General features: G+C 70.1%; 55 protein-coding genes. 19 read left to right on the top strand and 36 right to left on the bottom strand.

Annotation, left to right across the window (positions count from 1 at the left end):
* Positions 1-210: 210 nt before the first annotated feature.
* Complete coding sequence (locus tag IE307_RS46320; RefSeq protein WP_170176444.1) at positions 211-375, top strand: hypothetical protein; 165 nt, start codon at positions 211-213, stop codon at positions 373-375.
* Between the two features lie 2 nt (positions 376-377).
* Here IE307_RS46320 and IE307_RS46315 read toward each other — a convergent pair whose 3' ends face one another.
* Positions 378-968, bottom strand: a complete 591-nt coding sequence (locus IE307_RS46315; RefSeq protein WP_229905706.1) for an LURP-one-related family protein — start codon at positions 966-968, stop codon at positions 378-380.
* Positions 965-1,324, bottom strand: coding sequence for a nucleotide pyrophosphohydrolase (locus IE307_RS46310; protein WP_191305887.1), 360 nt, complete (start codon positions 1,322-1,324; stop codon positions 965-967). The genes IE307_RS46315 and IE307_RS46310 overlap by 4 nt, the downstream gene beginning before the upstream one ends.
* An 87-nt stretch (positions 1,325-1,411) precedes the next feature.
* Between IE307_RS46310 and IE307_RS46305 the strand changes: the two genes are divergently transcribed.
* Complete coding sequence (locus IE307_RS46305) at positions 1,412-2,212, top strand: NAD(P)H-binding protein (RefSeq protein WP_191305886.1); 801 nt, start codon at positions 1,412-1,414, stop codon at positions 2,210-2,212.
* Here the strand turns inward: IE307_RS46305 and IE307_RS46300 are convergent.
* From IE307_RS46300 to IE307_RS46290, 3 genes are all read right to left on the bottom strand, one after another.
* Positions 2,185-3,102: a hypothetical protein gene (locus IE307_RS46300; RefSeq protein WP_191305885.1), complete on the bottom strand. Its 918-nt coding sequence runs from the start codon at positions 3,100-3,102 to the stop codon at positions 2,185-2,187. The genes IE307_RS46305 and IE307_RS46300 overlap by 28 nt on opposite strands.
* Positions 3,103-3,227: 125 nt before the next feature.
* Positions 3,228-4,139, bottom strand: coding sequence for a helix-turn-helix domain-containing protein (locus IE307_RS46295; protein ID WP_191305884.1), 912 nt, complete (start codon positions 4,137-4,139; stop codon positions 3,228-3,230).
* A 145-nt stretch (positions 4,140-4,284) separates the two neighbouring features.
* Positions 4,285-4,917 carry a hypothetical protein gene (locus IE307_RS46290; RefSeq protein WP_191305883.1) on the bottom strand — a complete coding sequence of 211 codons (633 nt, stop codon included), beginning with the start codon at positions 4,915-4,917 and terminating at the stop codon, positions 4,285-4,287.
* Between the two features lie 48 nt (positions 4,918-4,965).
* Between IE307_RS46290 and IE307_RS46285 the strand changes: the two genes are divergently transcribed.
* Entirely contained in the window at positions 4,966-5,415 is a 450-nt protein-coding gene (locus IE307_RS46285; RefSeq protein WP_191305882.1) for a very short patch repair endonuclease, read from the top strand.
* 94 nt (positions 5,416-5,509) lie between these two features.
* On the opposite strand, the gene IE307_RS46280 is transcribed toward IE307_RS46285, so the two are convergent.
* From IE307_RS46280 to IE307_RS46255, 6 genes are all read right to left on the bottom strand, one after another.
* Positions 5,510-8,140: an AAA family ATPase gene (locus IE307_RS46280; protein WP_191305881.1), complete on the bottom strand. Its 2,631-nt coding sequence runs from the start codon at positions 8,138-8,140 to the stop codon at positions 5,510-5,512.
* The gene (locus tag IE307_RS46275) at positions 8,137-8,973 is read right to left on the bottom strand and encodes a metallophosphoesterase family protein (protein WP_191305880.1); all 837 of its coding nucleotides are present in this window, start codon (positions 8,971-8,973) and stop codon (positions 8,137-8,139) included. Before IE307_RS46275 ends, IE307_RS46280 begins: the two co-directional genes overlap by 4 nt.
* Positions 8,951-9,367 (bottom strand): hypothetical protein, encoded by a 417-nt coding sequence (locus tag IE307_RS46270; protein ID WP_229905705.1) that lies wholly within the window; start codon positions 9,365-9,367, stop codon positions 8,951-8,953. Before IE307_RS46270 ends, IE307_RS46275 begins: the two co-directional genes overlap by 23 nt.
* Positions 9,364-11,730, bottom strand: coding sequence for an AAA family ATPase (locus IE307_RS46265; RefSeq protein ID WP_191305878.1), 2,367 nt, complete (start codon positions 11,728-11,730; stop codon positions 9,364-9,366). Before IE307_RS46265 ends, IE307_RS46270 begins: the two co-directional genes overlap by 4 nt.
* A 155-nt stretch (positions 11,731-11,885) precedes the next feature.
* Positions 11,886-12,242, bottom strand: a complete 357-nt coding sequence (locus IE307_RS46260; RefSeq protein ID WP_191305877.1) for a peptidase inhibitor family I36 protein — start codon at positions 12,240-12,242, stop codon at positions 11,886-11,888.
* Between the two features lie 39 nt (positions 12,243-12,281).
* A complete protein-coding gene (locus tag IE307_RS46255; protein WP_191305876.1) occupies positions 12,282-13,091 on the bottom strand; it encodes a DUF72 domain-containing protein in 810 nt (269 codons plus the stop codon).
* A 17-nt stretch (positions 13,092-13,108) separates the two neighbouring features.
* On the opposite strand from IE307_RS46255, the gene IE307_RS46250 reads away from it, so the two are divergent.
* Positions 13,109-13,843, top strand: a complete 735-nt coding sequence (locus tag IE307_RS46250; RefSeq protein WP_191305875.1) for an arylamine N-acetyltransferase family protein — start codon at positions 13,109-13,111, stop codon at positions 13,841-13,843.
* Here IE307_RS46250 and IE307_RS46245 read toward each other — a convergent pair.
* Together IE307_RS46245 and IE307_RS46240 are read right to left on the bottom strand one after the other, a co-directional pair.
* The gene (locus tag IE307_RS46245) at positions 13,798-15,516 is read right to left on the bottom strand and encodes a glycoside hydrolase family 5 protein (protein ID WP_191305874.1); all 1,719 of its coding nucleotides are present in this window, start codon (positions 15,514-15,516) and stop codon (positions 13,798-13,800) included. The genes IE307_RS46250 and IE307_RS46245 overlap by 46 nt on opposite strands.
* Positions 15,513-16,232, bottom strand: a complete 720-nt coding sequence (locus IE307_RS46240; protein WP_191305873.1) for a DUF72 domain-containing protein — start codon at positions 16,230-16,232, stop codon at positions 15,513-15,515. The genes IE307_RS46245 and IE307_RS46240 overlap by 4 nt, the downstream gene beginning before the upstream one ends.
* A gap of 72 nt (positions 16,233-16,304) precedes the next feature.
* Here IE307_RS46240 and IE307_RS46235 point away from each other — a divergent pair, with 72 nt between their 5' ends.
* The 4 genes from IE307_RS46235 to IE307_RS46220 all read left to right on the top strand — a co-directional run bounded on the left by IE307_RS46235 (position 16,305) and on the right by IE307_RS46220 (position 17,936).
* Positions 16,305-16,592, top strand: a complete 288-nt coding sequence (locus IE307_RS46235; RefSeq protein WP_191305872.1) for a type II toxin-antitoxin system Phd/YefM family antitoxin — start codon at positions 16,305-16,307, stop codon at positions 16,590-16,592.
* Positions 16,580-16,987: a type II toxin-antitoxin system VapC family toxin gene (locus tag IE307_RS46230; RefSeq protein WP_229905704.1), complete on the top strand. Its 408-nt coding sequence runs from the start codon at positions 16,580-16,582 to the stop codon at positions 16,985-16,987. Before IE307_RS46235 ends, IE307_RS46230 begins: the two co-directional genes overlap by 13 nt.
* Before the next feature lie 22 nt (positions 16,988-17,009).
* Positions 17,010-17,513 (top strand): DUF2199 domain-containing protein, encoded by a 504-nt coding sequence (locus IE307_RS46225; protein ID WP_191305871.1) that lies wholly within the window; start codon positions 17,010-17,012, stop codon positions 17,511-17,513.
* A gap of 105 nt (positions 17,514-17,618) precedes the next feature.
* The gene (locus IE307_RS46220) at positions 17,619-17,936 is read left to right on the top strand and encodes a hypothetical protein (protein WP_191305870.1); all 318 of its coding nucleotides are present in this window, start codon (positions 17,619-17,621) and stop codon (positions 17,934-17,936) included.
* 45 nt (positions 17,937-17,981) lie between these two features.
* Here IE307_RS46220 and IE307_RS46215 read toward each other — a convergent pair whose 3' ends face one another.
* From IE307_RS46215 to IE307_RS46200, 4 genes are read right to left on the bottom strand one after another with little or no spacing between them, the layout of a single operon-like run.
* Positions 17,982-20,090, bottom strand: a complete 2,109-nt coding sequence (locus IE307_RS46215) for a 3-hydroxyacyl-CoA dehydrogenase NAD-binding domain-containing protein (RefSeq protein WP_191305869.1) — start codon at positions 20,088-20,090, stop codon at positions 17,982-17,984.
* A complete protein-coding gene (locus IE307_RS46210) occupies positions 20,087-21,358 on the bottom strand; it encodes a thiolase family protein (protein WP_373306095.1) in 1,272 nt (423 codons plus the stop codon). Before IE307_RS46210 ends, IE307_RS46215 begins: the two co-directional genes overlap by 4 nt.
* 34 nt (positions 21,359-21,392) lie before the next feature.
* Entirely contained in the window at positions 21,393-21,842 is a 450-nt protein-coding gene (locus tag IE307_RS46205; RefSeq protein WP_191305867.1) for an ABA4-like family protein, read from the bottom strand.
* Complete coding sequence (locus tag IE307_RS46200) at positions 21,839-22,720, bottom strand: hypothetical protein (protein WP_191305866.1); 882 nt, start codon at positions 22,718-22,720, stop codon at positions 21,839-21,841. Before IE307_RS46200 ends, IE307_RS46205 begins: the two co-directional genes overlap by 4 nt.
* Positions 22,721-22,779: 59 nt before the next feature.
* Here IE307_RS46200 and IE307_RS46195 point away from each other — a divergent pair, with 59 nt between their 5' ends.
* The 3 genes from IE307_RS46195 (at position 22,780) to IE307_RS46185 (ending at position 24,837) form a co-directional block, all read left to right on the top strand.
* Positions 22,780-23,427 (top strand): MerR family transcriptional regulator, encoded by a 648-nt coding sequence (locus tag IE307_RS46195; protein WP_268250500.1) that lies wholly within the window; start codon positions 22,780-22,782, stop codon positions 23,425-23,427.
* A gap of 166 nt (positions 23,428-23,593) precedes the next feature.
* Positions 23,594-24,100, top strand: a complete 507-nt coding sequence (locus IE307_RS46190) for an RNA polymerase sigma factor (RefSeq protein WP_229905703.1) — start codon at positions 23,594-23,596, stop codon at positions 24,098-24,100.
* On the top strand, positions 24,097-24,837 hold the full coding sequence (locus IE307_RS46185) for a hypothetical protein (RefSeq protein WP_191305864.1): 741 nt from the start codon (positions 24,097-24,099) through the stop codon (positions 24,835-24,837). The genes IE307_RS46190 and IE307_RS46185 overlap by 4 nt, the downstream gene beginning before the upstream one ends.
* A 40-nt stretch (positions 24,838-24,877) precedes the next feature.
* On the opposite strand, the gene IE307_RS46180 is transcribed toward IE307_RS46185, so the two are convergent.
* The 3 genes from IE307_RS46180 to IE307_RS46170 all read right to left on the bottom strand — a co-directional run bounded on the left by IE307_RS46180 (position 24,878) and on the right by IE307_RS46170 (position 29,326).
* Complete coding sequence (locus IE307_RS46180; RefSeq protein ID WP_191305863.1) at positions 24,878-28,054, bottom strand: S8 family peptidase; 3,177 nt, start codon at positions 28,052-28,054, stop codon at positions 24,878-24,880.
* A 190-nt stretch (positions 28,055-28,244) separates the two neighbouring features.
* On the bottom strand, positions 28,245-28,733 hold the full coding sequence (locus IE307_RS46175; RefSeq protein ID WP_191305862.1) for a GNAT family N-acetyltransferase: 489 nt from the start codon (positions 28,731-28,733) through the stop codon (positions 28,245-28,247).
* Positions 28,730-29,326: a TetR/AcrR family transcriptional regulator gene (locus tag IE307_RS46170; RefSeq protein ID WP_229905702.1), complete on the bottom strand. Its 597-nt coding sequence runs from the start codon at positions 29,324-29,326 to the stop codon at positions 28,730-28,732. The genes IE307_RS46175 and IE307_RS46170 overlap by 4 nt, the downstream gene beginning before the upstream one ends.
* Positions 29,327-29,383: 57 nt before the next feature.
* Here IE307_RS46170 and IE307_RS46165 point away from each other — a divergent pair, with 57 nt between their 5' ends.
* A complete protein-coding gene (locus tag IE307_RS46165) occupies positions 29,384-30,031 on the top strand; it encodes an O-methyltransferase (protein ID WP_191305861.1) in 648 nt (215 codons plus the stop codon).
* 28 nt (positions 30,032-30,059) lie between these two features.
* Here the strand turns inward: IE307_RS46165 and IE307_RS46160 are convergent, their stop codons facing one another.
* Positions 30,060-31,316 (bottom strand): ribonuclease D, encoded by a 1,257-nt coding sequence (locus IE307_RS46160; RefSeq protein ID WP_191305860.1) that lies wholly within the window; start codon positions 31,314-31,316, stop codon positions 30,060-30,062.
* 70 nt (positions 31,317-31,386) lie between these two features.
* Positions 31,387-32,103, bottom strand: coding sequence for a response regulator (locus IE307_RS46155; protein ID WP_015099292.1), 717 nt, complete (start codon positions 32,101-32,103; stop codon positions 31,387-31,389).
* 255 nt (positions 32,104-32,358) lie between these two features.
* Between IE307_RS46155 and IE307_RS46150 the strand changes: the two genes are divergently transcribed.
* Positions 32,359-33,501 carry a dipeptidase gene (locus tag IE307_RS46150; RefSeq protein WP_191305859.1) on the top strand — a complete coding sequence of 381 codons (1,143 nt, stop codon included), beginning with the start codon at positions 32,359-32,361 and terminating at the stop codon, positions 33,499-33,501.
* A gap of 7 nt (positions 33,502-33,508) precedes the next feature.
* Here the strand turns inward: IE307_RS46150 and IE307_RS46145 are convergent, their stop codons facing one another.
* Complete coding sequence (locus IE307_RS46145) at positions 33,509-34,057, bottom strand: DUF3000 domain-containing protein (RefSeq protein WP_229905701.1); 549 nt, start codon at positions 34,055-34,057, stop codon at positions 33,509-33,511.
* Positions 34,058-34,129: 72 nt separating this feature from the next.
* On the opposite strand from IE307_RS46145, the gene hemE reads away from it, so the two are divergent.
* Genes hemE through hemQ form a run of 3 tightly spaced genes read left to right on the top strand, consistent with a single transcriptional unit; the run spans position 34,130 to position 37,307 of the window.
* Complete coding sequence (gene hemE, locus IE307_RS46140) at positions 34,130-35,164, top strand: uroporphyrinogen decarboxylase (protein WP_191305858.1); 1,035 nt, start codon at positions 34,130-34,132, stop codon at positions 35,162-35,164.
* The gene (gene hemG, locus IE307_RS46135) at positions 35,164-36,591 is read left to right on the top strand and encodes a protoporphyrinogen oxidase (protein ID WP_191305857.1); all 1,428 of its coding nucleotides are present in this window, start codon (positions 35,164-35,166) and stop codon (positions 36,589-36,591) included. The genes hemE and hemG overlap by 1 nt, the downstream gene beginning before the upstream one ends.
* Before the next feature lie 23 nt (positions 36,592-36,614).
* The gene (hemQ, locus tag IE307_RS46130; protein ID WP_089923177.1) at positions 36,615-37,307 is read left to right on the top strand and encodes a hydrogen peroxide-dependent heme synthase; all 693 of its coding nucleotides are present in this window, start codon (positions 36,615-36,617) and stop codon (positions 37,305-37,307) included.
* Here the strand turns inward: hemQ and IE307_RS46125 are convergent.
* The 10 genes from IE307_RS46125 to IE307_RS46080 all read right to left on the bottom strand — a co-directional run bounded on the left by IE307_RS46125 (position 37,304) and on the right by IE307_RS46080 (position 47,532).
* On the bottom strand, positions 37,304-40,384 hold the full coding sequence (locus tag IE307_RS46125; protein ID WP_191305856.1) for a S8 family peptidase: 3,081 nt from the start codon (positions 40,382-40,384) through the stop codon (positions 37,304-37,306). The genes hemQ and IE307_RS46125 overlap by 4 nt on opposite strands.
* 178 nt (positions 40,385-40,562) lie before the next feature.
* Positions 40,563-40,934, bottom strand: a complete 372-nt coding sequence (locus IE307_RS46120; protein WP_229905700.1) for an SCO6045 C-terminal-like domain-containing protein — start codon at positions 40,932-40,934, stop codon at positions 40,563-40,565.
* Positions 40,927-41,745 carry an MbnB/TglH/ChrH family RiPP precursor modification enzyme gene (locus IE307_RS46115; protein WP_191305855.1) on the bottom strand — a complete coding sequence of 273 codons (819 nt, stop codon included), beginning with the start codon at positions 41,743-41,745 and terminating at the stop codon, positions 40,927-40,929. The genes IE307_RS46120 and IE307_RS46115 overlap by 8 nt, the downstream gene beginning before the upstream one ends.
* On the bottom strand, positions 41,745-42,518 hold the full coding sequence (locus IE307_RS46110) for a TIGR04222 domain-containing membrane protein (protein ID WP_191305854.1): 774 nt from the start codon (positions 42,516-42,518) through the stop codon (positions 41,745-41,747). Before IE307_RS46110 ends, IE307_RS46115 begins: the two co-directional genes overlap by 1 nt.
* Positions 42,518-43,267 carry a TIGR04222 domain-containing membrane protein gene (locus IE307_RS46105; protein ID WP_191305853.1) on the bottom strand — a complete coding sequence of 250 codons (750 nt, stop codon included), beginning with the start codon at positions 43,265-43,267 and terminating at the stop codon, positions 42,518-42,520. Before IE307_RS46105 ends, IE307_RS46110 begins: the two co-directional genes overlap by 1 nt.
* An 11-nt stretch (positions 43,268-43,278) precedes the next feature.
* Positions 43,279-44,079, bottom strand: a complete 801-nt coding sequence (locus IE307_RS46100) for a TIGR04222 domain-containing membrane protein (protein WP_191305852.1) — start codon at positions 44,077-44,079, stop codon at positions 43,279-43,281.
* Between the two features lie 89 nt (positions 44,080-44,168).
* Complete coding sequence (locus tag IE307_RS46095; RefSeq protein ID WP_191305851.1) at positions 44,169-45,077, bottom strand: TIGR04222 domain-containing membrane protein; 909 nt, start codon at positions 45,075-45,077, stop codon at positions 44,169-44,171.
* Between the two features lie 256 nt (positions 45,078-45,333).
* Complete coding sequence (gene msrB / locus IE307_RS46090; protein ID WP_191305850.1) at positions 45,334-45,756, bottom strand: peptide-methionine (R)-S-oxide reductase MsrB; 423 nt, start codon at positions 45,754-45,756, stop codon at positions 45,334-45,336.
* A 187-nt stretch (positions 45,757-45,943) separates the two neighbouring features.
* Positions 45,944-46,234 (bottom strand): hypothetical protein, encoded by a 291-nt coding sequence (locus tag IE307_RS46085; RefSeq protein ID WP_191305849.1) that lies wholly within the window; start codon positions 46,232-46,234, stop codon positions 45,944-45,946.
* A gap of 344 nt (positions 46,235-46,578) precedes the next feature.
* Positions 46,579-47,532 carry an asparaginase gene (locus IE307_RS46080; protein ID WP_191305848.1) on the bottom strand — a complete coding sequence of 318 codons (954 nt, stop codon included), beginning with the start codon at positions 47,530-47,532 and terminating at the stop codon, positions 46,579-46,581.
* A gap of 105 nt (positions 47,533-47,637) precedes the next feature.
* On the opposite strand from IE307_RS46080, the gene IE307_RS46075 reads away from it, so the two are divergent.
* On the top strand, positions 47,638-48,285 hold the full coding sequence (locus IE307_RS46075; RefSeq protein WP_191305847.1) for a GntR family transcriptional regulator: 648 nt from the start codon (positions 47,638-47,640) through the stop codon (positions 48,283-48,285).
* Positions 48,286-48,295: 10 nt separating this feature from the next.
* Complete coding sequence (locus tag IE307_RS46070; RefSeq protein WP_191305846.1) at positions 48,296-50,551, top strand: XRE family transcriptional regulator; 2,256 nt, start codon at positions 48,296-48,298, stop codon at positions 50,549-50,551.
* Positions 50,552-50,591: 40 nt separating this feature from the next.
* Here IE307_RS46070 and IE307_RS46065 read toward each other — a convergent pair whose 3' ends face one another.
* Complete coding sequence (locus IE307_RS46065) at positions 50,592-50,975, bottom strand: SsgA family sporulation/cell division regulator (RefSeq protein WP_191305845.1); 384 nt, start codon at positions 50,973-50,975, stop codon at positions 50,592-50,594.
* Positions 50,976-51,345: 370 nt separating this feature from the next.
* Between IE307_RS46065 and IE307_RS46060 the strand changes: the two genes are divergently transcribed.
* Positions 51,346-53,133, top strand: a complete 1,788-nt coding sequence (locus IE307_RS46060; protein ID WP_191305844.1) for a helix-turn-helix transcriptional regulator — start codon at positions 51,346-51,348, stop codon at positions 53,131-53,133.
* Here the strand turns inward: IE307_RS46060 and IE307_RS46055 are convergent.
* Both IE307_RS46055 and IE307_RS46050 read right to left on the bottom strand, forming a co-directional pair.
* Positions 53,130-53,693 carry a helix-turn-helix transcriptional regulator gene (locus tag IE307_RS46055; RefSeq protein WP_191305843.1) on the bottom strand — a complete coding sequence of 188 codons (564 nt, stop codon included), beginning with the start codon at positions 53,691-53,693 and terminating at the stop codon, positions 53,130-53,132. The genes IE307_RS46060 and IE307_RS46055 overlap by 4 nt on opposite strands.
* A 19-nt stretch (positions 53,694-53,712) precedes the next feature.
* Positions 53,713-54,435 carry a MaoC/PaaZ C-terminal domain-containing protein gene (locus IE307_RS46050; RefSeq protein WP_191305842.1) on the bottom strand — a complete coding sequence of 241 codons (723 nt, stop codon included), beginning with the start codon at positions 54,433-54,435 and terminating at the stop codon, positions 53,713-53,715.
* Positions 54,436-54,514: the final 79 nt, after the last annotated feature.

Genomic DNA, 54,514 nt, shown 5'->3' with positions numbered 1-54,514 from the left:
TGGTACTGCACTGGTTACGGTGTGGGAGAGTAGGTCGCCGCCGAACTTAATTTGCCCTGCGGGTTGAGCGCCACAAGCGCTCCCCGCAGGGCTTTTTCATGTCCACGTGCATGTGGCGCTGTGCTCATTGAGCGGCTGACCGGGTGATGAGACCCCGGCGAGCGGGTGACGTGCCTCAGGCGCTCTCCGATCCTCCCTACCGTGATCGTCATGAACGAGCAGTGGGCAGGGGAGGCACCTTTGCGGTGGCGAGCGCGCAGGAGGCGGGGCAGGCACGCCCGCGAGCCCGCGCCGTCCTCGCAGTCGATCCTGCCCGCAGTGCTCGGCGTCGTGCTGCTGGTGTGCCTGATCCTCCTCCTGCTGACGTACCTCTAGTCCTAGCGGGACTGCAGCGCGTCGAGCGCCACGGCCTGAGCGATCACGAGCCGGCGGTCGACGCCAGGATCCTGGATCGTGACCAGGTAGTGGTCGCGGATCCAGGTCTTCTTGTCGACGCTGAACACGGGAGCGCCGTTCTCCGTCGCGAAGTCGAAGTGATACCGCATGGGGAACGGCGCATCTCCGATGTACGGGATCCACCCCCACACCCGGCGGAAGCCCGCGAGCCACTTGTTGCGCTCGGCGCCGGTGGCCGTGCCCATGCCCGGCTGCTCCAGGTGCCAGGTGGAGCGCAGCAGCGACTTGCCGAAGTCCTTGCGGAACAAGCCGATCGACCTGCCCTGCTCGTCCGTCACGTCGTAGCCGCCGCCCAGGTCGAGCACCTTGCGGGCGTTGAACTCGAACAGCACCCGGCTCTTCGACGAGTTGGTGTAGATCGTGACCCGTTCCTTGATCTTGAGCCTCTTCTGCTCGGCGAAGCCGACCAGCTGGCCCGGCCGGCCGTTGTCGTCGAGGAAGACCTCGTAGCGGTTGACCATGAAGGTCACCTTCTGGTGCATGTGCAGGACCTGCGCGTTCTGGACGCTCACAGCTCACCCTTCTCGACGGGGACGGGAGTGAGGCTCCCGGTCGGGAACCGCCGCTCGTTGCGATCGATCTTGGCGAACGAGGCCTCGACGAGATCGACGCCGAGCTTGTCCGCCAGCCTGGTGAGGTAGTGCATCACGTCCGCGAGCTCGTCCCGTACGTTCCAGGCGAGATCCGGGTCCTTCATCGCGTCTTTCGCCTCTTCCGGCGTCAGCCACTGGAACAGGTCGGTGAGCTCGCCGACCTCCGCGGACAAGGCCATCACCAGGTTCTTGGGAGTGTGGTAGCTGTCCCAGTCACGGGCAGCGGCGAACGCGCGCAGGGCGTCCCTCAGGTCCACGAGATCACGCTGACTCATGCCCACTGACTACCACGTGGACGAACGAGCAAGGACGGCGGCCGATCAATCATGGATCGTCCGCGTCAACGTTGATTAGCTCTAGTCATGTCCACATTGAGCGGAATCACCACCTCGTCCATCCTCGTGCTCGGCGCCACAGGCAAGACCGGCCGCCGCGTCACCGGCCTCCTGGGCGCGGCCGCGCGTCCGGCTTCGCGGTCCGCGGCCACGAAGTTCGACTGGTCCGACCCAGGCACCTGGGAGCCCGCTGTCGCCGGCACCACGGCTGTCTACGTCGTGCCGCCGGAGAACCCCTCGCCGCTGCCCGGTTTCGTGGACGTCGCGGTGAAGGCGGGCGTCACCCGGCTCGTGCTGTTGTCGATGCGCGGCGCTCCCGACGACGACCCGTTCGAGTCGGCGATCAAGAACTCCGGTGCCGAGTGGACGATCCTGCGCCCCACCTGGTTCATGCAGAACTTCGACGAGGACATGTTCGCTGCGCCCGTGCAGCAGGGTGAGCTTGCCGTCCCCGCCGGTGAGGGCGTCCACCCGTTCATCGACGTGGTGGACATCGCCGAGGTCGCCGTCACGGCGCTGACCCAGCCCGGTCACGACGGGCAGACCTACGACCTGAGCGGGCCCGAGGCCTTGTCGTTCACCGAGATGCTGGCGCGGATCTCCGCGGTGACGGGCAGCCCGGTGCGGTATGTGGACGTCGCGCCGGAGGAGTTCGCCGCCGCGTTGCGCGGGGCCGGCTACCCGGACGAGATCGCGGACCTCGTCACGATGCTGCTCGTGCGCATCCGCACAGGAGAAGAGGCGCACCTGTCCGACGGTGTGAAGCGCGTCCTCGGCCGTGAGCCGCGGACGTTCGCCGACTACTTGGGCAGCAGCAAGTTCGCCTGAAGGCCGCGCGTGCCCTCGTTGGTGATGACGGCTTCGCAGAGCGCGCGCCCCGTGCCGGCGCGCCACTCCTGTGCCATGTCGCAGTAGCGAAGCCCCATCGCGTAGGTGAGTTGGCCGACGCACTCGCCTTCGAGGAGCACCTCAAGGGTGTGCTCACCAACGTGAGACCCCTTAACTATGCGGCAGTCGCGGAGTTCGGCGATGACGTGGACGGGCGTGCGGCCGTTGACGACGCGATGCAGCACGTGCTGGTGGGCTTCTTCCCCCACGACGGCGACCTGGTGCTCGGCCGGCATCGTCGGTGCGGTGCCGAGCGCCTCGTGGTCGAGCAGCAACAGCCTCGGGGCACCGAGGTGCAGGTGCACGCCGTAGCGCTGACCGGTGCTGACGATGCGGGCAGGGCACGAGCCGACCTCGCCGCGGTCGGCCAGTTCGAGCAGGAGGTCCTGGTAGTCGACGGCCTGCTCGCTGCGCAGGTAGCCGGCGGTGAGCGCGGAGCCGTCACCGCGCAGCAGGTCGACCCGCACCGCAGCGTGGTCGTGCCGGGTGGCGGGTTCCGGCACCAGAACCGCGGTGGCCGGGACGTCGGTGCTGTCCTGGAGGCCGGGAGTGGAGAGCCCGGCGATCTCGGCGATGGCGTCCTGGTGGTGAGGCTCTCCGACGATCGCGACCCGCCCCGCCGTGGAAAGACGGCGCAGCCGGGAACGTGTGCGCAGCGGAGTGATCTGTTCGGTCGTCCTGTTCTTGGTGCCGGCGAACATCAGGGCGAACAGCGCCAGACCGATGACGAAGCCCAGAGGGCCGAAAGCAACGGTCAGAACCAGCGCGAGCACGGCGACAGCGATCAGGACGGCGGCAGGCGAGGGTTCTGTGCGTTGCTGCATCGTCATGGGGCATCCTCACGACTCGGCTTCACGTCACTCTCAGTGTCGGACAAGCCGGACGATGCGTTTCAAAGATCGCTCGTTTGGCCCAGTGGGCCACAGTGAAAACTTCGTTCCGTGACTGAGCTGGATCAGTGGACCAGCGTGAGGCGTGCGCGCCCTCTCGGACCTGGTTCTCCTCCACCCGGCAGGGCGGTCAGCACCAGCCCGAACACGAGGCCGTTCAGCTCCTCCAGCCCGAGGTGCAGCTCTTTGGCCACGTGTAGCGGTGTCGTGCCGTTCTCACGGAGGACCTTGAACACCTTGGTGAGCAGCTTCGAACTCTCGCGGCGTGTCATGCCGCCCTGCACGAGGCTGTGGACGTTCGCCCACTTCGTGAACTGGTCCCTGCCCACGTGCCAGTGGCGGTGGTCGGTGCCGGCCAGTTGCCGTTGCGGCATCAGGAACTCGGCCGCGAACTCGTGCGGCTCGTCGTGCCCGAGCAGCACCGCGAGCTGGACGGCCGTGTCGAACCGCGCCTGCTCCGGCGTCGCCGACGGCGTGAGGAACACGAACGGCGTCCCGTCGTGCCAGCAGGAGAACGCCTCCCGCGCGCCGCAGTCGACCGGCAGCGAGAACACCCGCACACCGTGGGACTCCACCAGCTGGACCATGTTCGGAGCCGGCCCTCCGGCGAGCCGCCACGCGTCACGCGTGCCCTGCGGCGACGTCCGCGGAGGCGGCAGATCGGGCTGGGGGAGCACGAACAACCGCTCCAGCCACCCGTTGAACTCGATCGCGAGCTGCGCCGCCGCCGTCACCTGCTCGCCGAGCGGCACGGTGTGCAGCAGGTTCTGGGGCCGGGGAGGCTCCGGGGCCGTCAGGAACGAGGCCGGGAAACCCAGCGCTCCCGCCAGCGACTCGAGGGTGGCGGGCTTGGGACTGCTCAGCCCGCGCTCGTACTCACCGATGGCCCGCGCCTGCACACCCGACTTCCGCGCCAGCTCGGCCGCGGTGAGTCCGCGCCGGGTGCGGGCGAGCGTGAGTCGCGTGGGCGTGAGCATGATCCGGACATTGTCGCCCGTGGCGTGACGCGATGCCAGGCGGGTCCCGCTGTGCGGACGAAGCCCCGGCGCCGCAGCCCTTCGGCGCCACCGAGGGCTCGCGGAGCGCGACGGCCGTGCTCGGCACCGCCCGCCGAAGCCGTGCTCACCGCCTGAGCGCGATCGGGAAGTCCACCTCCTCCGGGCCGTCCACATTGGGCGTCCTGAGCTGTGGGAACTCCATCGGCGGCAACGGGATCCGGTGCGCCCACCGCTCGATGACCTGGTTCTGCGGCGTCGGCTCCGGCTGCGACACCTCGCGCAACACCACGAGCCTGTCCTCGAGCTGCAACGGGTACGTCACCAGGAACCACAACTTGAACCCCTCGGTGCGCACGTTCTCGAACAGCGCGAACTGGTCGTGGTCGTTGTCCCGCATCATCGCCGCGATGGCGGGACCCTTCGCGTAGTCGCTGCGCAGCGGCGCCTCCGGCGACCCCGTGCCCCGGTTGCCCTGCAACGTGCCCAGCAGGACAGGCCGCGACGGGTGCCGGATGAGCCCCGCGTTCCAGTGGTCGAGGCGCTGCCACCCCTCCGCCGCCAGCAACTGCCGCAACGTGCCCACCCGGTGGATCCAGTCGAGCAGCCCCGGCGCGTTGGTGGGACCGAACGGCGGCGAGGCGGCGCGGGCGTCGATGCCCGCGGCGATCGCCCGGTCCAGGACCGCGCGGCGAAGCCCCAGGTCGGCGAGCTGCTCGTCGGCACTGGGGGTGAGCTTGCGGAAGGCGGCGTTGGTCATGCTCCGACGGTAGCGACGGGGTCTGACATTTCCGGGAAACTGCTGCTCGTGTACCGCTACGTCGACGCGGGCCCCGCCCCGCCAGCCACGTCCGAGGCGACGTCGAAGGTCATGCGCCGCACCCGCCGTACCGGCACCGCGCCGGAGCTGGCGGTCAGGCGGGCGTTGCACCGCCGGGGGATGCGCTACCTCGTCGACGTCGCGCCACCGGGCACCAATCGGCGCCGACGTGTCGACGTCGTGCTGCGAGGGGCGCGGATCGCGTTGTTCGTCGACGGGTGCTTCTGGCACTCGTGCCCGGAGCACGGCCAGCTGCCGAAGGCGAACCGCGAGTGGTGGCGGGTGAAGCTGCACGGCGTGGTCGTCCGCGACCGGGACACCGACACGCAGCTCACGTCAGCCGGGTGGCGCGTCGTCCGCGTGTGGGAGCACGAAGACCCGGAAGAGGTGGCCGACCGCGTCGTCGCGCTCGTCGCGAGGAGGCCGGATGACGCGTGAGTGCGGCACGAGGCGAGAAGAGGTCGGCTGACGTGCGAGCGCGGTGCCCCGGGGGAGAGGCCCGAGGCACCGCGCTCCGCGGCCCGGCTCCCGGTCAGGCCGCCACCGGCGTGAGCTCGTGCAGCACGTCCCGCTCACCCAGCCGTTCCCGCGCCCACTCGGCCACCGCGGTGTCCTGCGCGAACAGCACGATCTGCCGGTCGGCGGAGAGCTGCAGCAACAGGTCCAGCAAGGCACGCGTGCGGGTGTCGTCGGCCTGCACGGTGACGTCGTCCAGCAGCAACGGGCACGGTTCCGCAGCCAGGTGCTGGGCGAGGGCGACGCGCAGCAGCAGGTAGATCTGCTCCGCGGTGCCGAGGGACAGGTGTGAGGCCTGGTGCCACGAGTCGGAGGCCGTGCACACGCGCACGCCCAGGGTGGCCGCGTCGACGGCGGCGTCCACGTAACGGCCGTCGGTCACCGAGGGCAGCCACGTGCGGAGGGTTTCCTCGAGAGCGGGGGCGATGGTGCTGTGCACCTTGTCGCGGGCCGCGGTCAGGTAGCGGGAGGCCAGGTCGATGGCTTCGACCTCGGCGGTGACCTCGGCCAGGGCTGCGGTGGCGGTCTGGAGGGTCTCCTCGGCGTCCGGGACGCTCGGCAAGGAACGGGCCGTCTCCGCCACGGTTGCCGCCAGGGAGTCCGCCGAGGTGGCCAGTGAGGGGTCCACCGGGTCGCAGGCCGCGTAGCGGAGGGCGGCTTCGACGAGCGTGGTGTGGTGGGTCTGGGCCGCGGAGAGGGTGGCTTCGAGGTCGTCCACGGTTCCGGAGGCCACCAGGGACTGGAGTTCCGCCCACGCGTTGCGCTCGTCCTCCGCCTCGCGGAGCAGCCGGTCCCAGTCGCGTTGCCATTCGGCGATCGCGCGCAGCAGGTCCTCCGGGCGGTCGCCGGTGCGGCCGATCGCCTTCACGGCCTCGCGCAACAGGTTCAGCGCTCGCGTGTGGGCGGCGGCGGCCTCGGCGACGGTGGCCTCCGCCAGGCGGCGGTCGGCGAGGGCCTGGGCGAGGAGTGGGCGTTGGGCGGCCATCAACGCCTGGCGGCCGCGCACCTTGCAGTCCGTCTCGTAGTCCACCAGCAGGTCCGGCACGGACATGGCGGCGTCGGCCTTGCCTCGGGCGGCCAGTTCCACGCGGATGGCCTTCTCGGTGCGGGCCACCTCGGAGACGAGGTCGGCGTGCTCGGCCTCCCAGGCGGCGCGGTTCGCCAGGCGCCACAACGTTTCTCGGTCCGCGGGGATGCCGAGGGCCGCGCAGCCGGAGACGGCCTCGTCGTGCACTCGGGCGGCTTCCGCCGCGACCGCGCGCTGGCCCTCGGCCTCGGCGAGGGTGCGGTCCGCGCTGAAGAGCCGGCCGCGCGCCTCGGTGGCGGTGGCGGCCTGGTCGGCTGCGAAGACCACGGCGGCCTCGCGTTCGGGGGCGTTGCCGCGGGACATCGCGCCGGCGACGCCCGCCACCAGTGCGGCGACGAGGACGCCGGCGGCCGCGAAGTGCTGGTCGGTCAGGATGAGCAGGCCGCCCACGAGGGTGGTCAGGCAGCTCAGTGCCAGCAAGGCGTTGCGCAGGAACGGGTTCGGCATCGCGATCTCCTGCACGCGCGCCGCGGCCACGTCGGCCTCGACCTGCGTGCGGGCCGCGTCGGCCGCTGCCTCGTCCTGGTGCACGCGGGCGGCGTCCACCTCGATCGACGCGGTGGTCAGGCGGGCGCCGGCGGCGGGGTCGAGCCGCGTGGCCAGGCCGCGCAGCACCGACGGTTCCGCGGTGGTCGGCGGTGAGGGCCTGCGTTCGCCGTGCGCGGCGGCGACGGCGGACGCGGTGGCGTAGGCCGAGGCCACGACGCGGAGTTCGTCGTCCAGCGCGGTCTCGCCGACCGGGGCTTCGGGCAGGGCGTCGAGTTCGTGCCGCAGCGTCTCCGCCGACGGGCCCGTCAGCACGCGCGGGTTCGGTGCGGCACGCCACGCGGCCGTCGCGCGGTTCACCAGACGGGCCAGTTCCTCTTGTGCGGCAATGCCCGACGGCGGTGAGTCGCCGAAGCGCTCCTGCAGGGCGGTGATCCGCGCCATGCGGGACGCGAGCGCCTCGACCGAGGCGGCGTGCTCGTGCACCTCCAGGCGCGCACGGGCGGCCGCCGCGGAACGGGCCTGGGCGCTCAGTTCCAGGTAGCGGGTGTGTTCGCGGCGGGCCACGGCGAGGTCCGTCTCGGCCTCGCGCACGCGGTTCCGCGCCTCCTTCAACGCCTCCACCGGCGCGGTCAGCCGTTGCAGCGCCTGCTCCACCGTGCCGTCGGTGCCCGCGGTGGCGGCCGCGCGCCGCAGGTGGTCCTGCAGGCCGTCCGCCGCGTCCAGCACGGTCAGCAGCTGCGCCTGGTCGACGCACGCCGTGGCGGTGAACGACGAGCGGTCGAGACCCAGCCGCCGCGACACGTCGGGCACGGAGTCGTCGTTCAGGTCGCGGTCCACCGCGACGACTTCGCCGGACTCCAGCGACACCATCGCCGCCACCCGCCACGACTCGCCCCGCCACGGGCGGTGCCGGGCCGACGGATCACCGCACAGGGCCGCGCGGATGGCGGCGTGCCACGACGACTTCGCCGACTCGTTCACACCGGACACGACGGTCAGGCCGGGCGCCAACGGCAACGTGCGGTCGTGCAAGGGCCCGAACGCGTGCGCGGTCACGGACTCGATCTTCACCGTTCCTCCAACGCCCGCAGGCCGGTGGCGAGCACACGGCCGCGCATGGCCTCGTCCAGGTCCGCGTCCGCCAGCACGTCGCGCACGAACTGGCCGCGCACGGTCCGTTCCGCGGCCACGGAGTCGAAGTCCAGCAAGGGGAACGCCGTCTCGGAGTCCAGCCACTCGAGCGACCGCGACGCCGACACGTCGATCACCTCGCGCGACACCGAACCGTCCTCGTGCACGGTGCACAGGACGGCTCCGCGCTCACCGGTCTCGCCCGGTGTCAACGGATCCGGGTTGCCGGGGAACGTGTAGTTCACGGCGTGCTCGGGCGTGTGCACATGCCCCAGGAACGCGTGGTTCAGGCCGGTGATCGCGACGTCACCGGGCGCGCAACCGTGGCCCAGGGCCAGGTTCACGCCGCCGCGGGTCACCGCGAAACCGTCCAGCACGTCCCGCGCCGGACCGGGCCCGAGATGAGCGGCGCCCCACAGCGTGACGCCGTCGGCGAGCTCCACGGGCGTCAGCGACTCCGACGAGAACACGTGCACGTTCGGCGTCCAGTCCACCTGCTGGTAGACCGACTGCGGCCCGTACCAGTCGTCGTTGCCGGGAGCCAGGTACACCGGCACGGAGCAGTCGAACGACGACCGCAGGAACGCCGCGGTGGACGGGGAGCAGCGGTCGTGCTCGTACAGGTCGCCGGCGCAGAGCATCGCGTCGGCGCCGGTCTCCTGGGCGAGGTCCACGATGCGGCCCAGCGTGTCGCGCAGGGCCTTGCGCCGCACCGGACCGGCGCTGGGGAAGCGCGTGTCCAGGTGCAGGTCAGCGAACAACAGCAGTTTCACCGGTGCCTTCAGGGATGTCGATCGTGCCGGACAGGGTCAGGTGCAGCTGGAGGGCCTCGGCCACGTCGGCGGTGTCGGCGTGCCAGCCGGTGAGTTCCTCGGCGGTCGGGGTCAGCTCGTAGCCGTGGTGCCGGATCGCGCGGCTCAGCGCGTGCCACAGTTGCGAGACGTCGTGGGCCACGTCGGCGTCCACGTGGGACGCCAGGTCGATCAGCAGCGCCTGCACGGGCTGTTCGGAGTTCTCGGCACGGCACGCGCGGGCGACCGAGCGCTCCACCGCCGTGCGCAACAGTTCGGCGCAGCAACGGATGCGCACGCCGTCGAGCTGGTCCGGGCGTGCCAGCAAGTTCGCCACGCAGGTCAGCCGGTCCTGGACGTCCGGGGTGAGGTTCATCGCTGCAGCCATCCCGCGAGCAGTTCGGTGTCTCTGATCAGCACGTCCAGATCCCCGCTGTCACCACCGACGCGGCAGGCCTGCAGGAGGTCGACGGCCCACGACCCGACGACGTCCTCCAGGTGCGGCAACAGCTTCGCCGGCTCCCCGAGGTCGTCGAGCACGGCGAGCGAGAGCTTCTGCCGGGTCGTCAACGCGCACTCCAGCAGGCGTTCGACCTCGGCGTGCGGCGTTCCCCTGCCGAGCCGTTCGCGCCGGAACCTCGCGTGGGAGGCCGATTCCAGCGCCGTCCGGCAGCACGACGCCACGAGCTCGGCGCGCAACGTGTCCGGCAGGTTCTCGTCGGTGCGCATCGCACGGGCGTCGCTCAGGCACCTGCCGACGGGGTCCTCGGCCATCCGCACCTGCACCACGGACTCCTCGCCGCGGCAGACCTCCCACACGGTGCTGCTCAGCCGCAACCGCCGCAGCGCCTCCACCAGCCGTTCGTCGTGCGTGAAGACCACGACCTGGCGGGTGAGCCCGACGTCGGCGAGCACCTGGGCGAGACCGTCCACCTTGGACGCGTCCATCGCCTGCACCGGGTCGTCGATCACGACGAACCGGAACGGGCTCTCGTCGACCATCGCGCGGGGCAGGAACAGCGCCAGTCCCAGCGAGTGCAGCTCTCCCTGGCTCATCACGGCGAGCGCCGAGTTCGAGACGCCGTCGACCGACACGTCCAGCTCGACGTTGCGGGTGCCACCGAGCCGCACCGCGCCCAGGTCGACGTTGCTCTGCTGGCGCAGCCGCTGCCAGATCCGCTGCGACTCCTTGGCGAACGGCGCGCTGCGCTCGGCCCGCAGCTTGGCGGCGGTCTTGCGGATCCAGTTCTCCGCCTCCGTCACGTCGGCGAGGACCTCGGAGTCCGCGAGTGCCTGCTGTGCCTGGGAATGCCACTCGAACAACGCGATCGCCATCGGCCGCCACACCAGGTCGTGGCGCTCGATCTGCTCGCGCGCCACGGACTTCAGCTGCTCCACCGCCTGGGCGAGGTCCGCGTACCGGTCGAACACCACCTGCCGCAGCCGCACCGGGTCGTCGATCGAGAGGCAGGCGTGCCACGCCTGCCAGGCCTGCAGCACGGCCGTCGTGTCGAGCAGGTCCTGGGTCTCGGTCAGCACCGCCGGCACCGGCTGGCACAACGCCCGCGTCGCGGCCACCGCCACGTCCAGCCGGTCCGCGGCCTCGTGCAGCTCCGCGGCGGCCTTCGCGAGGTGCTCGGCGCGCTTCTTGGCCTTGCTGAGCCACTGCCCGTCGAGCTTGCCCAGGTTGCAGACCGGGCACTCCTGGTTGCCGCCGGACTCCTGCAGCTGGACCGCGAGCCGCAGGATCTCGCTGCACCGCAACGAGTCCTGCGCGTTGGCGGTCGCGACCTCGGTCACCGTGCCGAGCGCGAGGTCGAGGGCCTCGCGGGCCCTGCCGACCTCGTCCTGAGCCGGCAGCGTCACGTCCATGACCTGCTGCAGGAGACTGGTCCCGGTGCCGACGTCGGCCCGCAGCGCGAGGTCCGCGATCGCGTCGAGGTCGGGCGAGTCGCTGCCGAGCAGTTCGGCGGCGCGGTGGGCGCGTTCGTCCTGGGACGCCGCCAGCTCCGCGCGGACCCGTTCCCGCCGGTCGTAAGGGCGGGCGACGATCTCCGCGAGGCGCTTGCGGTGCTCGGCGAGCGCCTGCTGCGCCTCCGTGATCGCTTCCAGGCCCAGAAGGCGGTGCATCGCCTCGTAGAGGTCTTCCGGCTGTGCGTCGAGAACGGTCCCGAGCTCGCTGTAGGGCAGGAACGGCCGGTAGGTCTCCAGCGCGTCGTGCCACCTGCGGTCGTCGAACGGCTCGTCGTCCTGCGTCCACTCGCCCTGCGCCGGGTCCTCGTCCGGTGCCCAGCGTCTTCGGATCGTCGTCCTGCCCTGCTTCGCGGCCTGGACGAGGTCCAGCTCGACGGCGGTGTCGGGCTGGTGCAGGTTGCGCCAGCCCTGCCGCCACACGTCGTGCCGCGCACGGGCCCAGCGCGCGTTGTACCCGGTCAGCGCCAGTTCCGCGGCCTCGGCGAAGCTCGACTTGCCCGAGCCGTTGCGCCCGGTGACCACGGTCAGCCCCGGACCCGGCGCGAGCGGCAGGCGTGCCTGGGGACCGATGCCCCGGAAGCCGCGCACCCGGATCTCCGACAGGTAGATCCCCTGACCGGGGCCGTCGGACCGCTCCTGGGGACTCCGCTCCTCGGCCGGCACACCGGCGAGCGCGCGGTCCAGCGCCACGTCGCCCCGGCACGCCGCCAGCACCAGTTCTGCCGCACGTGGGGTGAGTTCGTATTTGGCCAGTCGCCCGGCCATCAGTTCGAGTAACCCGGCTTCACCCGCCACGGTCACATTTCCTCCAGCTGCCACCACTCGATAGGGCGGCAACTTAGGCACGAAAGGGGACCTACTGGTGAGTACTCACACGATCGAGTGGTGTTACATAGGGTGACTAAAGGTGGGCGCCGTCGTTAAGGACCCCACACCTGCAGGCCCCTGATCACGAAGTAGGCGTCCGGCACGTAGGTGCCGTGCTTCGGGTAGGTGGTGAACTCGGCCTCCGTCGAGCAGTTCTCGCGCTGGTAGACGGTCGCGTCCCTGCTCAGGCGGTTCGCGAACGACTTCCCGATCACCGCGAGCGTGATGCACTCGCCCGGGTTCGCCGATTCCACGTCGAGGCGCTGCACGGTCCCCGTGTACTCCGGTCCGGTCCACACGCAGAACTCGCCCTTGTCGCAGGTCTTGTCACTCTGCGCAACAGCGATCCCACTCGAGGCAACCGTGCCCGCAGTGATCGCCAGGGCGGCGATGAGGCTCTTCGTCGACATGGGCGCACCTCCGTCCGGACGAGTGTGCGTCCGTTCGGGTCAATCGGCCAGACGATCTTGGAGCGCCATCGCGTCGCGCGGGGCGTAGGCCTTCGCGTCGTTGTCGAAGTAGACGAACACGTCACCGTGCTCGCGCCACGCCCTGACCTTCGCGGCCCACCGGTCGAGGCCCTCGTCGGTGTACCCGCTGACGTAGAGCTCGTCGTGGCCGTGCAGGCGGACGTAGACGAAGTCGCTCGTCACCTCCTCGATCAGCGGGTACTTGCCGGCGGCGTCCGCGACGACCAGCGCTATGTCGTGGCGCCGCAGCAGGGCGGTGAACTCCGGCGTGGTGAAGCTGTCGTGGCGCACTTCGAGGGCGTGGCGCACCGGCCGTTCGGCGTCCGTGGTCGTGTGGGCCGGGTCGACGCGGTGGTCGTGGCGCTTCGCGATCTCGGCGGCCTCGGTGGTGGTGCGGGGGAGACCTTCGAAGAAGCTCGTGAGCAGTCCGGCGTCGAACGGCATCGTGGGCGGGAGCTGCCAGAGGATCGGCCCGAGCTTGGGGCCCAGCGCGAGGAGGCCGGACGCGAGGTAGTTCGAGAGGAGCTCGCTGCCGTCCTTGAGGCGCTTCATGTGCGTGATGAAACGGCTGCCCTTGACGGAGAACACGAAGTCGTCCGGCGTCTCGGCCGCCCACTTCCGGTAGCTCGACGGGCGTTGCAGCGAGTAGAAGGAGCCGTTGATCTCCACGGAACCCAGCTGCTCGCTCAGGTAGGCCAGCTCGCGCTTCTGCGTGACGCCCTTGGGGTAGAACACCCCGCGCCAGGGCGGGTAGACCCAACCCGAAGTGCCGATCCTGACCTCGCCCATGGGGTTATGTTGGCACGGTGGACGACTATCTACAGCGCATCGGCGCCTCGCGCACGTCATCGCTGGCGGAGCTGCACGAACGGCACCTGCTGAGCGTCCCCTTCGAGAACCTCCACACGCACATGGACACGCGGATCGTGCTCGAGATCCCGTGGCTGCACGACAAGATCGTGGTGCAGCGGCGTGGCGGGTTCTGCTACGAGCTCAACGGGTTGTTCGCGGAGTTGTTGCGGCACTTGGGACATCACGTCGACCTGCTCGGCGCGCGCACGATCGGCGACGGTCAGCGGCTGGGCCCGCCGCTCGACCACCTGGCGCTGCTCGTGGACGGCACCTGGCTCGCCGACGTCGGGTTCGGCTCGTTCACCCTGCGCCCGCTCGACTGGGAGTCGCGTCAGGACCAGCACGACCCGTTCGGCGTGTTCCGGCTCGTGGACGTGGGCGACGACGTGGAGGTGCTGATGGACGGCAGGCCCTGCTACCGGCTGGACCGCCGCCCGCGCGAGCTCGCCGAGTTCGTCCCCACCTGCTGGTGGCACCAGACCGCGCCGGAGTCGCACTTCCGCAAAGGACCCATGGCGTCACTCGCGCGGCCGTCCGGGCGGATCACCGTGACGGACAAGGTGGTCGTCGTGAGGGAGAACGGCCACAAGACCTCGACCGACGTCGAGGATCCTGCGGCCGCTTTCCTGGAGAACCTGGGACTTCACTTCCGGCAGAGCAACGCGTCCGGGGTCCTGCGCCAGTTGTAGGCCACGCCGGCGATGTGCTCGTCCTGCGCGCACTGGCCCTTGTAGTGCCCGTTGGCCCAGTCGCCGCCCTGGTCCGGCCGGTTGTCACCCCGGTCGAACCACAGCACCCGCGTCTGGTTGCCCTGCGCGACGGGCGCGCAGACCAGCGTGAAGTTCGCGTAGCCGACGGCCGCGTTGTTCTGCGGGCACTGGAGTTTCGTGTAGCCGGACGCCCAGTCGCCGGTCACGTGCTGCTCGTTGGTGACCCTGGTGGTGCCGCTCCACTGTGGACCGCTGACGCACAGGCCGCGGTTGCCGGTGTGGCTGATGCCGATGAGCTTCTCGCTCTGCGGGCACGATTCCTTGAGCAGCTGGTTCCACCGGGTTTCGCGCGGGACCTGCCCGGTGCGGCTCGGCGCGTTGACGAGGCGGTTCCACGCGCCGGCACGCCAGTCGTCGCCGTCGTTGACGCCCATGCGGTTGCCTGCCGCGTCCCAGTGCAGCAACGCCCAGCCGTTGCCGCCGCGGTTGGTGTGGAAGCCGACCAGAGGCCAGTAGGCGAAGTCGGTGTCGTTCGCGACCAGCTGGTTCACGAACCGCTCGAACCAGTCGCGCGCCTTGGGGTTGTTCTCACCGCGGCCGCCGACGCCGAACTCGCTGATCCACAGCGGCGCGGTGAAGTGCTTCTGGGCCTCGGTGATGAAGAAGGCCTGGCGCTGCAGGACGTCGACGTGCTCCTGCGGTGACAGGTCCTGATAGCGCGGGTCGGTCGTCTCACCGATTCCCGTGGCACCGCTGTGGTTCGGGCCGGTGTAGCCGTAGAAGTGCGCGGAGTAGACCAGCTTCTCGGGGTTGGCGAGCGTGTGGCTCAGGAAGCGCGCCGGCTCCAGCGTCGGACGTCCGTGCGCGAAGCCGTCGACCGGGATGCCCGTCCAGTTGATGCCCTCGACGATGACGAGGAGGTCGGGCGCGACCTGCTGGAGCCGGTCCGCGGCCTGCTGCGAGGCCTTGTGCCAGTCGTGGTCGTTGCCCCAGCCCCAGTTCGGGTCGTCCCAGACGTTGCGGCGCACCTCGTTGTAGAGGTCCGCGCCGACCACGCGCTTGTTCGCCTTGTAGCGCTCAGCCATGAACGCCCAGTCGGTGATCCACTGGTCGGTGCTCTGGCTGGTGTTCCACCGCTCGTTGCCGTCGACGCCGCAGCACCACCGCGACGTGGTGGTGTGGTTGTTGAGGATGACGGCGAGGTCGTTGCGGGTCAGCTCGGCCACGACCGCGTCGTAGACCTCCAGCGGCCGCTTCCCGTTGAGCTGCGCGTCCTTCAGCCCGGTGACCGGGTTGGTGTCCTTGAGCATCTGGTTCGAGAACGGCAGCCGGATGCTGTTGACACCGATCTCCTTGAAACCGCTGATGATCGTGGCCATCGTCGCGCGGTCGAGTCCGAGCGGGACCTGGGCGGCCTTCTCGCCGGAGTGGTGGTTCGCGGGGTCGTTGATGTCGCCGGAGCCGGTGTAGGTGCCGCTCGCACCGTGCCAGTTGCCGGACTTGAGCTTGAAGCGGTCGCCGTGGGCGTCGACGATCCACCGGCCTCGGGTGCTGAGGGGACCTGTCCAGGTCGCCTCGTCCGCTTGTGCCTGAACGGGCGCCACGAGACTCGCGGCCAGGAGCAGGGGAGCCAAGACGCGAATTGGTTTCACATATGTGACCGTATAGGCGTGCCGAGGCGTTGCGCTAGAGCCAGTGCGTTGTACGGAGCCGCGCCGTGCATGGTGTTGTCGAAGTAGACGTACGTGTCGCGGTCCCAGCCGCGGATCTTGTCCGCCCACTCGTCGAGCTGCTCGTCGTCGTAGTTGCTGATGTACAGCTCGTCGTGGCCGTGCAGGCGGACGTAGGCGAAGTCCGCGGTGACGGCCTCGATGCACGGGAACGTGGGCGCGTCCGACACGACGTGGGCGACGTTGTGCGCGCGCAGCAGGTCGAAGTAGGCGTCGGTGCGGAACGACTCGTGACGCGGCTCCAGGGCGTGCCTGCCGGACGGGAGCAGCGTGAGGAAGTCCTGCAGGGCCGCCCGGTCGAACCGGAGGCTGGGCGGCAGCTGCCAGATGACCGGGCCCTGCTTGGCGCCGAGCGCCAGCGAGTCGAAGAACGCCCTGAGCGGCTCCTCGGCGTCGCGCAAGCGTTTGACGTGCGTGACGAGCTTCGGTCCCTTGACGGAGAACGTGGTGCCCGGCGGCGTTTCCGCGACCCACTTGAGGTAGTTGGTGCGCGGCTGCGGGTGGTAGAAGGAGCTGTTGATCTCGACCGTGTCCACGTGCTCGGCGAGGTGGCCGAGCCACCGCCGTTGCGGGACGCCGCGGTAGAAGCCGTCGCGCCATTCCGGGTAGCGCCAGCCCGAGGTGCCGATCCTGATCACGCGTCCCGGATAACCGGGAGAGCCTGTAGCTACTCTGTAGCACTTTTTGGCGTACTGCGCTACGGTGGTGACATGCAGCAGCTCAAAGCCATCGGCCAGCGTGAGCTCCGCAACGACAACGCGGAGATCATGCGGCGCGTCGAGGCGGGTGAGAGCTTCGTCGTCACCCGCAACAACAAGCCCGTCGCCCAGCTCTCGCCGTACCGGGAGGAAGCCGTGAGCCGTCCGCCGCTCGGGGACGTGCAGGTGCTCCTCGGCACCCTGCCGCCGGTCGACGCGGAGCGCTGGGAGGCCGACCGGCGCGCCGCCGACGAGGTGTTCGGCGCGGACGACCCGCTGGACGACCCGTGGCAGAGCTGAGCTGTCTGCTCGACACCTGTGTGCTGATCAGGCTCGAGCGGGCGAACCTGGGCGAGTACCTGAACGCCCAGCCATTTCTGAGTGCCGTCACGATCGCGGAGCTCGCGTTCGGGCTCGACACCGACGACCCGGTCGAGCGGTTCGCGCGCACGGAGCGGTACTACGCGGCGCTGCAGACGTTCGAGGTGCTGCCGTTCGGCCTCGAGGAGGCCAAGGTCTACGGGCAGATGGCGTCACTGGTGCGGCGCGCGGGCCGTTCGCCCCGGCCGCGGCGGATGGACCTGCAGATCGCGGCGACGGCGGCGGTCGCGGGCCTGCCGGTGCTGACGATGAACGTCAAGGACTTCAAGGACGTCGGCCGGCTCGTGGAGGTTGTGCCGATCCATCAGGCCTGAGCGACCCCCTAGGCTGCGCGCCATGATTTCTCTGGGGTTCACCTGCTCGTGCTGCGGTCAGGTGCACGACAGCCTGCCGTTCGCGTACTCGATGCCGGAACCGGTCTACTGGTCTCCGGAGGTCGCCGGCAAGCCGGGCAGCTTCCTCGGCGGCGAGCAGTGCGTGATCGAGAACGAGCACTTCTTCGTGCGCGGTCGCATCGTCCTGCCGGTGCGTGACGCCGAAGAGGACCTCGAGTGGGGCGTGTGGGTGTCGCTCTCGCCGGCGAACTTCTCCCGCATGGCCGAGGTCTTCGAGAACCCGGCGCGCGTGCAGGAGCCGCCGTACTTCGGCTGGCTGTCGACGGTCCTGCCGGGCTACGAGCCGACGACGCTCAACCTCAAGACCAACCTGCACACGCAGGAGATCGGCGTGCGCCCGTTGATCGAGCTCGAACCCACCGGGCACCCGCTCGCCGTGGAGCAGCGCGAGGGCATCACGATGGCGCGCGTGCAGGAGTTCGCGGAGATCGCGTTCCACCGGTGAGGCCGCAGAAAACCGTACGTACGGACGGTTCCACGCCGGGAAACATGACCTGATCGAAACATCCGAAGTGCTAATGATCCCGCCATTCATCCCGATACGTGACACATGACTGTCACGGACATCGCGGCGTGGGGCACGGCGGACCACGTGCGAGCCGCGCTCGAACGCCACCTCGAAGACGCGCTGGTCGAAGTGCCCGAAGACGACGGGTCGCCCCGGTGGGCGTTCGGCGAGGCGCTGCGCAGGTCGTTGATGCTGCGCCAGACCCACCCGTTCGACACCGTCGCGATCGGGCTGCCGGACCTGACCCGCTACCGCGACCTGGTGGCCGGGTCCGAGGTGACGTTGCGCGCCACGAACATCGACGCGTACTTCATCCGCGAGGACGGCAGCGCGGAGCAGTACCAGCCCGAAACGGAGTGAAGCCCCGGCTCCGTCGAGAGAGCCGGGGCTTCGTTCGCACACGCACTAGGCAGGCACGGACGCCACGCCGGGCGCCAGGAACCGCTTGCCGGTGACCTTCTCCGAGATGCCGGTGCGGTCCAGGTACGGCGTGATGCCGCCCAGCCAGAACGGCCACCCGGCGCCCAGGAGCATGCACAGGTCGATGTCCTGCGCCTCCGCGACCACGCCCTCGTCGAGCATGATCCGGATCTCCTCGGCGAGCGCCTCGAGCGCGCGCGACTTGACCTCGTCGCCCGTCAGCGGTGAGGAGCCGAACTCCCACAGCGCCTGGACCTCGGGGTCGACGGTCTGCTTGCCGGTGGAGTCCCACTGCCAGACCGCGCCCTTGCCGGCGGCGACGAACTTCTTCATGTTCTCCGACACCGAGAAGCGGTCCGGGAACGCGCCGTGCATCGTCTCCGACACGTGCAGCGCGACGGCGGAACCGACCAGCTGCAGCAGGATCATCGGGGACATCGGCAGGCCCAGCGGCTCGGTGGCCTTGTCGGCGACCTCGAACGACGTGCCCTCGTCGACCGACTTGATGACCTCGCCCATGAAGCGGGTCAGCAGGCGGTTCACGACGAACGCGGGCGCGTCCTTCACGAGCACCGAGGACTTCTTGAGCTGCTTGCCGATCGAGAACGCCGTGGCGAGCGTGGCGTCGTCGGTCTGCTCGGCGCGCACGATCTCCAGCAGCGGCATGACCGCGACCGGGTTGAAGAAGTGGAAGCCCACGACCCGCTCGGGGTGCTTGAGCTTCGACGCCATGTCCGTGATGGACAGCGACGACGTGTTCGTGGCCAGGATCGCCTCGGGCGAGACGTGCTCCTCGACCTCGGCGAACACCTGCTGCTTGACGGCCAGGTCCTCGAACACGGCCTCGATCACGAAGTCGGCGTCGGAGAACGCGGACTTGTCGAGCGAGCCCGACACGAGCGCCTTGAGGCGGTTCGCCTCGTCCGGCGAGATCCGCTTCTTGCCCGCGAGCTTGTCGATCTCGCTGTGGACGTAGCCGACGCCCTTGTCCACGCGCGCCTGGTCGATGTCGGTCAGCACGACCGGCACGTGCAGGCGGCGGATGAACAGCAGCGCCATCTGCGAGGCCATCAGGCCCGCGCCGACGACACCGACCTTGGTGACCTTGCGCGCCAACGACTTGTCGGGAGCACCCGCTGGCCGCTTCGCGCGCTTCTGCACCAGGTTGAACGAGTACAGGCCCGCGCGCAGCTCGTCGCTCATGACGAGGTCCGCGAGGCCCTCGGTCTCGGCGGCGTAGCCCTTCTCCAGGTCGTTCTCGCGCGCCAGCTCCAGCAGCTCCAGGGCCTTCTGCGCGCCCGGCGCCGCGCCCTTGGTCTTGCCGTGCACGATGCCCTTGGCCCGCGCGACGGCCGCGTCCCACGCGTCACCGCGGTCGATCTCCTTGCGGGGCACGGAGATCTCGCCGCGCACGACACCGGACAGCCACAGCAGCGACTGCTCCAGGTAGTCGGCGGAGTCGAACAGCACGTCCGCGATGCCGAGGCCGAGAGCGTCCTTCGGCTTGAGCATCTTGTTCTGGTTCAACGCGTTCTCGAAGATCACCGTCACGGCGTCGTTGGCGCCGATCAGGTTCGGCAGCAGCTGCGTGCCGCCCCAGCCCGGGAACAGGCCCAGGAACACCTCGGGCAGCGCGATCGCGGCCGCGTTCGACGCCAGCGTGCGGTAGTGGCACGACAGCGCGAGCTCGAGCCCGCCGCCCATGACCGCGCCGTTGACGAAGGCGAAGGTCGGGATGTCCGAGTCGGTGAACTTCTTGAAGACGTCGTGGCCGAGCTTGCCGATCGTGACGCCCTGCGAGCGGTCCGTGGCCTGCTCGACGGCGGTCAGGTCGGCGCCCACCGCGAAGATGAACGGCTTGCCGGTGACGGCGATGGCCGCCGGACCCGCCGCGTAGGCCTCGTCGAACGCGGCGCCCAGGGACACCAGCGACTGCGGGCCGAACGTCGACGGACGCGTGTGGTCCAGGCCGTTGTCGATCGTGATGAACGCGACCGGCTTGTCCAGGCCCGGCACGGAGATCAGCCGGGTCTTGGCAACGGTGACGACCTCGTCGGGGAAGATCGCCTTTGCTTCCTCAGCGGTGATGGTCACTTGCCACTCCAGTTCGGGTTCTCCCAGATGACCGTTCCACCCATGCCGATGCCGATGCACATGGTGGTGAGGCCGTAACGGACGTCCGGACGCTCGGCGAACTGACGCGAGAGCTGCGTCATGAGGCGGACGCCGGACGAGGCCAGCGGGTGGCCGGTCGCGATCGCGCCGCCCCACTGGTTCACGCGGGGGTCGTCGTCGGAGATGCCGAAGTGGTCGAGGAACGCGAGCACCTGGATCGCGAACGCCTCGTTCACCTCGAACAGGCCGATGTCCTCGATGGACAGACCGGCGCGCTGGAGAGCCTTCTCCGTGGCGGGAACCGGGCCGATGCCCATGACCTCGGGCTCGACGCCCAGGAACGAGTAGCCGACCATCCGCATGCCGACGGGGAGGCCGAGCTCGCGCGCGGTCTCCTCCTCGGCGAGGATGCAGCCGGTCGCGCCGTCGTTCAGACCGGCCGCGTTGCCCGCGGTGATCCGGCCGTGCGGGCGGAACGGCGTCTTGAGCTTGCCGAGGTCCTCGACCGTGGTGCCCGGACGCGGCGGCTCGTCGGCCGTCGCGAGGCCCCAGCCCTTCTCCGCGGAACGGGTCGCGACGGGCACGAGCTCCGGCCCGATCTTGCCGTTCTTGAGCGCGTCGGCGTACTTGGCCTGCGAGGCGGCCGCGTAGGCGTCCGTGCGGTCCTTGGTGATGTGCGGGAACCGGTCGTGCAGGTTCTCCGCGGTCTGGCCCATCACGAGCGCGCTGGTGTCGACGATCCGGTCCGACAGGAAGCGCGGGTTCGGGTCGACGCCCTCGCCCATCGGGTGGCGGCCCATGTGCTCGACGCCGCCCGCGATGGCGATGTCGTACGCGCCGAACGCGATGCCGCTCGCCGCCGTGGTCACGGCGGTCATCGCGCCCGCGCACATGCGGTCGATCGAGTAACCGGGGACCGACTTCGGCAGGCCCGCGAGCAGAGCCGCGGTGCGGCCGAGCGTGAGGCCTTGGTCGCCGATCTGCGTGGTCGCGGCGATGGCGACCTCGTCGACCCGCTCCGGGGGCAGCTCGGGATGCCTGCGCAGCAGCTCACGGATGACCTTCACGATGAGGTCGTCTGCACGGGTCTCGGCGAAAATCCCCTTGGGGCCGGCCTTGCCGAACGGCGTGCGGACGCCGTCGACGAAGACCACGTTCCGAACGCGTGCCGGCGCTGCTGGTGCGGCCACGGCGTCTCCTCCACTTGTGGTGACAACTCTGTCCACTCCGGTAGGGCCGCGCGACATCCCTACCGGTCGGTAACGCCAACTCTAACCCTAGTTACTGGTGAGTAACCACAGCGGTACCCGTGTTCGTTCGGTCACACACTTTGCGGATGATCAGGAACAGCGGCAACCCGACCGGCGCGAGCAGGATCGTGATCACCAGAACGGGTGCCATGACCAGCGGGTGGACGTCGAGCCGGCGACCCTCGAGGTACATCCAGCGCCCGACGAACAGGTCCCACGCGAGCATGTGCGCCCACACCAGCGCCGTGCCGGCGGGCGTGGCCAGGTACTCCGCCAGCGGGCCGATCTCGGGCCGGGTGACCAGCGGCAGCACCACGAACAGCTCCGGGACCAGCAACACGACGTAGATCAACGCCGGTGGCAGGACGATCAGGTACGACTCGGCGATCCGCTTCGTCCACGACCACTTCGGCGCGAGGATCATGAGCGCCCAGAACGGCGCGGCCACCAGGAACGTCAGGTCGAACAGGGTCGCGGTCATGCTGCTACGAGCTCCTTCTGCGGTTCACGCGCCCACACCACACCGAGTGTGGTCGCGACGACGATCCCGGCGAGCGCGAGCAACGTCGTGCCGTCGGGCTGGATCAGGGACTGGCCGCGCAACGCCTGCCAGGTCACGAGCAGGAAGATCCCCAGGAAGGACCCGCTGAGCACCCAGGCGAGCTTCGTGTTGGCGCGGCGGCCGAGCAGTGCGATCAGGGCGGGCAGCACCTGCAGTGCGTGCATGCCCACGAAGTGCCCGACGCGCAGGTCGCCGTGCTCGGTGCTCCACCCGGTGAGCGCCATGTACGCCCCGCCGTCGGCCGCGCCGATCGTGTGCGAGCCGAGGGTGTCGCCGTCGAGGGCCTGACCGGGCTTCGGGCTCGTCATCAGGAACCCGACGCCGAGACCCAGGAACGAGATCACGAGCCCGAGCCGGATCGACCAGGAGAGCGCGTCGCTCTCGAACTTCGTGCGCCACAACAGGATCGCGACGATCGCGTGCGTCACCCACAGCACCACGATCGTGGAACCCATGATCGAGAACAGGGCCGTGTCGAGCGGCGTCTCGAAGTTGAAGTGGCTGCGCCGGCCGCGGATCACCTGGCCGATGATCACGATCATCTCGAGCGTCCCGGCCACCGTCAGGACGGTGCCCGCCCACCACCCGACGCGCTGGAACTTCTTGAGGTACGTCAGCAGCCACGCCAGCGTGAACGAGTAGATCGCGAGCGACACGGCGAACTTGAGCGGCTTGAACCAGATCGGCGAGTTGACGACCGTCCTGTCGTCGACCAGCAGCCCCACGAGCGCGATCGGGATCAGGACGACCATGAGCCCGCCGAACACGACTAACGGTCGATGCCAGGTGCGAAGCATCTCTATACCCCCTGAATGGATAGCGGCACTCTCTACTATCCGGAAGTTACACTATCCATATGCGTGTTGGCGAGCTTTCGAAGAGAAGCGGCGTTCCGGTGCCGACGATCAAGTACTACCTGCGCGAGGGACTGCTGCCCGCCGGCGTGCTGACCAGCCCCAACCAGGCCCATTACGACGACGAGCACGTGCGCAGGCTGCGGCTCGTCCGCGCCCTGGTGGACGTCGGAGGCCTGTCGATCGCGTCGGTGCGCGAGGTCCTCGCCGCCATCGACACCCGCGACGAGTCGCTGCACAGCAAGCTCGGCGCCGTGCAGGAGGCGATCAGCCAGCCGAGCTCGGTCGAGCTCGACCCGCTCGCGATCGAGGACGTCCAGGGCTTCTTCGAACGGCAGGGCGAGACCGAGTGCGTCGACGTCACCGAGAGCAACGTGACCCACATGCTCGCCGCCGCGTTGTCGGTGGCCCGCTCGATCGGTCACGACCACTTCCGCGATCTGCTCGACCCCTACCTGGAGGGGCTGAAGATCATCGCTCAGGCCGATGTCGACTACATCGCCCGGCGCGGCTCACGTGACGACGTGATCGAGGCGATGGTCGTCGGCACCCTCATCGGCGACACCGTGCTGAAGGCGGTGCGGCGGCTCGCCCACGCCCAGGTGTCGCGCGACGTGATCGGCGACGCGCCACTGCCTCCACCCTCCTGAACCGATACACCGACCGATATATCAGTTCAACGGCACCCGCCACCTGCGGCTTAGCAATGACTCTTTGGACTTCGTCCGCAAAAGACTCGTTGCAAAGGGGTGCGAAGATCGGCGGGCCTGGGTGAAAGAGCGGGCGTCCTGCCGGACATGTCCCGGGGTGGAGCAGGTGGACGTGGAACCGCGCCAGACGGGCTTCGACGCCGTCGCGCAGGCGCTGATCGACCCGCTGCGCCGGTACCTGGCGCGGCGGACCGACGCCGCGACCGCGGACGACGTGCTGTCCGAGACGTTGCTGGTCGCCTGGCGGCGGCGTGACGACATGCCGGCCGAACCTCTGGCGTGGGCGTACGCCGTGGCGCGCAACTGCCTCGCCAACGCGGAGCGCTCGCGGCGCAGGCAGGACCGGTTGCTCGTGCGGATCTGGCAGCTCGCCAGGCCGCCGGAGCACGTGCCCGCGCGCGACGACCCGGATCCGGGGCTGGCCATGGCGCTCGCGCGGTTGTCCTCCGCGGACGCCGAGCTGGTGCGGCTCTGGGCGTGGGAGGAGCTCGCCCCCGCGGAGATCGCCCAGGTGGTCGGGATGAGCGCCAACGCCGTGAGCATCCGCCTGCACCGGGCACGCCGGAAGTTGAAGTCCCTGCTGGACGAGCAGGCGGAAGGAGAGCGGCCATGACCGACGACGACCTGCGCGACCGGATGCGCCGCGCCGATCCCGCGGCATCGCTGCGCCCGCTTCCGGACGAGGAGGTGCGGCGGCTCGTCGCCGGTGCCGCGCTGGACGCTCCTGCCGCGCCGCGGTTCTCCTCGCGGCGGTTGCCGGTGCTCGTCGGCGCCGCGGCCGCCGTCGCGGTGGTCGCCGGGGTGCTGGTGCTGAGCGGCGGGGACTCCGAGCAGGCGCCGAGGCCGGACGTCGCGTTGCCGACGTCGGCCCAGCCCGGTCTGGAGAACGGGTCGGGCCTGCCCGACACCAGCGGGGGACGGCCGGCGACCAGTGCCCCGCCGTCGCCCGGCACCAGCACGTCGCAGGTGCCGACGACGACCGCGACCTCGTCCGAGGGGCGCAAGACCACGGTCGCCGTGCTCACGGAGGGGCCGGCGGACCCGAACGTTCGGTGCCGTCAGCCGGAGGCGGCGGTCCTCGCCGAAGCGCAGATGGCGTTCGAGGCCACCGTGCTGAAGGTGGAGGGCGACGTCGTGACGTTGCGGGTTCATCGCGCGTGGACGGGCGAGGCCGACGTCGTCGAGGTCAGGAACGCCACCGGCTCACCCGTGCTGCTGGGGTTCGAACCCGAGATCGGCCGCAGGTACCTCGTCGCGGCGAAGGACCTGAAGGTGATGGGCTGCGGGTACAGCGGACTCGACGAACCCGCGCTGCGCGCCGTCTACGACGAGGCGTTCCCCCAGCGGTGAACGGCGATGCGCCCGGTCCCAGGCGCATCGCCGCTTCCGGCTACTTCGTCAGGTAGGCGTCGACCACGGTCTGAGTGACCGAGTCACCGCCCTTGCCGACGGCCGTGGCCCGCAGCGAGACGCTGCCGCCCCTGGCCGGGTTGACCACGAGCAGCGAGTCGCCGACGACCAGCGCCCGCTGCCAGGTCCTGCCCTTGTCGTAGGACACCTGCGCGGACAGCGACTTCACCTTGCCCTGCACCGTCAGCGGGATCCGCTGGACCCGGTACGCGGGCAGCGTCCCGTCGAGGCCGAGCTCCGGCGTGAACCGGACCATCGACAACGGCACCTGCGTGACGCCCGCGGTCGTGGCCGAGTCGAAGCCCCACGTCGTGGTGACCGAGGTGCTGATCGCCGCGACACCGGAACGGTTCGCCGTGGTGGTCAGCTCGTAGCGGCCGGGGGTCTGCGGCATCGAGAAGAACGTCTCGAGGTCCAGCGGGCGGTCGGTCGAGTCGATCACCTTGCCGCCCTGCTTCAGCACCGTCGAGCCCGAGTCCACGACGGACCCGCCGGAGCGGCCCTGCCCGTCGGTGAAGAACGGCAGGCTGCCGAAGAGGACGTCCCCGTCGCGGTAGAGGCCGACGCGGCGCTCGGAGGTCAGCGCCGGGCCGAAGACGCCGGTGCCGAACGTCTTGCGGTAGGTGCGGCCAGGCTTGAACTGCTCGTCCTCAGCCGCCCAGTACGCCTCGGTGCCGCTGGCGTTGTCCTGCTCGAAGCGGAATCCCCACGTGTTGGTGGGCGAGTAGAGGTACATCTTCCTGGTGTGCGGCAACGCATGTCCGAATGCGACGCCGAACAGCGGGCTGTCCCCGACGGCGGCGCTGGCGAACAGGTAGCCGGTGCGGTCCTGGGCGGTGGCGCCGGATGAAGCCTCGATGGTGACGAGGTCCTTGGACTTCAGCTGCTTGCGGTAGCCCGTCCAGAACTTCGTGAGCGTCGTGGACTGGTCGGCCAGGTGGTACTCGTCGCGGCCGGCGCCGGTGTAGGAGGCGACGAGCAGCTCGTTCATCTCGCCCTGCTTGCCCTCGGGACCGACGTGCGCGGTGCTGAGGACGTTCAACGGCACACCCAGCAGGCCGAAGCCGTACTCCATCGACGGCATCTTGTGGCCGACCCTGATGTACGAGTGGCGCTCGGTGGGAGCGCTCGGCCACCCGACGTCGACGGGCCCCGCCTGACGGGAGTCGAGCGTGATCGAGGTGTCCTTGGTGATCTCGATGTTCGTGCCGTTGAACCAGGTGTAGTTCGGGTTCGGCTGGTCCGGCGCGACCCACTGGCGGCCGGTCAGCAGGTAGCGGCCCTTCGGCACGCGCAGGGATTCCAGACCGGTGCCCAGGCCCGCGAAGCCGCCCTGTGCGTCCCCGGTGACGCCCTGCAGTTCCGCCCGCCAGTCCGCGGCGGGCTTGCCGTCACGGCCGATCGCCTTGATCGTGAGGGTGTAGCGCTCGGCTTCACGCGTCACGGCCGCAGGGGTGACGACGGACTGGCCGCCGCCGCTCGCGTTGATGTACGCGCTGAACGTGCCGTCCGCGTCGCCGCCGATCTTGGAGTCAGCGGTGAGCGTGGTGGTGGCGGTGCCGTGCGCGGGCACGGTCACAGTGACGTCCTTGAGCGTGAAGAAGCCTTGCGGCGCGGCCGTGTCGAGCTCGAGCGCGAGCGTGACCGGCTGGTCGCCCTCGTTGCGGTAGACGACATCGCGCGTCACCGGCACGTCGTCGTGGTGCGGCCACAGCGCCGTGCCGAAGGACACCGAGTTCGACGTGACGGTCTGCTTGATCGCCTTGGCGACGTCCGCGCGCCCGGCGCCCTGTTCGAACGGGGTGTGCGCGCCCGGCTTCGCCGACGCCACGAGCGCGGCCTTGATCTGCTCGCCCCGCCAGTCCGGGTGGACCTGGGCGAGGATCGCGGCGGCACCCGTGACGTGCGGGGTGGCCATCGACGTGCCGCTCAGCGAGATGTAGCCCTCGGCCGGCTTCGGCCTGGTCTCGCCGAGGACGCCCGCCGCAGCGGCGCCGATCTCGACACCGGGCGCGGTGATGTCCGGCTTGATGGCGCCGTCACCGTTGCGGGGGCCGGTGCTGGAGAACGGCGCGAGCTTGTCGCCGCGGTCCACGGCACCGACGGTGAGCGCGGCGTCCGCGCTGCCCGGCGACCCGACGGTGTTCGTACCGGCGTTGCCCGACGCGATGACGAACAGCGTGCCGGTCTCCTGCGAGAGCCTGTTGATCAGGATCTCCATCGGGTCGAGCAACGGGCCGTCGTCGCCGCCGAGGCTCATGTTGACGACGTCCGCCTGCTGCTCGACCGCCCACTCGATGCCCGCGAGGATCCCGGACTCGAAACCGGACCCGTCGTCCCCGAGCACCTTGCCGTCGAGGATGCGCGCCCCCGGAGCCACGCCCCTGAACTTCCCTCCCGACTTCGCCCCGGTGCCGGCCGCGATGGACGCGACGTGCGTGCCGTGGCCGACGCGGTCGGAGTTGTCGGGGGAGTCGGTGAAGTTCTTCTCCGCGATCTCCTGCGTGACGAGGTCCGGATGCGTGTTGTCGACACCGGTGTCCAGCACGGCGATCTTCACGCCCTTGCCGTCGAACCCGGCCTGCCACGCCTGCGGCGCGCCGATCTGGGCGGTGCTGCGGTCGAGCGCGGCCTTGCGGACCGCGTCCAGCCAGATCGTGGTCTTCGCCGTGCGGGCGTTCGTCAGCGACTTCCACACGTCCGGCGCGGTCTCGGCGGTCACCGTGACGGCGTCCACGCCGATGCGGCTGAACTGACGCGCGCTCCGCAGACCGGTGCCCGCGGACACGAGCACGCCGAGACCCTTGCGCTTGGTGTACTCGGGCCTGCTCAGCAGCGCGAGGTCGAACAGGCGCCGGTCCAGCCTGCCCTCGGTGATCATCGACTCGACGTCCTGAGGCACGGCGTAGTGGTGCGCGCCGTCCTCTCTCGTGGCGACCATGATGTGCTCACGGCCGGGTGCGGGCTTCCACTGCTTCGGCTTGCCCTTGTCGTCGGTCAGCACCTGGTCGCCCGTGATGAGGGTGATCCACTGCTGCTGGGCGGCCGGTTGAGCCGCGGGTGCCTCGGGTGCCGTGGTCGCGGCGGCGGGGGTGGCGCCGCTAAGGGCCGTGGCCAGCACGACGCCGGCCACGGCGAGGGGGAGGTTTCGCTTCAACGGAGGCCTCTCTGGGAACGGACAACTCCTCGGCGGCATATGTCCGTCAGCAGGCCCCGATATTTCGCAACGGCAACTGTCAACACTTCGGGCAACCGATATATCAGTTCAGTGCGCCCGTGACCTGGGATTTGCAATGACTCTTTGGACTTCGTCCGCAAAAGAGCTGTTGCAAGGGCTGATTCGAGGGTCAGCGCGGTGGGAGGTGGAGCAGCCAGCGGACCTCGCCGTCGTGCACCTCGGCGGTGGCGGTGAGGCCGGCGGAGGCGGCGACGGCGGCCGACGCGTGGTGGTCCGGGTGGACGTGGGCGATCACGGTGTGGACCGGCTGGGTGCGGAGCCAGGCGACGAGACCCCGGGCCGCTTCGCGGGCGATGCCGCGGCCCTGCCACGGCGTGCCGACGACCCAGGCGATCTCGGCGACTCCGTCGGTGACGGTCGCCTGGACGGTGCCGGCGAGGTGGCCGGAGTCGCGCGTGCTGATCACCCAGTTGAGCCAGCGGACGGCCGGGTCGGGGGAGCCCGCGACCAGTCGCTCGTAGCGGGACCGGAGCGCGCCGGGGGTGAGCGGGGCGCCGCCGGTGAAGGTGTGCAGGGCCGGGTCCGCGAGCACCTCGGCCATCTCCTCGGCGTGCCCGGCGGTCAGCGGGACCAGGTCGAGGCGGTCGGTGCGGATCATCGGACCCCGTGGCTGCGCAGGAAAGCGTCGACGAGGTCGTCGGTGAACGTGCGGGGGACCGGGGTGCCGGTGACCAGGACGCGGTAGTAGATCGGGCCGACCAGGTGGTCGAGGGCCAGGTCGAGGTCCAGGTCGGCGGAGAGTTCGCCGCGTTCGACGGCCCGGCGCAGCGGGAGGGCGTCTCGGGTGCGCTGGTGGCTGAGGTGGTCGTCGCGCAGGCGGGCGGCCAGCTGGGGGTCGTGCTGGGCCTGGCCCGTCAGGGCGCGGAACACGGCGCCGGGGTCCGACTCCGTCAGGAACTCGGCCAGGCGTGCCAGGTGGACGCGCAGGTCGGCGCGGAGGTCGCCGAGGTTCTCCGGGGTGAGGTGTTCGGCCATGTCCTCGGTGAAGGCCTCCAGCAGGACGTCGACCTTGGACGGCCACCAGCGGTAGATCGTCTGCTTCGCGACGCCCGCCCGTGCGGCGATGCCCTCGATCGTCACGCCGGCGAAACCGCGTTCGGCGAGCAGGTCGTCGGCCGCCTCCAGGACCGCCTGGCGTGCTTCCTCGCTGCGGCCGTGCCTGTTGCCGCGATGTGCGGTGTTGCTGCCCACCGGCCGAACTCTAATACGAGCTAGGCAAGACGCAACGTTGTGTCTAGTCTGGCGAGCATGACGAACACATTGATCGAGCCGCGGGTACGGACGGTTCTCGACCGGCTCTTCGGTGCTGCCGCGGAGGACGACGACACCTTCACGGCGTTGGAGTGGGACGCGGTGCGGTCGGCAGGAGCGCAGGAACGTGCTGACGCGCTGGCCGGCGTCTACATGCCCATCTCGGCCAGGGGCGGGGACCTGCTCTACGCGTTGGTGCGGGCAGGGCGGCCGGACACGGTCGTCGAGTTCGGCACGTCGTTCGGGATCTCGACGCTCTACCTGGCCGCGGCGGTGAAGGACAACGGCAAGGGGCACGTGTACGGGACAGAGATGTCCGGGGTGAAGGTCGCCACCGCCAGGAAGAACCTCGAGGAGGCGGGGCTGGGCGGCGTCGCGACGATCCTGCCCGGCGACGCCCGTCGCACGCTGGCGGACCTGGAGGGGCCGATCGGGCTGGTGCTGCTCGACGGCTGGAAGGAGCTGTGCCTGCCGGTGTTGCGGGATCTCGAACCGCGGCTCGCGTCCGGGGCGATCGTCGTCGCCGACGACATCGACCAGGACTCGATGGCGGGCTACCTCGACTACGTGCGCGACCCGGCGAACGGGTACGTCAGCGTGGCGTTCCCGGTCGAGGACGGGATGGAGATCAGCTGCCGGGCGTGAGGACACCCGGCAGCTGATATATCGGATGTCAGTCGGCGGGCGGAGGTGCTGATGCGGCCAGCGCCTTCGTCAGTGCTTCCAGCGTGAGGTCGATCTGCCACGACCGGGCCCCGCCGTCGCGCAGCACGGTGGCCACGGATTCGGGGGAGAGGTCGGCGGGCGGTTGCCAGCAGGTGCGGCGCACCAGGTCGGGCAGCAGCAGGTTCTCCACCGGGAGGGTGTTGGCCTCGGCGATGGTCGCCAGCGCCGCACGGGTCGCGGCCAGGCGGGCTGCGGCGTCCGGGTCCTTGTCCGCCCAGCGGTTGGGCGGCGGCGGGCCGTCGTGCTGGCCCGCGGGTTCCGGGAGCTCCGCCTTGGTCAGCGCGCCCGCCTTGCGCACGGCGTTCATCCACACGCCGGACATGCGGCGCTGGGAGCGGCCGCGGAAGACCGGCAGAGCGAGCAGCTCGGCCTCGTTGGCGGGGTTGCGGGCGGCGGCCTCCATCAGCGCGGAGTCCGGGAGGACCCGGCCGGGAGCTATGTCGCGTTCGCGGGCCACGGTGTCGCGGGCTTCCCACAACGCGCGCACGAGGGCCAGTTGCCTCTGGTTGCGCACGCGGTGGATCCCTGACGTGCGCCGCCAGGGGTCGGTGCGGGGACGCGGCAACGGCGCCATCCGCACGGCCTCGAACTCCTCGAGCGCCCAGGCGAGCTTGCCCTGGCGCTCCAGTTCGGCTTCGAGGACGTCGCGCAGCTGCACGAGCAGCTCCACGTCGAGAGCGGCGTACGTCAGCCAATCGGCAGGAAGGGGCCGGCGCGACCAGTCGGCCGCGCCATGCCCCTTCTCGAGCCTGTAACCAAGTAGCCGTTCCACCAGCGTGCCCAGTGCGACGCGTTCGAACCCAGCCAGCCTGCCCGCCAGCTCGGTGTCGAACAGCACGCCGGGACTCAGCCCGAGTTCGGCGAGGCACGGCAGGTCCTGAGACGCTGCGTGCAACACCCACTCGGTGCCTTCCAGCGCCTGCACCAGCGGGTCCAGCCGTCCGCCCAGGGCGATCGGGTCGACCAACCAGGTGCCTGCGCCTTCCCGGCGCAGTTGCACCAGATAGGCACGCTGTGAGTAGCGATAGCCCGAGGCTCGCTCGGTGTCCACCGCGACCGGGCCCTTCGCCCCGGCGAGCGCGTCAGCGGCTCGCCGGAGCGCAGCTGGATCGGCGACCACGGGCGGGACCCCATCAGCAGGTTCCGTCAGCGGTACCGGTTCTGGTCCGGTTGGTGCGGTTGGCTCGTCGGCGGGTACATCCACAGCGGATGACCCTACGACGATCGCACCACTCACAGGTGTTCTCGGCCGGTTCAGTGCTTCAAACCGGTATCTAACGGATCACGCCGGCACGCATGGCCAGCGCGACCATCTGAGCGCGATCTCCTGTGCCCAGCTTCCGGCCGATCCGCGACAGGTGAGACTTCACCGTCAACGCGGACAGGCTCAGAGCCTCGCCGATCTCCTTGTTGCTCTGGCCATCGGCGACCAGCTGGAGCACCTCGACCTCACGCGCGGAGAGTTCCCGCGGCGTGTTGTCCGTGCCCGGCACCCGAGTACCCGCTGCGAGTACTGGTGCCACGCTCGGATCTGCGTAAACGCCACCATCGAGAACCCTGCGCACCCCGTCGGTGACCACCATCGGCGAGGCGGACTTCAGGAGGTACGCCTGGGCGCCCGCCTGGAAGGCCGACCTGACCGCGTAGGGGTCGTCGGAGGATGCGAGGACCACGATGCGGGGCCAGCCCTGGGCACGGAGTTCCGTGACCAGGTCGATGCCGGTGCCATCCGGCAGACCCAGATCGAGGATCGCGAGGTCGCAAGGACCGGTTGCAAGTGCCCGCGCCCGAGCCTCTGCCACCGATGCGGCCTCATGCACTGTCCCGGCTCCCATTTGGGTGAGCCGAGCTGATATCGCCTCCCTCAGCAGTGGGTGGTCGTCGACCACCAGCACTGAAAAAAGCTCTTCCCGCGGGTGCGGGACCATGTTCGCCGGCAACGAGCCGGCTGGCGTGGTACGAACGGCCTGACCTAAGCCGACGGCAGCCACGTCACTACCTCCCTGGAGTCGGTCGTGCCCCCCGACCGGCACCGGAGACTTTCGTCCAATCAGCCGCGCCACTGATCGACCGAAAGTGGTGTCGTCTGGGGCAGCGTAGCCGCCCATGCGGGTCTACGGGACGATCAATCGGGTATCTATCCCTATTGAGTTGTGACAGATGGCCTCATGTGTCACACGATTGGATGACAACTAGATAGGGGGTGTAACGCGAGCCCCTCTCAGAACGACATCTAGGAGTTGGTTGTGCCGAGCAGTTCTGGTCTCGAGCGAGCGCGGGCTCTGCTGCAGCGCGTGCCCCTCGTCGACGGCCACAACGACCTCCCGTGGGCTCTGCGCGAGTTCGGTGAGGGAACGGGCGAGGACGTCTACACGACCGCCGCGAAGATCGATCTGACGGAACGTCATCCCAGCCTGCACACGGACGTCGTGAAAATGCGCGAGGGCGGCCTGGGGATGCAGTTCTGGTCCGTCTGGATTCCCGGCAGGCTCGCGGGCGACGGAGCCGTCACCGCCGTGCTGGAGCAGGTCGAACTCGTCTACGAGCTGGCGGAGCGGTACTCCGGTGACTTGGGCATCGCCACGACCGCCGCCGAAGCCGAAGAAGTTTTCGCCTCCGGGCGTGTCGCGTCCCTCCTCGGCGCCGAGGGCGGGCATTCCATCAACTCTTCACTCGGTGTCCTGCGCGCGTTGCGCCGGCTGGGCGTCCGCTACATGACGCTCACCCACAACGACAACACGCCGTGGGCCGACAGTGCCACTGACCAGCCGGAACACGGCGGGCTCACCGAGTTCGGGCGCGACGTCGTGCGCGAGATGAACCGGATCGGCATGCTCGTCGACCTGAGCCACGTCGCGCCCAGCACGATGCACGCCGCGCTCGAGACGAGCGTCAAGCCCGTGATCTTCAGCCACTCGTCCTGCCGCCGGGTCGCGGACCACCCGCGCAACATCCCGGACGACGTCCTGGTGAAGCTGAGGACCAACGGCGGTGTGGCCATGATCACATTCGTTCCGAGCTTCGTGTCGCCCCGTTTCGCTGAATGGGACGCAGCCCTTCGTGACGCCATGACGGCCGCGGGCGAGAGCCACGCCGACATGGACGCCCGCAAGGTGTTCGGCGAGAAGTACGTCGTCGACCACCCGGCGCCGACGGCCACGCTCGACGACGTCGTCGCGCACGTCGAGCACGCGCGTGAGGTCGTCGGCGTCGACCACATCGGCATCGGTGGCGACTACGACGGCGTGCAGGCGCTCCCGCAGGGCCTCGAGGACGTCTCGACCTACCCGAACCTCTTCGGCGCCCTGCTCGACAGGGGCTGGTCCGAGGACGACCTCACGAAACTCGCGGGTGCGAACGTCCTCAGGGTCCTGCGCGACGCCGACTGACGGCTTGCTACGGCTGGCGTTGCCCGAACAGGGTGACGCCGACAGGCGGCAGCCCCACGGCCGTCGCCATCAGCTCGTAGAACGCGGTGCCGTGCTCGGCGAGCTCCCCGTCGAGCGCGGTCCACGACGCGCGCAATTCCAGGTCGTCGGTGCGCGCGGGACCGGCGATGTCGCCGAACCGCGCCGACGACGTCTGCGTCACGGTTCCACCCAAAGCGGTGAACCCGGCGCCGGACTGCTCGAGCGCCTCGGTCAGCCACGACCACCCGACCTCGGGCAGCAGGGGGTCCGACGCGAGCTCGTGGTCGAGTTCGACGCGCACGTACGCCACGACGCGCAGGACACCGCCCCACGCCTCGTCGCCGTCCGGGTCGTGCAGCAGCACGAGCCTTCCGGTCGACAGCTCGTCCGACGGGCCGGTGACCTCAGCCGTCAGCGCGTACGCCCACGGGGCGAGCCGCTGCGGTGGGCGAACTTCGGTGAGTTCGATCTCGGGCCTGTGGCGAACCGACTTGAGCGTCCCCACCGCCCGGCGGAAGATTTCCGGCTCGGTCACGCAACTGACTGTATGCCTCGCAATCCGGCCGAGTGACGGCGGCACGCCGGGACGTGGGACCATGAAAGAGATATGACTCCTCAAGTTCCCCTCCTCGTGGCCGCAAGTGGCGGCACCCCGTCGCACACCCCTGTCTGGTTCATGAGGCAGGCGGGACGGTCGCTTCCCGAGTACCGCGCGCTCCGCCAGGGCACCGCGATGCTCGACGCGTGCATGGACCCGGAGATGGTCTGCGAGATCACCATGCAGCCGGTCCGGCGGCACGGGGTCGACGGCGCGATCCTCTTCTCCGACATCGTCGTGCCGCTCAAGGCCGCCGGCGTCGACCTCGACATCGTCGCGGGCACCGGTCCCGTGGTCGCGCACCCGGTCAGGACGCTCGAAGACGTGAAGGCCCTTCCGGAGCTGCACGCCGAGCAGGTCCAGCCGGTCGCCGACGCGATCGGGCTGCTGCTCAAGGAACTGCCGCAGGAAGTGGCCCTGATCGGGTTCGCCGGCGCGCCGTTCACACTCGCCTCCTACCTGGTCGAGGGCGGCCCGAGCAAGAACCACGAGCGCACCAAGGCGCTCATGCACGGCAACCCGGAGCTGTGGCACGCGCTGCTCGCCAAGATCGCCGACGTCACGACGGCGTTCCTGCACGCCCAGCTCGACGCGGGCGTCCAGGCCGTGCAGCTGTTCGACTCGTGGGCGGGCGCGCTGTCCGAGCGCGACTACCGCGAGTTCGTGCTGCCGCACTCGAAGCGCGTCCTGGAGACGATCAGCACGGTTCCGCGCATCCACTTCGGCGTGGGCACCGGCGAACTGCTGCCGGCCATGCGCGAGGCGGGTGCGGACGTCGTCGGCGTCGACTGGCGCATCCCGCTCGACGTGGCGGTCGACCGGCTCGAGAAGGCCGCCCCTGAGCTGCCGAAGCCGGTCGTGCAGGGCAACCTCGACCCGGCGCTGTTCTTCGCGGGCTTCGAGGCCGTCGAACGCGAGGTGCGCCGCATCCACGCCGAGGGCAGGGCCGCCGCGGGCCACATCTTCAACCTCGGCCACGGCGTGCTGCCCGACACCGATCCGGAGATCATCACCCGGACCGTCGAACTGATCCACAGCTTGTAATGCGGGGCAGAGCGCCGCACGTCGCCGTCGTCGGAGGAGGGATCTCCGGCCTGGCCGCCGCACACCGGTTGCGGATGCTGCTCGGCCCCGACGCGAGGATCACCGTCGTCGAGCAGTCCGACCGGCTCGGCGGCAAGCTGCGCACGACCGAGCTCGCGGGCGTGCGGTTCGACGTGGGTGCCGAGGCGTTCCTGCACCGCAAGCCCGAGGCGCAGGAGCTGATCGCCGAGGTCGGCCTGCAGGCAGACGTCGTGCACCCGACGGCCGCGAAGGCGAGCGTCCACGCGGCCGGGCGCACGCACCAGCTGCCGGCGCACACGTTCATGGGCGTCCCGGCGAGCGTCGAGACCGTGCGGCACATGCTGTCGTCCGAGGGCGCGCTGCGCGTGGAGATGGAACCGACGCTGCCGCCGGTCGAGCTCGGGGGCGGTGACGTCGCCGTCGGCGCGCTGATGAAGGACAGGTTCGGTCCCGAGGTCGCCGACCGCCTGGTCGGCCCGCTGCTGGGCGGCGTCTACGCCGGCCGTGCCGATGAGCTGGGCCTGCGCGCCACGATGCCGCAGATCGCGACGCTGCTGGACAAGGGCGTCGGCTCGCTGCTCGCGGCCGCCGCGATGATGATGCCCGCGCCGCCGCAGCACCGCGCCGCGCGCCCACCGGTGTTCGCCAGCCTCTCGCGCGGCGTGTCGTCGCTCGTCGACAGGCTCGCCGAGATCGCGAAGCCCGAGATCAGGCTCGGTCTGCCGGTCCGGGTGCTGTCGTGGCTCGGCGCCGGCTGGAGGCTCGAGATCGGGTCGGCCGCGACCCCGGAGTACCTGGAGTGCGACGGCGTCGTGCTCGCGGTCCCGGCTCCGTCCGCGCGCAAGCTGCTGCACGAGATCGCCCCGCAGGTGTCCGCCGCGTACGGCAAGGTCGATGTCGCCTCGATGGCCGTCGTCGCGCTGGCCCTGCCACCGGGCACCGAACTGCCGCAGCGCTCCGGCGTCCTGATCGCGGAGGGAGAGCGGTACTCCGACCGCATCACCCCGTTCACCGCCAAGGCGTTCACGTTCTCCAGCCGCAAGTGGTCGCACTACGGCGAACCGGTCATCCTGCGCGGCTCGGTCGGGCGGCACGGCGAGACGGCCCTGCTGCAACGCAGCGACGCCGACCTGGTCAAGGCCGTGCGCAACGATCTGCACGAGCTGACGGGCATCAAGGCCGCGCCGATCGACTCCGTGGTGCAGCGCTGGGGTGGAGGGCTGCCGCAGTACGGCGTCGGTCACGTCGACCTGGTGGACACGATCGAACGCGGCATCGCCGACGTGCCGGGCCTCGCCGTCGCGGGCGCCACGCTGCACGGCGTCGGTGTGCCGGCCTGCATCGCGACCGCCGACGCGGCCGCCGCCCGTGTCGCAGCACACCTGCTGGGCCGCGTTCGCCGTTGAGGGACGCGTGCCAAGATGGACGTATGGCGCGCCTGAACTACAACGAGCTCAACGACACCATCCGCTACACCATGTGGTCGGTGTTCCGGGTCGAACCCGGCAAGCTTCCGGACGACCGCTCGGCGGCCGCCAGCGAGACCCAGAACTACCTGGACGCGTTGGAGGGCAAGGGCGTCGTCGTCCGCGGCGTCTACGACGTGGCCGGTCTGCGCGCCGACGCCGACTTCATGATCTGGTGGCACGCCGAGGAGATCGAGCAGGTGCAGCAGGCCTACACGGGCTTCCGCCGCACGCCGCTCGGCAAGGTCTCCACGCCGGTCTGGTCGCAGGTCGCCCTGCACCGCCCCGCGGAGTTCAACCGCAGCCACATCCCCGCGTTCCTCGCGGGTGAAGAGGCGCGCAAGTACATCTGCGTCTACCCGTTCGTGCGGTCCTACGAGTGGTACCTGCTGCCGGAGGAGGACCGCCGCAAGATGCTGGCGGACCACGGCAAGGAGGCCCGCGACTACCCGGACGTGCGCGCGAACACCGTCGCGTCGTTCGCCCTCGGCGACTACGAGTGGCTGCTCGCGTTCGAGGCCGACGAGCTGCACCGCATCGTCGACCTCATGCGGCACCTGCGCGGCACCGAGGCGCGGCTGCACGTGCGAGAGGAAATCCCCTTCTACACGGGCACCCGCGTCCCGGCGTCCGAGCTCGTGCTCAACCTGCCCTAGCTCGAACTCACCTTGTAGGCGCGGATCACCGTCAGCTCAACGGTTCCGCCCTTGGCGTCCGTCGCAGTGGCCTTCAACGAAGTCCACTGCGCGTTCGTCGGGTTGTAGACCAACGCGCTGTTGCCGACGACGCCCGCACGGCGCCACGACTTGCCGTCGTCGTGCGAGTACTCGACACCGGTGACGCGCACCTTGCCCGCGTCGCCCTGCGTCTGCGTGAGCAAACCGATGCGCTGCAACGTGCCCGCGGGCACCGCGCCGTTGTCGTCGAGCTTCGGGTCGAAGCGCACCACCGACAGCGGCGGCGACTCGATCTTGCCCTCGACGCCCCTGGACTTGAACGTCCACACCGCGGACACCTTGGTGCTGAACTCGAACTGCGAGCTCCGGTCGAGGCTCACCTCGGCGCGGAAGTCGCCCTGCGGCAGCGGTATGCCCGAGAAGAGGCCACCGGGCGTCGTCGTCTCGCCGAGCAACGCGCCGTTGCGGTACAGGGCGGCCCTTGCGCTGTCCACAGTGGACGAACCGGTGCCGTGCGTGCCGTCGCTCAGCAGCGGTGGGCTGACGTAGAGCTCAGTGCCGTAGCGCTGGACGAACCCGTACGGCGAGTCGGGCAGCCCCGGCGAGAACACCGGCCGGACTTCGCGTTCCCGGTAGGTCTTGCCGGCCGCGTACTCGCGGGTCCCCGAGGTGATGCGTTCCTGTGCGCCGTTGGCGTGGCGCGTCATGACCGCGGACTCCCAGCGCACGTTCTCGGTCGACACGTAGTCGACCGCGGTGGCGCCCACGGCCACCGGGTAGAGCGCGGTGCTGCTGCCCACGTCGAGCGAGGTCACGGGCACTTCGCCCTTCTGCGCCTCGCTGTCGGCCTCGAGGCCACCGATCGTGGACTCGACCCTGGCCAGGTCCTTCTTCTCCGGCGCCTTGTTGAGCCCGACGGGAAAGCCGCCGGGTACCGGGTAGGCGAGCCGGTAGAACGTGTGCGGGTCGGCCGTGGTGTTGGCCTGGAGCATCGCGAGCGAGGACAACTCGCTGGGCGGCAGCGGTCCGCCGGCCTGGGCGATCGAGAGGCCGTCGAACCCGCCGAACACCATCAGCGTGCCCCCCAGGCGGTCCTGTCCGCCCATCGAGCGGCGGAAGCTGAGGATGCCCAGAGTGAAGTCGCCGGTCTCCTCCGGCGCCTTCACCGACACCGGCCGGACCTGGCGGGCGTCCTGCGTGACCGTCAGATCGCGGGTCAGCTCCACGGTCGGCCGGTAGAGCCGGTCCAGGCCGCGTTCGCCGTGGAACAAGGTCGTCTCGAGGTAGTACGTGCCCTTCGGCAGGCGCACCTTCAGGTCCCCAGGGCCACCGATCGGCTTGAACACGCTGTTGTCCAGGCCGACGACGAGCGAGAACGACTCGGCCGGGTCTCCGCCGTCACGGCCGGTCGCGTCGATCGTGAGGGTGTAGCTCTCCACCTCGCGGTCGATGCCGACGAGCGTGCGGACGGTGTGCGGACCGGAGGTGGCGACCACCTCACCCGCGTACGCGGCGTCCTGCGCACCGACGCGCGTGTCACCGGTGACCGGGACCGACGCCGTGCCCCTGGCGGGCACGGTGACCTTCGTGGCGCCCAGCGTGAACATGCCCGCCGGGGCGTTCCCCCTGAGCGCGAGGTCGAGCGTGATCGCCGCGTCCGTGGGGTTCGAGTAGGTGATCGGCTTGGTCACCGGCTTGTCGTCGCCGTGCGGCCACTCGTGCAGGCCGAGGTTCACGGTCACGTCTCCGGTCAGCACCTGGCCGATCGCCTTGGCCACGTCGATGCGCCCGGCGCCCTGGTCGAACGCGCTGACGCCCTCGGTGGGCTTGGCGGTGGTGGCGAGCACCGACTTGAGCTGGGCCGGTGTCCACTCCGGGTGTTGCTGGCGCAGCAGAGCCGCGGCACCAGCCACGTGCGGCGTCGCCATGGACGTGCCGCTGGCCGCGAAGTGGTCGGTGGACCCGGCCTTGGCGGCGACGATGTCGACGCCCGGTGCGGTCACCTCCGGCTTGAGCCCGCCGTCTCCGGCGCGAGGGCCCTTGCTGGAGAACGGGGCGATCTTGTCGTCGCGGTCGACGGCGCCGACCGACAGCGCGGCCTCGGCCGTGCTGGGGGAGCCCACCGAACCCGGTGAACCCGAGTTGCCCGCCGCGATGACGAACAACGTGCCGTACTGCGCGGTGAGGTCGTTGACCGCCTGTTCCAGCGGGTCGACCTCCGGCGTGTCGGTGCCGCCGAGGCTCATGTTGATCACCTGGGCGCCCTGTTCGGCGGCCCAGCGCATGCCCTCGAGGATCCAGGACTCCTGGCAGCCGAACTCGACGCAGACCTTCGCGTCGATCAGTTGCGCGCCCGGCGCGACACCGCCGTACTTCGCGTCGTGGCTCGCGACGGTCGACCCGACGTGCGTGCCGTGGCCGACGTTGTCGGTGTTGTCGGGGTCGGTCGTGAAGTTCTTCTCCGCGATCTGCTGACCGACGAGGTCGGGGTGCTTCTCGTCGACGCCCGTGTCGACGATCGCGACCTTGATCCCCTTGCCGGTGATGCCCTTCTGGTGGGCGGCCGGCGCGCCGATCTGGGCGACGCTGCGGTCGAGGCTCGGCTTGCGGAGCCCGTCGAGCCAGACCTTCTCGCCCTGCTCCGCCGTGGACTTGAGCGCCGTCCAGTCGTTCGAGGACCTCGCCCCGAGTCTCGCCCGGCCGTCCACGATCAACGGCATGCGGTCGCGGTAGCCGAACTCGAGCAACGTGGTGACGTCGAAGAGCCTGGTGTCGAGCCGGCCCGCCGCCAGGGGCTCGAACGCGTCCTTCGGCACCACCATCGTGCGGCCGTCCGCGGTGCGGGTGGTCGTGAACGCCATCTTCCGGCGGCCCTCGCCGGGCTGGATCGCGACGACCTGCCGGTCGTGCCCCAGCAGGACCTTGTCACCGGTGACGAGCGTGACCTCGTCGACGGCCTGGACGGGTGCGTCCGGTGGTGCCGCCGTGGCGACGGCCGGTGCCGCTGTCAGGGCGAGCGCCGCGACGGCGCCCAGCACTCTGGTTTTTCCGCGCATTCGAATCCCCTCGACGGTTCGAATTTCTGCGCGCTGTGGTCCGCGCAGGCCGGAAGGCCTTTCGCGGCAAAAGTGGTGCAATGCGAAAAAGGTCCCCCGACCCTTTCGAACGTATCGATGGCTGTTGGGGGACCCACAGGGCCGAACGGGGGATTCTGGCCCCCGGCTCGTTCGCCCGTCAGTTCGACCGCCAGAACTTCCAGCGAACCTCGCGCTTCTCCTGCAGTTCTCCGGAAGCGCGGCACCATTCCGCGAATGCCGCGGCGTCCTCACGCGCGCGAGAGCCCGCACGACGTGGATGTTCGACGGCGTAGGCGTCGAAGAGCGGCCGGAACCGGTCGCCGAGCTCGTCGGCGACCGCCGGGCCCAGCATCCGCGCGATGCTCCGCCGTTTCGACAACAACGCGCGGCGTTCGACGCCGAGGCGTTGTTCGTCGAATCCCGCCGGAGCGGGACCGTTCGCGAGCAATGCATTTAGCAGCTCGGTCTGCTGACTGGCAAGCCTTTCGCGTGCGGACGAAAGGCTGTTGTTTTCCACGATTTCAGCCACGATGTTTGTCCACCACCGCGCGGATCGCGGCCAGTTCGTCCGCGATTTCGGTGTCGGACGGGTAGTTGTCGTCGCGTTCCAGCAGAACGCCGGGCGGTGCGACGCGGGAGCACAGTTCGTCCAGCACTCCGAGCACTTCCGGCAGAACCGCGTGGGCGTGCGTGTCGTGGTAGATGTCGCCGTGCTGCTCGCCGCCGGCCACGTGCACGTAGGCCAGGCGTTCGAGCGGGATCTCGTCCAGGAACCGCTCGGGGTCGGTGCCGATGTTGCGGGCGTTCGCGTAGAGGTTCGCGACGTCCACCAGCAGCCAGCAGTCCGTGCGCTCGACGAGCTCGGCGAGGAACTGGCCCTCGGACAGCTCGCCGTCCGGCCACTCCAGCAGCGCGGCGACGTTCTCCAGCGCGAGCGGGACGGGCAGGTTCCGCTGGGCGAGCTTGACGTTCGCGACCAGCACGTCGAGCGCGTCCCTGGTGCGCGGCACCGGCATCAGGTGGCCCGAGTCGAGCCCGCCCGCCCGCACGAAGCACACGTGGTCGCTGACCATGGGCGCGCCGACCGCCTCGGCGACCGCGCCCAGGTGCTCGACGCGGTGCAGGTCGACCTCCTCCGCTCCGCCCAGCGACAGCGACACGGCGTGGGGGAGCACCGGGACGCCGCGCTCCAGCAGCAGCGTCACCGACTCCGGCAGGTGTCCGATGTGGAGGTTCTCGGCGACGACCTCGACGAAGTCCACGCCGGGCAACCGTTCCACGGTCAGGTCGATCTCCGAGCGCCAGCCGATGCCGACACCCAGGTCCTTGATCCCCGCCATCAGTCGCCTCCTCCTCCGCCGCCACAGCCACCGCCGCCACCACCGCAGCTGCTGCCGCCCGAACAACTGCTACTGCTACCACAACTGCTGCCGCCACACCCGCTGCCGCAGCTGCCACAACCGCCACTGCTCGCCGCGGCGCTGCCCGCGGCCCTCTTCTTCTTGCGCGGCAGCTTGCCGACCACGTTCTGCGGCAGTCCGAAGAGATCGGCGACGGGCCGTCCGCTGATCTTGCCGCGAAAACCCTCCAGTGCGACCGCGAGAACCCTGTCGCTCGTGGTCACGCCCTCCAGTGCCGCCCTGCCCGCCCTGGTGAGCGGTTTCGCGCCGAACGACCACCAGGCGAACACGAGGAAACCGGCCGTTCCGATGAGCAGCCACGGTTCCGTGATGGCGGCGAGGGCCAGGAACGACCCGATCACGAGGAAGACCCACCACGCCCCGAGCCGGGGACGGGGGCTCCGCGTCAGCCTCCGCCCGCGCAGGTCCTGCTGCAGCGCCCGCATCTCCGCGCTGTTCGCGGTGTTCCGCACGACCGCGCTGAACGGGACGGGCTTGCGCAGCTGGGTCAGGATCCGCGCCTCGATCGGAGTGGTGGCGCCGTGGCCGTTCTGGTGCACGGCGGACACGAGTCCGTCGCGCGACACCCGGATCAGGCCCGCGTCGAGCAACCGCGCGAGCGCGGCCTCGGCCGCCCTGCCCGGTCCCGCTGTCAGGAAACCGATCTCCTCCGGGGACAACCGCGTTCCCCGCGCTGTCGTCGGCGTTGCCATCAGTCGCCTCCTCCGCCACCGCCGCAGCCGCTGGAACCGCCGCAGCTGCTGTCTGAACCGCTCCCGCACGAGCTGGACGTGCTCCCGCACCCGTAGCTCGACGACGAACGCCGGCTGCCACGGTCCGAAGAGGACCGCCGCCTTTCCTCGCGCGCCTTGGGCGGGACCATCTGAACGACGTTCGGCGGCAGGTCGAACAGCTCACCGACGCTCTGGCCGCCGACCTTGCCGGTGAGACCGTACAGCGCCACCGCGTGCACCCTGTCGTGCGCCGTCACGTGCCTCAGCGCGTCCTTGCCGGCCTGGGTGACCGGGCTCCGGCCGTACTGCCACACGAAGAACCCCAGTGCGATCGGCACACCGGCGAAGAACACCGGCGAGACGAAGCCCGCCAGCGTCAGCAGGCCCGCGACCGCGAGGGAGAACCACCAGCCGTCGTTGCGCCGCCGCGGCCGTTGCATCAGCCCGCGGTCGAGCAGGAGCCGGTGCAGCTGAGTCATCTCGGCGCTGTGCGTGGCCGACATGACGACCGCGCCGAACCGGACGGCGGTCCGCGTCTGGCTCAGCATCCGCGCCTCGATCGAAGTGATGGCGCCGCGGTCGTCCTGGCGCACGGCGGAGACGAGCCCGTCGCGGGACACCCGCACCCGGCCGGTGTCGATCAGCCGGGCCAGCACCGTCTCCGCGGCACGGCCCGAACCGTCCGTCAGGTAGCCCGCCTCCTCCGCGGACAGCCCCTGGTCTGCCATCGGTTTCCCCCTCAACTGCTGGAACTGCTGCAGCTACTGCTGCTGCTACTGCAACTCGAGCTGCTGCTACAACTGCTGCTACTGCTCGAACAACTGCTGCTGGAACTGCTGCAACCGCTCGAACTGTTGCAGCTGCTGCTCGAACAGCTCGACGAACCGCCGCAGCTGTGGTTGTCCCAGTCGTACGAGCTGCAGCTGCTCACCGGGATGTACGAAGTGGACGTACCGGTGTTCACGCGCTGTTTGCCCCTGCGCAACCCGAACAACGCCACCGAGTCCGCAGCGCCGCGGTTCTTGAGCGCGTACAGGTACACGATTTTTCCGTTCCTGGTGAGCTTGCCCGGTTTGCGCAGCAGGATCGCGGCGAACACCAGCAGCGCGGTCAGCAGGAAGAGCCTCGTGTCGATCGCGAAGGCGACGAAGATCGAGACGAACGCCAGCAGGAACAGCAGCACGCGCAACGCGATCTTGCCGCCGCGAGGCCGTCCCCACTTCCGGTGCACCACCCCGCGGGCGACGAGGCTCTCGTGCAGCGCGCCCATCTCGTGGCTCGCCATCGCGACCTGCACGACCTGGCGGATCGGACGCGCGGAGCCCTGGAGTCCGGCGAGGACGTAGGCCTCCAGCGCCGTCCTGGCGCCGTAGGTGTTCTGGTGGACGGCGGTCACGAGGCCCTCGCGTGAGATGCGCACGAGACCGCCGTCCAGCAGCCGGGCGAGAGCGGTCTCCGCCGCCCTGCCCGGTCCCCCTGCCAGGAACCCGATCTCCTCAGCGGACCACGTGGCCCGGTGCGGTGCCGAAGACTGGGACATCAGCACTCCCCTCACTGGTGTCAGTGCATCTTCGACGTGAGATCTACCCCTGGGTTCCTGTTGTTACCTGAAAAGGACCGAACGACTTCTCAGCTGCCGCCGCCGCCGCAGCCACCACCGCAGCCGCCGCCTCCGCCCCCGCCGCCGCAACTGCTTCCACCCGAACACGAAGAAGAACCGACCGAACACGCGCTGTTGGTGCTGGCGCTGTACCCGGCGGACCCGGAGGAGGCGAGCAGCGAGCTGCGCACCGCCAGGTCCGGGTAGACCATGAGGCCGCCGAACAGCACCGCACCGGCCGCGCCCGTGTACATGACCTCGTCCAGGCTTCCCGCCCGCGCCTTGGAGCTGTTGCTCGCGCGAGCGGCCTGGAGCACGCTGTTGCCCTTGCTCGTGCGCACGACCTTCTTGGTGCGGCGCGTGAGGATCAGGATCAGCAGACCGGTCACCACGAGCTGGAACGTGAGCCAGCCGACGGGAGCGCCGACCACGATGCCGTTGACCCAGCGTGCGATCCCGACCGCGAGCAGCACCCACAGGACGACGGATCCCTTGCGCACCGCGCTTTTCGCGACGTCGGCGTTGACCAGCAGACCCATGTCCTCGAGCCGCCGGCCGATCCCCGTGACCACGCCTTCCTTGGCGACGGCCGGGATCATCAGGTTGACGGTGCGGTTGGTGTAGCGCTGGCTGTCGGTGATGACGGCGCGGTCCACCTGGTTCAGCGACTGCGTCGCGGAGGTGGCCTGAACGGTGCCACGCCGTGAAGTCCTGAGCTCACCCGCGGTGAGCAGTCGCGCGATGGACGTCTCGACCACGCGCCTTGGACCGCCCGCGAGGTATGCGAGCTCGTCCATGTCGAGGGAGCGCACGGGCTGGGTGCTGTGACCCGCCCGCACGCGTACCCGGACGACGATCGCGACCAGCACCGCCAGTGCCAGTCCGATCCAGTACAGCTGAAGGAACTCCGGTCCTGACAATCCCCAATGCGTTGGCATTCGACCCACCCCCTGACTGCCCCGAAAGTGCTTCGGTAGGTCAATGGTGTGGCCCGCGCCACAGCCTCACAAGGCTTGTTGACGAAGCCTTAGGGTTGCCGGCCTTCTGCCCCTGTCTTCTGGCTATGGCTCACTCGTCGGGCTAGCTCGACGAACCGCCGTCGACTCCGCCGGAGCCTTCGCCGTCGGTACCGAAGAAGATCATTGTGCCTCCCAGGTCCGTCCGGCCGGGGGTGGCCGGACCGGACCCAGTCTCCTATTCGGACGGAACGAGTTTCAAGGAGACGGAGTTGATGCAGTACCGCTGATCCGTCGGAGTGGGGTAGCCCTCGCCCTCGAAGACGTGCCCGAGGTGGCTGTGGCACGCGGCGCAGAGCACCTCCACGCGCGTCATGCCGAGTGCGCGGTCCTCACGCAGGATGACCGAGTCACCGGCCAGCGGCGAGAAGAACGACGGCCAGCCGCAGTGCGAGTCGAACTTGGTGTCGCTGCGGAAGAGCTCGGCCCCGCACGCACGGCACTCGTACAGGCCCTCCGTCTTGGTCTCGGTGTACTCCCCGGTCCACGGACGCTCGGTGCCTGCCTGCCGCAGCACCGCGTACTCGGCGGGGTTGAGCTGGGCGCGCCATTCCTCTTCGGAACGCACGACTTTCGGGGTGGCGCCGACAACAGGTTCCATGTCTCTTTATAACTCCGCGGGCGCCTCGGAGCTTCCCGGGCGGTGGTCGCGCAGGTGAGGTCGTAAGACCCCGTTAAGGAGTTGGCCCCGGTCTGGGGCAGGAGAGCGGGCCAGGAGAGCGGGCCAGGAGACCGGGCGGAAGAGCTGACCAGGAGACCGGGGTAGAAGAGCGGGCCAGGAGAGCGGGTCAGAAGATGATGGCGAGGATGTCGCCCAGGGCGAACCAGATCGTCAGGAGCACGCCCAGCAGGATGAGACCCACGATGAGCACGGCGACCAGCCGCTGGTGGCCCGTCGTGCGGTTCGCCGAGTCGGCGAAGTCCTGCACGCCCTCCAGGTACCCCTCGACGGTGTAACCGGGGCGGTGCCGCTGCATGCGGTCGAGGTGGTCGGCGAACGCCTTCGTCTCGGGATCGTGTGGGTCGAGGCCGATGAGCTCCTCCTGGAACTTCTCGTTCTCGTCCTTCGAATCGCCCATACCGCCAGCTTAGTGGCAGGGGGAGTGGATTCTCGTGTGCCGGGCGGTGACCGCCCGGGGTGGTCGTCAACGTTGACGCCGAGGTTGATTCGGGTATCCGCGATGTTGACTGAATCGACATGTTGACGCGTCCAGGTGGTGGTGGACGCGTCAACGTCGACTTGATCGCCAGCAGGGCTGTGTCCAGCAGGTGTGCAGCTGCGTGCAGGTGGGCGGCGAGCCGCCGAAGGACAGGCGTGCCGGTCTGGTCGTGATCGCCGTTCTCGCGGCATTGCTGCTGCTCGGCGGGGGTGTCACATTCCTCGCGCGGCCGTGTCCGAGGGCCGGCGCCGTGGCGAGTTTGCTCAGCTCGCGACCGCGAGCGACGGCTTGACGGCGCCGACCGCGCGGCCGTGCCCCAGGACCGGCACCGTGGCGAGGCCCTCGACGCCGCTCACGTCCACCCCGAGCCGCTTGAGCACCGCGATGACGACGACCGCGCGGGCGCGGGAGGAGCCGTCGGCGATCTTCAGGGCCACGCCCTCGCCGGTGGGCAGGCCCACGGCGTAGACACCCTCGGCGCCGTCCTTGGCGATGACGCCGGGCAGGGCGGCCATGAGGACGGTGACGTCGCGGCCGGTGCCGCCGACCCACTGCGGGTGGGCGTTCATGGCGGTGGCGACGCGGTGTTCCAGCGTGCCCTCGGGTGCGCTGGCGAGGCGGCCGAACGCGCGGGCGAGGCCGGTGAGGCTGATGGCGAAGATCGGGGCGCCGCAGCCGTCGACGCCGACCTGGGCGACGGGCTCGCCGGCCACGTCCTCGATCGTCTCGCGGGTCGCGACCTGCAAGGGGTGCGTCGGGTCCAGGTAGTTCGCGGTCGGCCAGTCGTTGGCGACGCAGGTGGCGAGCATGGCGGCGTGCTTGCCGGAGCAGTTCATGTACTTCGGCGCGGCGGTCAGGCCGGCGGCGAGGTGCTGGGCACGGGGGGCCTCGCCGAGCGGCAGGTCCGGGGTGCACTGCAGGGCGTCCTCGGTCAGGCCGGCGGAGGCCAGGATCCGCAGGGCGCCCGCGACGTGGAAGTCCTCGCCCGAGTGGGAGGCGCAGGCCAGGGCGAGCAGCTCGCCGTCGAGGTCGAGGCCGCTGCGCAGCATCGCGAGGGCCTGGAGGGGCTTGTTCGACGAACGAGGGAACGCGACGTCGCCGGGGCGGCCGACCGAGAGCACCGCGTTGCCCGAGGCGTCAGTGGCGACGACGGTGCCGTGGTGCACGGACTCCAGGAAGTCGCCCCGCCAGACCTCAGCCACCACTTCGTGTGCCATGTCGCCCCTCCGGTCCGTGAGTTCCAAACTGCCAACTGTCGACAGTTGACACGTTCGCTAGTTTAGCGGGAGGACGGCCGGTGCCGTCCAGATCAGGAGACGAAGGTGACACCCCCACTGCACCTCAGCCTGGCCGGACAGGCCGTGGACGTGCTGCGAGAGCAGGTGCTCACCGGGGAGATCCCTCCCGGCTCGCGGGTCAACGAGGTCGAGGTGGCGCAGCAGCTCGGCATCAGCCGCGGGCCGTTGCGCGAGGCGATCCGGCACCTGGCGTCCGAGGGCCTGCTGACGCTGGTCCCGCACCGCGGCGCGTTCGTGCCCGCCGCGACTCCGGACGACGTCAAGGCGTTGTTCGAGCTGCGCACCGCGCTGGAGTGCGCGGCGGCGGAGCTGGCGGCGTCACGTCGGACCGACGTCGACCTGGTGCGGCTGCAGGACGTGTGCGCGGAGAGCCGGCGCAACTACCGGGCGGGGCAGCCGTTCCCTTACCGGCTGGACCTCGCGTTCCACCAGACGTTGCTCGACGCCGCCCGCAGCCCGTACATCGCCGAGCAGGTGCGGCTCGTGCAGCAACGCGTGGTGCTCCTGCGCAGCGCGCTGGACGACGACCCGCCCCACCAGCACGCGTCGCTCGACGACCACGACGAGCTCGTCAAGGCGATCGCCGACGGGAACGCCGCCAAGGCGTCGACGGTGATGCGCCGGCACCTCTCCCGGGTGTGCGCGCAGATGCTCACGAGTTTGAACCACTAACTTCGGTGACATGACGTTCGGCGCCCGGCTCGTGCAGCACCGCAGGAACGCCGGGCTCAGCCAGGAGGAGCTCAGCGAGCGGTCCGGCGTCAGCGTCCGCGCCATCAGCGACATGGAACGCGGCCGCGCCCGTTCCCCGCAGCGCCGCACGACGGAGGCCCTGCTCGACGCGCTGGGCCTCGACGAGCACGACCGCGCCGAACTGCGCCGCCTCGCCCGCGCCGGACGGGTCGCGCCGAGCGGCCCGGTCTGGTCGCTCCCGATGTACGTGGCCGACCTCGTCGGCCGTGACACCGAACTCGACACCATCGCCCGCAAGCCGGACGGGCTCGTGGTCGTCCACGGCGCCGCGGGCACCGGTAAGACGAGCCTCGCCGTGAGAGCCGCCCATCTGCTGGAGGGCCGCTTTTCTGACGGTCAGCTGTTCATCGACCTGGAGGGCTCCTCGCAGCCACTGCAGCGGCTGCTCAAAGACCTGGGCGTACCCGCCGAGCACATGCCCGAGGACGCGAACGGCCAGACACGGCTCTACCGGTCGTTGCTCGCGGGCAAACGCCTGCTGCTCGTGCTCGACGGTGCGCGCACGGAGGAGGAGATCCGCACGCTCAGGGCGGATCCGGGCTGTCTCACGGTCGTCACGTCCCGGCACAGGCTCGCCGGACTGGTGGGCGCCTCCTGGATCCGGCTCGGCGGCCTCACCGAACCGTGCGCCGTCGAACTGCTCGCGTCGATCATCGGACCGCACCGCGTCGAGGCCGATCCGGGGACCGCGCGAGAGCTCGTCCGGCTGTGCGGGACGTCGCCGCTCGCCCTCAGGATCGCGGGCAACCGGCTCGCGAGCCGTCCGCGCTGGCCTCTGAGCCACCTCGTGGAACAGATCGAGGAACGCCGCCTGGCCGCGCTCACCGCGGGCGACCTCGACGTGCGCGGCGCGTTCGAGGTGTCGCTGGCACACCTGCCGCGGACCGCGCAGGTGGTGTTCCGGCGGCTCGGGCTGCTGATCGGCACCCACGTCACCCCGGACCTCGCCGCCGAACTGGCCGGCGTCACCACCGCCGAGGCCGAGCAGGCGCTGGAGGAGCTCGCCGACGTCAGCCTGCTCGAGCCCGACGACCGCGGTTACGCGATCCACGGCCTCGTCCGGACGTTCGCCGACGGCCTGATCGACGCGACCGACGACGACGCGGACCGCAGGATGCTCGCCTGGACGCTGGAGACGAAGGTGGCCGCGGGCGTCCTCTTCGGACAGACAGGCGACGCGCGACGCGTGAGCCCGCGGCACCGGCCCTTTGCGGACGTCGCGGCGGGACGGCGCTGGCTGGACGAGCACCGCGACCTGCTGCCCGAGATCGTGGAACGGGCACAGGCCAGAGGTCTGCACGACGACGTGGCCCGCGCGGCGATCGCACTCTCGCACTACGCGGCCATCGAACCGGGCCTGGTGTGGGAACGCGTCTACCGCCTCGCCCTCGCCTCCGCGCGCGAGCCGTGGCAGGAGGTCGTCGTGCTCGGCCAGCTCGGCTGGGTGCTGTTCGACGTGGCGAACCGGCCGGGACCGGCGCTGGAGGTGCTGACCCGCGCGGCACGGATCACCGAGGAGTCGGGGGAGACCGGGCACCTCGGCTGGGTGCGGCTGATCGCGTCGGCCGCGCACAGCGGGCTCGGCCACTTCGACGAGGCCGAACGCGTGTGCCTAGAGGCGATCAACTCCATGCACGAACCCATGGACGAGCACTACGCGCGGTCCGTGCTCGGCGTGCTGTGGCGGTTGATGGACCGCCCGATCGCCGCCGTGACCGCCCACAAAGAAGTAGCGAAGGAACAACGCGCGTACGCCAGCACCATCTACGAACTCTCCGCACTGGGCCGCACGCTCGGATGGCTCGGCCTCGCGCTGATAGACGTCGACAAGCCTGACGAAGCCATCGAGGCGCTGACGGAGGCCGAGGACGTCTACAAGCGCGCACAGATGGCCTCATGGCTCGCGACGACGTTGTGGCACCGCGCTCTCGCCCACCGCGCGGCGGGCAGGCTCGCCGAGTCCGACGAGGACCTGGGCCGCGCGCTCGCCGGGTTCCGCGCACTCGGCGACGGCATCGGGGAGATCGAGATCCTGCGCGCGCTCGCGGACAATGCCGAGGCACGGGGTGACCACAGCGCGTATCAACATCATCTGCGGGACTCGCTCGCGGTGTGCGAACGGTGGGACACGGACGCCACGCGCGAGATCGCTGCCGAGGTGCGGGAGATCTTGACCGGGAGATGAAGCACGCGCGCGTCGGCGCGGCGGAGGCTGGGGCTTCCGGTCAGCGCAGGACGGTGCTCAGGAACGCGTCGGCGTCGAACCGCTCCGAGCCGGGCGGCACGAGCCGGTAGGCGGCGTCGAGGAAGTTCCGCAGCGTGTCCCAGGGCAGCCGGAACACCGTGACGTGGCGGACCGAGATCAGCTCCAGCACCAGCACGCGGCTCGACTGCGGCCGCAGCCGCACGTCCCCCTCGCCCGCCTTCATGCTCAGGCCCTCGGAGAGCAGGTCCCTGCCCATGACCCAGGTGGCGATCTTGCCTCCGGCGTGGAACCGCATCGTCACCGCGAACGGGTCCTCCGCGTCGTAGAGCAGCTCGGTCTCGACCGGGGCCGTGGAGCCGTCGGACTGGACGAAGTCGAAGACGGTGCGTGACGCGACCCGCATCGGGACTCCCTGAAGTTCGTGTTTGTCCTACAGAAGACATCACGTAATCGACGGCTAATTGGTTCACCATCTCTTGTTGTCATTACCAATTGATTGGTCGAATGGTTTTCGCGTTCTGCGCCGGTGCTTCGGCGGCCGATGCTGTGCGAAGGGGCAGACCTGCGGAACTTCTGCCGGTGCTTCTGCATGGTCCCGCGGGGCCGGCCGCGATTTGCTGGTCGGCATGGTTGCCCCACTTCGTTCCGGCCTCGTCGGAAGTGCCGTGCGTCACAAGGGTGGCCTGCTCGTGGGCCGTGAGCGGGAGATCGCCGTGTTGACGGACGCGCTCAGCGGTGGCGCCCGGTCGTGCGTTGTGCATGGTGCAACTGGTATGGGCAAAAGCGCATTGCTGTCCGTTGCTTCTTCAATCGCGGTGCGCAGCGGGTTGCGGCCGGTGCGCGGTTTGCGGGCGTTGAGCGGCGTCGACAGCCACACGGTGCTCGTGGTCGACGACGTCGAACGGCTTTCCGGGGAGGAGATCGAGCGGCTGGCGCGTTTCCGGGGCGCGGTGGTGCTCGCCGGTGATTGTGATCCGGACGTTCTGGCGGTCGTGGACGCCGTGCGCGTGCCGTTGCGGCCGATCGGCGCCGAGGCGGTGGTGGAGATGCTGCGGCGACGGTTCGACGCCGAGGTCCCGCCGGAGCTGGCCGCGCTGTGCCTGGAGTACAGCGGCGGCGCGCCTGGCGTGCTGAGCGACGTGCTGGACGCGGTTGCGGACCTGGACTCGGTGCGCGACGCGCTGCCAGGGCTGAGGCTGCCGCGGCTGTTGCGGGCCGTGCGCCGGAGCTGGGAGGTGCTGGACGCCGGCGCGGTGGCCGTCGGCCGTGCCGTGGCGGTGCTGGGGAGCACGTCGCTGGACGTGCTGTGCGAGGTCACCGGGATGGGGTCGTTCCGGACGCTGGCCGCGTTCGAACGCCTCGTGGACGCGCGTCTGGCCGTCGCCGAACCGATGCGCGTGCGGTCGCCGGCCCTGAGCCACGCGATCCGGCACGAGATGGCTCCCGAGGCTCGCGAACGCCTGCACCGCGCGGCCGCCCAGGTCCTGCACCGGCGGTGCGATCCGGCCGCCGCCGACCACGCGGTGGCGTGCGCGGAGCCCGTTGGAGCGCGGTGGGTCGCGCCGGTGCTGCACGACACCGCGCGCCTGCACCGGGCCGCCGGCCGGCCGGACCAGGCGGCGAGGTACCTGCGCGCCGCTCTGCGCGAGCCGTCGACCGGTGAGAACGCGCAGCAGATCGCGGTGGCCATGGCGGATCTCCACCTGCGGTGCGGGATCGCGCCCCGAGCCGACGAGCTCGCCCGGCAGCGGGTTGCCGCGGGGGAGTGGTTCGACGCCGTGGTCCTCGACTGGCAGTGCGACGAGGACCTGCTCGGCTTCGGGGGAGCTCCTGAGGTTCCCGACGATCCGGAGCGGGTGCTGCGTGAGCTCCCGGAGAGCGGGCCGCGAGTGGTGCCGTCGCTGGCCCTGGCCGGACTGGCGTTGCTGCGACGGGGTTCCGAGCAGGTGGTGCTGGATCTCGCGCCACGGCTGCGATCGCGGCTCGCCGGTGCGGAGCGGGACTGGCTGACCGCCTGGGAGATGTGGGCGCTGCGCGGGAACCACGCCGAGGTCGTCCGCCTGATGCACGATCTCGCCGAGGCTTCACCGTTGCGCGGCTGCGTGGCGTTGGGGGCGGCGGCGTTCGTCGCGTCCTGTGTGGACGCTGGGCGTCCGGGTGATGCGCGGGAGATGTTGGTACGGATCGGTTATACGGGAACGTTGCCACCGGTGTGGGCGTGCGACCTGTTGCTGCGTCAGCGCGCTCGCATGCATCTCGCACTCGGTTCAGCCCGGGCCGCGCTGGCCGACGCCGAACGAGTGGGAGCCACTGACCTGGTGGAGCAGGCGAAGGCGGCACTGGTGCGACAGCCGCGTCCGGCGCGCTGTGCGGCGTGGGGCAGGCTGACGCCGCACGAGTCGCGAATCGTCTTGCTGGTGCTGGAAGGCGAGACCAATCGGGCGATCGCCGCGCGGTTCGGCGTCACGCAACGGACGGTCGAACTGCACCTCACCCGCGTCTACCGCAAGGTCGGCGTCAGCAGGCGGGTGCAGCTCTCCTCCGTCTTCGGCCCCGCCTAGAGCAGACCGGAGCGCAACGCCCACGCCACCGCGTGCACCCGGTTGCGCAGCCCGAACCGTTCCAGCAACTGGTGCAGCGCGTACTTCACGGTCCGTTCCGAGCAGAACAGCCGTGCGGCGACCTCCGCGACCGTCGCCCCGTCCGCCAGCAGCCTCAGCAGCTGCAGATCGCGGTCGTTGAGCACCGGTGAGCGTTCCTGCAACACGGTGTGGCCGCCGAGAAGCAGTTTGACCAGGCGTTCGGCGTTGACGTCCGCCCGCCGCAACGGGACCGCGAGGCCTGCCTGCGCCGCGATCGACGGGGTGAGGTCGTGCACGCGGGCCGCGATCACCACGATCTTGGACGAGCCGCAGGCCCGCAGCCGTGCCGCCTGTTGCGCGCACAGCTCGTTCACCAGGGCCAGCAGCACGTGCGCGTCCGAGCGGTCCTGCACCACGCGCACGCGCGGTGAGGTCTTCAGCAGGTGGGTCACACCGGCCGCGCTGATCAGGTCTCGGGACTCCACCGCCACGCGCACCGGTTCGATTCCGGAGTCCGCGGTTGCCAGTGCACTGCTCATGGCACGATCCTGCGGACTTTCAGCGGCCGTCCACTTCGGAAAACCGAACCGATCCGATGAGAACCTGCCGGCCGTTCGCGAACGTGCGGAACTCCCCGGTCGGCCAGCGCTCGATCCGCAGCTCGTCGCCGGGCGTGACGGGCGCGGTGAAGCGGGCGTGCAGCTCGGTGAAGTCCAGGCCGCTCACGGTGATCCCGAGGGTGCACAGGCCGTGCAGGATCGGTGCGGGGAACCCGGCCCGCCGCGCGAACTCCGGATCGTGGTGCATCGGGTTGACGTCGCCGGTCTCGCGGTACCGCAGCGCTTGGTCTCGCGTGGTCTGGAAGAAGCTGACCTCGTGCAGCCTCTCGGGAACGGAGAACTCGCGCGTCTCACCGCGTTCGCCGCCGAAACCGCCTTCGCCCTTGATGAAGCACGACGAGCGCGTGCTCGCGTACTCCGACTCCCACGTGCTGACGACGAGAGCGCCGGACCCCTTGTCGTAGATGTTCTCGACCGTCTTGGTGACGACCATCGAGCCGTGGGCCGGGAGCTCGCCGTGCAGCCACAACGACTGCTCGGCGTGCAGGACCTGGGTCATGTCCGCGCCGGTGAGCCCGAGCTGCGGTCCGCCGTGCTGCAGCAACGGGATGGCGAACGCGGGGGAGTGGCCGCCGGTCGCCGCCGCGTACACCTCGGCGTCGCCGGCCGACCAGGTGCGGACCTGTCGTTCGACGACGCCGAGGATGTCGTGGTTCAGCATCTGTTCACGATAGGACTAGCTTGAGTTTTAACCTGTTCGGCGGGGTCGCGGGTTGCTGGATCTGGTCTCTTTGCCGTGC

Origin of the sequence: Lentzea cavernae, from assembly GCF_014653695.1 — a bacterium.
Taxonomy (GTDB): Bacteria; Actinomycetota; Actinomycetes; order Mycobacteriales; family Pseudonocardiaceae; genus Lentzea; species Lentzea cavernae.
Note: the sequence above shows the minus strand (reverse complement) of the source record. Positions and strands in the feature narration are given on the sequence as shown.

Excerpts from the sequence above, each read along its gene's own strand:
- IE307_RS46320 (WP_170176444.1), top strand. The coding sequence starts at position 211 with ATGAACGAGCAGTGGGCAGGGGAGGCACCTTTGCGGTGGCGAGCGCGC.
- IE307_RS46175 (WP_191305862.1), bottom strand. The coding sequence starts at position 28,733 with ATGATCCGCACCGACCGCCTCGACCTGGTCCCGCTGACCGCCGGGCAC.
- IE307_RS46085 (WP_191305849.1), bottom strand. The coding sequence starts at position 46,234 with ATGGGCGATTCGAAGGACGAGAACGAGAAGTTCCAGGAGGAGCTCATC.
- msrB (WP_191305850.1), bottom strand. The coding sequence starts at position 45,756 with ATGGAACCTGTTGTCGGCGCCACCCCGAAAGTCGTGCGTTCCGAAGAG.
- IE307_RS46290 (WP_191305883.1), bottom strand. The coding sequence starts at position 4,917 with ATGACCAACGCCGCCTTCCGCAAGCTCACCCCCAGTGCCGACGAGCAG.
- IE307_RS46050 (WP_191305842.1), bottom strand. The coding sequence starts at position 54,435 with ATGCTGAACCACGACATCCTCGGCGTCGTCGAACGACAGGTCCGCACC.
- hemG (WP_191305857.1), top strand. The coding sequence starts at position 35,164 with ATGCGGGGCAGAGCGCCGCACGTCGCCGTCGTCGGAGGAGGGATCTCC.
- IE307_RS46310 (WP_191305887.1), bottom strand. The coding sequence starts at position 1,324 with ATGAGTCAGCGTGATCTCGTGGACCTGAGGGACGCCCTGCGCGCGTTC.
- IE307_RS46235 (WP_191305872.1), top strand. The coding sequence starts at position 16,305 with ATGCAGCAGCTCAAAGCCATCGGCCAGCGTGAGCTCCGCAACGACAAC.
- IE307_RS46200 (WP_191305866.1), bottom strand. The coding sequence starts at position 22,720 with ATGCTTCGCACCTGGCATCGACCGTTAGTCGTGTTCGGCGGGCTCATG.
- IE307_RS46260 (WP_191305877.1), bottom strand. The coding sequence starts at position 12,242 with ATGTCGACGAAGAGCCTCATCGCCGCCCTGGCGATCACTGCGGGCACG.
- IE307_RS46125 (WP_191305856.1), bottom strand. The coding sequence starts at position 40,384 with ATGCGCGGAAAAACCAGAGTGCTGGGCGCCGTCGCGGCGCTCGCCCTG.
- IE307_RS46255 (WP_191305876.1), bottom strand. The coding sequence starts at position 13,091 with ATGGGCGAGGTCAGGATCGGCACTTCGGGTTGGGTCTACCCGCCCTGG.
- IE307_RS46065 (WP_191305845.1), bottom strand. The coding sequence starts at position 50,975 with ATGCGGGTCGCGTCACGCACCGTCTTCGACTTCGTCCAGTCCGACGGC.
- IE307_RS46165 (WP_191305861.1), top strand. The coding sequence starts at position 29,384 with ATGACGAACACATTGATCGAGCCGCGGGTACGGACGGTTCTCGACCGG.
- IE307_RS46220 (WP_191305870.1), top strand. The coding sequence starts at position 17,619 with ATGACTGTCACGGACATCGCGGCGTGGGGCACGGCGGACCACGTGCGA.
- IE307_RS46195 (WP_268250500.1), top strand. The coding sequence starts at position 22,780 with ATGCGTGTTGGCGAGCTTTCGAAGAGAAGCGGCGTTCCGGTGCCGACG.
- IE307_RS46100 (WP_191305852.1), bottom strand. The coding sequence starts at position 44,079 with ATGTCCCAGTCTTCGGCACCGCACCGGGCCACGTGGTCCGCTGAGGAG.
- IE307_RS46225 (WP_191305871.1), top strand. The coding sequence starts at position 17,010 with ATGATTTCTCTGGGGTTCACCTGCTCGTGCTGCGGTCAGGTGCACGAC.
- IE307_RS46080 (WP_191305848.1), bottom strand. The coding sequence starts at position 47,532 with ATGGCACACGAAGTGGTGGCTGAGGTCTGGCGGGGCGACTTCCTGGAG.
- IE307_RS46070 (WP_191305846.1), top strand. The coding sequence starts at position 48,296 with ATGACGTTCGGCGCCCGGCTCGTGCAGCACCGCAGGAACGCCGGGCTC.
- IE307_RS46055 (WP_191305843.1), bottom strand. The coding sequence starts at position 53,693 with ATGAGCAGTGCACTGGCAACCGCGGACTCCGGAATCGAACCGGTGCGC.
- IE307_RS46210 (WP_373306095.1), bottom strand. The coding sequence starts at position 21,358 with ATGTCGCGCGGCCCTACCGGAGTGGACAGAGTTGTCACCACAAGTGGA.
- IE307_RS46105 (WP_191305853.1), bottom strand. The coding sequence starts at position 43,267 with ATGGCAGACCAGGGGCTGTCCGCGGAGGAGGCGGGCTACCTGACGGAC.
- IE307_RS46095 (WP_191305851.1), bottom strand. The coding sequence starts at position 45,077 with ATGCCAACGCATTGGGGATTGTCAGGACCGGAGTTCCTTCAGCTGTAC.
- IE307_RS46205 (WP_191305867.1), bottom strand. The coding sequence starts at position 21,842 with ATGACCGCGACCCTGTTCGACCTGACGTTCCTGGTGGCCGCGCCGTTC.
- IE307_RS46270 (WP_229905705.1), bottom strand. The coding sequence starts at position 9,367 with ATGAACCTCACCCCGGACGTCCAGGACCGGCTGACCTGCGTGGCGAAC.
- IE307_RS46115 (WP_191305855.1), bottom strand. The coding sequence starts at position 41,745 with ATGGCGGGGATCAAGGACCTGGGTGTCGGCATCGGCTGGCGCTCGGAG.
- IE307_RS46060 (WP_191305844.1), top strand. The coding sequence starts at position 51,346 with ATGGGCAAAAGCGCATTGCTGTCCGTTGCTTCTTCAATCGCGGTGCGC.
- IE307_RS46305 (WP_191305886.1), top strand. The coding sequence starts at position 1,412 with ATGTCCACATTGAGCGGAATCACCACCTCGTCCATCCTCGTGCTCGGC.
- IE307_RS46300 (WP_191305885.1), bottom strand. The coding sequence starts at position 3,102 with ATGACGATGCAGCAACGCACAGAACCCTCGCCTGCCGCCGTCCTGATC.
- hemQ (WP_089923177.1), top strand. The coding sequence starts at position 36,615 with ATGGCGCGCCTGAACTACAACGAGCTCAACGACACCATCCGCTACACC.
- hemE (WP_191305858.1), top strand. The coding sequence starts at position 34,130 with ATGACTCCTCAAGTTCCCCTCCTCGTGGCCGCAAGTGGCGGCACCCCG.
- IE307_RS46110 (WP_191305854.1), bottom strand. The coding sequence starts at position 42,518 with ATGGCAACGCCGACGACAGCGCGGGGAACGCGGTTGTCCCCGGAGGAG.
- IE307_RS46265 (WP_191305878.1), bottom strand. The coding sequence starts at position 11,730 with ATGGCCGGGCGACTGGCCAAATACGAACTCACCCCACGTGCGGCAGAA.
- IE307_RS46185 (WP_191305864.1), top strand. The coding sequence starts at position 24,097 with ATGACCGACGACGACCTGCGCGACCGGATGCGCCGCGCCGATCCCGCG.
- IE307_RS46295 (WP_191305884.1), bottom strand. The coding sequence starts at position 4,139 with ATGCTCACGCCCACGCGACTCACGCTCGCCCGCACCCGGCGCGGACTC.